The sequence below is a fragment of the Labrys neptuniae genome, from assembly GCF_040797145.1.
Classification (GTDB): domain Bacteria; phylum Pseudomonadota; class Alphaproteobacteria; order Rhizobiales; family Labraceae; genus Labrys; species Labrys neptuniae.
Genome location: NZ_JBFNQD010000002.1, coordinates 55324 through 111486, shown reverse-complemented (window position 1 = coordinate 111486; position 56163 = coordinate 55324). Strand labels below are relative to the sequence as shown.

The 56163-nt window shown below is 66.1% G+C and carries 50 protein-coding genes (1 of these 50 only partly in view); 28 read left to right on the top strand and 22 right to left on the bottom strand.

Annotation, left to right across the window (positions count from 1 at the left end; translation table 11 throughout):
* The first annotated feature begins 28 nt into the window (after positions 1-28).
* Positions 29-706, top strand: a complete 678-nt coding sequence (locus ABXS05_RS07885; RefSeq protein ID WP_367623499.1) for a FecR family protein — start codon at positions 29-31, stop codon at positions 704-706.
* Here ABXS05_RS07885 and ABXS05_RS07880 read toward each other — a convergent pair.
* From ABXS05_RS07880 to ABXS05_RS07870, 3 genes are all read right to left on the bottom strand, one after another.
* Positions 642-1277: a GNAT family N-acetyltransferase gene (locus tag ABXS05_RS07880; RefSeq protein ID WP_311934031.1), complete on the bottom strand. Its 636-nt coding sequence runs from the start codon at positions 1275-1277 to the stop codon at positions 642-644. The two genes, ABXS05_RS07885 and ABXS05_RS07880, sit on opposite strands and share 65 nt — an antisense overlap.
* 131 nt (positions 1278-1408) lie before the next feature.
* Positions 1409-1678, bottom strand: coding sequence for a 50S ribosomal protein L27 (rpmA, locus tag ABXS05_RS07875; protein WP_068283371.1), 270 nt, complete (start codon positions 1676-1678; stop codon positions 1409-1411).
* Positions 1679-1798: 120 nt separating this feature from the next.
* Entirely contained in the window at positions 1799-2473 is a 675-nt protein-coding gene (locus ABXS05_RS07870) for a 50S ribosomal protein L21 (protein ID WP_367623498.1), read from the bottom strand.
* Between the two features lie 366 nt (positions 2474-2839).
* On the opposite strand from ABXS05_RS07870, the gene ABXS05_RS07865 reads away from it, so the two are divergent.
* Positions 2840-3478 (top strand): tetratricopeptide repeat protein, encoded by a 639-nt coding sequence (locus tag ABXS05_RS07865; protein WP_367623497.1) that lies wholly within the window; start codon positions 2840-2842, stop codon positions 3476-3478.
* 288 nt (positions 3479-3766) lie between these two features.
* On the top strand, positions 3767-5458 hold the full coding sequence (locus ABXS05_RS07860; protein ID WP_367623496.1) for a GMC family oxidoreductase: 1692 nt from the start codon (positions 3767-3769) through the stop codon (positions 5456-5458).
* Positions 5459-5489: 31 nt separating this feature from the next.
* Here ABXS05_RS07860 and ABXS05_RS07855 read toward each other — a convergent pair whose 3' ends face one another.
* The 7 genes from ABXS05_RS07855 to ABXS05_RS07825 all read right to left on the bottom strand — a co-directional run bounded on the left by ABXS05_RS07855 (position 5490) and on the right by ABXS05_RS07825 (position 16507).
* Positions 5490-8186 (bottom strand): nitrate reductase, encoded by a 2697-nt coding sequence (locus ABXS05_RS07855; protein WP_367623495.1) that lies wholly within the window; start codon positions 8184-8186, stop codon positions 5490-5492.
* Positions 8187-8435: 249 nt separating this feature from the next.
* Complete coding sequence (locus tag ABXS05_RS07850) at positions 8436-10076, bottom strand: sulfite reductase subunit alpha (RefSeq protein WP_367623494.1); 1641 nt, start codon at positions 10074-10076, stop codon at positions 8436-8438.
* The gene (locus ABXS05_RS07845; RefSeq protein ID WP_367623893.1) at positions 10073-11821 is read right to left on the bottom strand and encodes a NirA family protein; all 1749 of its coding nucleotides are present in this window, start codon (positions 11819-11821) and stop codon (positions 10073-10075) included. The genes ABXS05_RS07850 and ABXS05_RS07845 overlap by 4 nt, the downstream gene beginning before the upstream one ends.
* Complete coding sequence (locus ABXS05_RS07840; RefSeq protein WP_367623493.1) at positions 11821-13056, bottom strand: NAD(P)/FAD-dependent oxidoreductase; 1236 nt, start codon at positions 13054-13056, stop codon at positions 11821-11823. Before ABXS05_RS07840 ends, ABXS05_RS07845 begins: the two co-directional genes overlap by 1 nt.
* A gap of 26 nt (positions 13057-13082) precedes the next feature.
* Complete coding sequence (locus tag ABXS05_RS07835) at positions 13083-14300, bottom strand: nitrate/nitrite transporter (RefSeq protein WP_311934024.1); 1218 nt, start codon at positions 14298-14300, stop codon at positions 13083-13085.
* Between the two features lie 308 nt (positions 14301-14608).
* On the bottom strand, positions 14609-15862 hold the full coding sequence (locus ABXS05_RS07830; RefSeq protein ID WP_367623492.1) for a CmpA/NrtA family ABC transporter substrate-binding protein: 1254 nt from the start codon (positions 15860-15862) through the stop codon (positions 14609-14611).
* Between the two features lie 54 nt (positions 15863-15916).
* Positions 15917-16507 carry an ANTAR domain-containing response regulator gene (locus ABXS05_RS07825; protein ID WP_367623491.1) on the bottom strand — a complete coding sequence of 197 codons (591 nt, stop codon included), beginning with the start codon at positions 16505-16507 and terminating at the stop codon, positions 15917-15919.
* A 157-nt stretch (positions 16508-16664) separates the two neighbouring features.
* Between ABXS05_RS07825 and ABXS05_RS07820 the strand changes: the two genes are divergently transcribed.
* Positions 16665-17297 (top strand): HAD family hydrolase, encoded by a 633-nt coding sequence (locus ABXS05_RS07820; protein ID WP_367623490.1) that lies wholly within the window; start codon positions 16665-16667, stop codon positions 17295-17297.
* A gap of 311 nt (positions 17298-17608) precedes the next feature.
* Here the strand turns inward: ABXS05_RS07820 and ABXS05_RS07815 are convergent, their stop codons facing one another.
* From ABXS05_RS07815 to ABXS05_RS07805, 3 genes are read right to left on the bottom strand one after another with little or no spacing between them, the layout of a single operon-like run.
* Positions 17609-19027: an FGGY family carbohydrate kinase gene (locus ABXS05_RS07815; RefSeq protein ID WP_367623489.1), complete on the bottom strand. Its 1419-nt coding sequence runs from the start codon at positions 19025-19027 to the stop codon at positions 17609-17611.
* A gap of 12 nt (positions 19028-19039) precedes the next feature.
* Complete coding sequence (locus ABXS05_RS07810; RefSeq protein ID WP_367623488.1) at positions 19040-20299, bottom strand: NAD(P)/FAD-dependent oxidoreductase; 1260 nt, start codon at positions 20297-20299, stop codon at positions 19040-19042.
* A complete protein-coding gene (locus ABXS05_RS07805; RefSeq protein ID WP_367623487.1) occupies positions 20296-21672 on the bottom strand; it encodes an NAD(P)/FAD-dependent oxidoreductase in 1377 nt (458 codons plus the stop codon). Before ABXS05_RS07805 ends, ABXS05_RS07810 begins: the two co-directional genes overlap by 4 nt.
* 375 nt (positions 21673-22047) lie before the next feature.
* Here ABXS05_RS07805 and ABXS05_RS07800 point away from each other — a divergent pair, with 375 nt between their 5' ends.
* The 8 genes from ABXS05_RS07800 to ABXS05_RS07765 all read left to right on the top strand — a co-directional run bounded on the left by ABXS05_RS07800 (position 22048) and on the right by ABXS05_RS07765 (position 31392).
* The gene (locus tag ABXS05_RS07800) at positions 22048-23079 is read left to right on the top strand and encodes an MsnO8 family LLM class oxidoreductase (RefSeq protein WP_367623486.1); all 1032 of its coding nucleotides are present in this window, start codon (positions 22048-22050) and stop codon (positions 23077-23079) included.
* A 55-nt stretch (positions 23080-23134) separates the two neighbouring features.
* Positions 23135-24448: an LLM class flavin-dependent oxidoreductase gene (locus tag ABXS05_RS07795; protein ID WP_437178645.1), complete on the top strand. Its 1314-nt coding sequence runs from the start codon at positions 23135-23137 to the stop codon at positions 24446-24448.
* Complete coding sequence (locus ABXS05_RS07790) at positions 24448-25647, top strand: M20 aminoacylase family protein (RefSeq protein ID WP_367623484.1); 1200 nt, start codon at positions 24448-24450, stop codon at positions 25645-25647. The genes ABXS05_RS07795 and ABXS05_RS07790 overlap by 1 nt, the downstream gene beginning before the upstream one ends.
* Entirely contained in the window at positions 25644-26258 is a 615-nt protein-coding gene (locus ABXS05_RS07785; protein ID WP_367623483.1) for a GNAT family N-acetyltransferase, read from the top strand. The genes ABXS05_RS07790 and ABXS05_RS07785 overlap by 4 nt, the downstream gene beginning before the upstream one ends.
* A gap of 85 nt (positions 26259-26343) precedes the next feature.
* Complete coding sequence (locus tag ABXS05_RS07780) at positions 26344-28128, top strand: amino acid ABC transporter permease/ATP-binding protein (RefSeq protein ID WP_367623482.1); 1785 nt, start codon at positions 26344-26346, stop codon at positions 28126-28128.
* Between the two features lie 101 nt (positions 28129-28229).
* On the top strand, positions 28230-29165 hold the full coding sequence (locus tag ABXS05_RS07775; RefSeq protein ID WP_367623481.1) for an ABC transporter substrate-binding protein: 936 nt from the start codon (positions 28230-28232) through the stop codon (positions 29163-29165).
* A gap of 129 nt (positions 29166-29294) precedes the next feature.
* A complete protein-coding gene (locus ABXS05_RS07770) occupies positions 29295-30314 on the top strand; it encodes an LLM class flavin-dependent oxidoreductase (protein ID WP_367623480.1) in 1020 nt (339 codons plus the stop codon).
* 46 nt (positions 30315-30360) lie between these two features.
* On the top strand, positions 30361-31392 hold the full coding sequence (locus tag ABXS05_RS07765; protein ID WP_367623479.1) for a PLP-dependent cysteine synthase family protein: 1032 nt from the start codon (positions 30361-30363) through the stop codon (positions 31390-31392).
* 181 nt (positions 31393-31573) lie between these two features.
* Here the strand turns inward: ABXS05_RS07765 and epsC are convergent, their stop codons facing one another.
* Positions 31574-32536 carry a serine O-acetyltransferase EpsC gene (gene epsC / locus ABXS05_RS07760; protein WP_311934008.1) on the bottom strand — a complete coding sequence of 321 codons (963 nt, stop codon included), beginning with the start codon at positions 32534-32536 and terminating at the stop codon, positions 31574-31576.
* Positions 32537-32797: 261 nt separating this feature from the next.
* Between epsC and ABXS05_RS07755 the strand changes: the two genes are divergently transcribed.
* From ABXS05_RS07755 to ABXS05_RS07745, 3 genes are all read left to right on the top strand, one after another.
* A complete protein-coding gene (locus ABXS05_RS07755) occupies positions 32798-33253 on the top strand; it encodes a hypothetical protein (protein WP_311934007.1) in 456 nt (151 codons plus the stop codon).
* 162 nt (positions 33254-33415) lie between these two features.
* On the top strand, positions 33416-34363 hold the full coding sequence (locus tag ABXS05_RS07750) for a family 2A encapsulin nanocompartment shell protein (RefSeq protein ID WP_068283297.1): 948 nt from the start codon (positions 33416-33418) through the stop codon (positions 34361-34363).
* A 279-nt stretch (positions 34364-34642) separates the two neighbouring features.
* Positions 34643-36601 carry a family 2A encapsulin nanocompartment cargo protein cysteine desulfurase gene (locus ABXS05_RS07745; RefSeq protein WP_367623478.1) on the top strand — a complete coding sequence of 653 codons (1959 nt, stop codon included), beginning with the start codon at positions 34643-34645 and terminating at the stop codon, positions 36599-36601.
* A gap of 116 nt (positions 36602-36717) precedes the next feature.
* On the opposite strand, the gene ABXS05_RS07740 is transcribed toward ABXS05_RS07745, so the two are convergent.
* Positions 36718-37584 (bottom strand): sulfurtransferase, encoded by an 867-nt coding sequence (locus ABXS05_RS07740; RefSeq protein ID WP_367623477.1) that lies wholly within the window; start codon positions 37582-37584, stop codon positions 36718-36720.
* Positions 37585-37745: 161 nt separating this feature from the next.
* Between ABXS05_RS07740 and ABXS05_RS07735 the strand changes: the two genes are divergently transcribed.
* Genes ABXS05_RS07735 through ABXS05_RS07725 form a run of 3 tightly spaced genes read left to right on the top strand, consistent with a single transcriptional unit; the run spans position 37746 to position 39986 of the window.
* Positions 37746-39350, top strand: a complete 1605-nt coding sequence (locus ABXS05_RS07735; protein WP_367623476.1) for an ABC transporter substrate-binding protein — start codon at positions 37746-37748, stop codon at positions 39348-39350.
* Positions 39351-39363: 13 nt separating this feature from the next.
* Positions 39364-39714, top strand: coding sequence for a DUF3088 domain-containing protein (locus ABXS05_RS07730; RefSeq protein ID WP_367623475.1), 351 nt, complete (start codon positions 39364-39366; stop codon positions 39712-39714).
* Between the two features lie 32 nt (positions 39715-39746).
* The gene (locus ABXS05_RS07725; RefSeq protein ID WP_311934002.1) at positions 39747-39986 is read left to right on the top strand and encodes a hypothetical protein; all 240 of its coding nucleotides are present in this window, start codon (positions 39747-39749) and stop codon (positions 39984-39986) included.
* A 3-nt stretch (positions 39987-39989) separates the two neighbouring features.
* On the opposite strand, the gene ABXS05_RS07720 is transcribed toward ABXS05_RS07725, so the two are convergent.
* Positions 39990-40577: an NADPH-dependent FMN reductase gene (locus ABXS05_RS07720; RefSeq protein WP_367623474.1), complete on the bottom strand. Its 588-nt coding sequence runs from the start codon at positions 40575-40577 to the stop codon at positions 39990-39992.
* A 184-nt stretch (positions 40578-40761) separates the two neighbouring features.
* On the opposite strand from ABXS05_RS07720, the gene soxR reads away from it, so the two are divergent.
* Positions 40762-41208 carry a redox-sensitive transcriptional activator SoxR gene (soxR, locus tag ABXS05_RS07715; RefSeq protein ID WP_367623473.1) on the top strand — a complete coding sequence of 149 codons (447 nt, stop codon included), beginning with the start codon at positions 40762-40764 and terminating at the stop codon, positions 41206-41208.
* Between the two features lie 115 nt (positions 41209-41323).
* Here soxR and ABXS05_RS07710 read toward each other — a convergent pair whose 3' ends face one another.
* Complete coding sequence (locus ABXS05_RS07710) at positions 41324-41569, bottom strand: DUF2312 domain-containing protein (protein ID WP_068283279.1); 246 nt, start codon at positions 41567-41569, stop codon at positions 41324-41326.
* Between the two features lie 215 nt (positions 41570-41784).
* Complete coding sequence (locus ABXS05_RS07705) at positions 41785-42612, bottom strand: N-formylglutamate amidohydrolase (RefSeq protein ID WP_437178637.1); 828 nt, start codon at positions 42610-42612, stop codon at positions 41785-41787.
* 138 nt (positions 42613-42750) lie between these two features.
* Here ABXS05_RS07705 and ABXS05_RS07700 point away from each other — a divergent pair, with 138 nt between their 5' ends.
* The 3 genes from ABXS05_RS07700 to pyk all read left to right on the top strand — a co-directional run bounded on the left by ABXS05_RS07700 (position 42751) and on the right by pyk (position 46418).
* Positions 42751-43665, top strand: a complete 915-nt coding sequence (locus tag ABXS05_RS07700) for a DMT family transporter (RefSeq protein WP_367623472.1) — start codon at positions 42751-42753, stop codon at positions 43663-43665.
* A 115-nt stretch (positions 43666-43780) separates the two neighbouring features.
* The gene (locus ABXS05_RS34855) at positions 43781-44593 is read left to right on the top strand and encodes a DUF1036 domain-containing protein (protein ID WP_415081992.1); all 813 of its coding nucleotides are present in this window, start codon (positions 43781-43783) and stop codon (positions 44591-44593) included.
* 388 nt (positions 44594-44981) lie between these two features.
* The gene (pyk, locus tag ABXS05_RS07690; protein WP_311933998.1) at positions 44982-46418 is read left to right on the top strand and encodes a pyruvate kinase; all 1437 of its coding nucleotides are present in this window, start codon (positions 44982-44984) and stop codon (positions 46416-46418) included.
* Between the two features lie 196 nt (positions 46419-46614).
* Here pyk and ABXS05_RS07685 read toward each other — a convergent pair whose 3' ends face one another.
* The 3 genes from ABXS05_RS07685 to ykgO all read right to left on the bottom strand — a co-directional run bounded on the left by ABXS05_RS07685 (position 46615) and on the right by ykgO (position 48549).
* Positions 46615-47607 (bottom strand): alpha/beta fold hydrolase, encoded by a 993-nt coding sequence (locus ABXS05_RS07685; RefSeq protein WP_367623471.1) that lies wholly within the window; start codon positions 47605-47607, stop codon positions 46615-46617.
* A 155-nt stretch (positions 47608-47762) separates the two neighbouring features.
* Positions 47763-48320: a tetratricopeptide repeat protein gene (locus tag ABXS05_RS07680; protein WP_367623470.1), complete on the bottom strand. Its 558-nt coding sequence runs from the start codon at positions 48318-48320 to the stop codon at positions 47763-47765.
* 103 nt (positions 48321-48423) lie between these two features.
* The gene (ykgO, locus tag ABXS05_RS07675; RefSeq protein WP_068283257.1) at positions 48424-48549 is read right to left on the bottom strand and encodes a type B 50S ribosomal protein L36; all 126 of its coding nucleotides are present in this window, start codon (positions 48547-48549) and stop codon (positions 48424-48426) included.
* 199 nt (positions 48550-48748) lie between these two features.
* Between ykgO and ABXS05_RS07670 the strand changes: the two genes are divergently transcribed.
* From ABXS05_RS07670 to ABXS05_RS07655, 4 genes are all read left to right on the top strand, one after another.
* A complete protein-coding gene (locus ABXS05_RS07670) occupies positions 48749-49381 on the top strand; it encodes a glutathione S-transferase family protein (RefSeq protein ID WP_311933994.1) in 633 nt (210 codons plus the stop codon).
* Between the two features lie 160 nt (positions 49382-49541).
* Positions 49542-50720 carry a cell division protein ZapE gene (gene zapE / locus ABXS05_RS07665; protein ID WP_367623891.1) on the top strand — a complete coding sequence of 393 codons (1179 nt, stop codon included), beginning with the start codon at positions 49542-49544 and terminating at the stop codon, positions 50718-50720.
* Between the two features lie 19 nt (positions 50721-50739).
* On the top strand, positions 50740-51342 hold the full coding sequence (locus tag ABXS05_RS07660) for a TetR/AcrR family transcriptional regulator (protein WP_322432528.1): 603 nt from the start codon (positions 50740-50742) through the stop codon (positions 51340-51342).
* A gap of 93 nt (positions 51343-51435) precedes the next feature.
* Positions 51436-53151, top strand: a complete 1716-nt coding sequence (locus tag ABXS05_RS07655; protein WP_367623469.1) for a bifunctional diguanylate cyclase/phosphodiesterase — start codon at positions 51436-51438, stop codon at positions 53149-53151.
* 44 nt (positions 53152-53195) lie between these two features.
* On the opposite strand, the gene phaR is transcribed toward ABXS05_RS07655, so the two are convergent.
* Complete coding sequence (gene phaR / locus ABXS05_RS07650) at positions 53196-53804, bottom strand: polyhydroxyalkanoate synthesis repressor PhaR (RefSeq protein WP_311933991.1); 609 nt, start codon at positions 53802-53804, stop codon at positions 53196-53198.
* A gap of 445 nt (positions 53805-54249) precedes the next feature.
* Between phaR and ABXS05_RS07645 the strand changes: the two genes are divergently transcribed.
* Together ABXS05_RS07645 and phbB are read left to right on the top strand one after the other, a co-directional pair.
* Entirely contained in the window at positions 54250-55422 is a 1173-nt protein-coding gene (locus ABXS05_RS07645) for an acetyl-CoA C-acetyltransferase (protein ID WP_367623468.1), read from the top strand.
* Positions 55423-55771: 349 nt separating this feature from the next.
* Positions 55772-56163, top strand: partial view of an acetoacetyl-CoA reductase gene (phbB, locus tag ABXS05_RS07640; protein ID WP_311933990.1) — the 5' portion only. Its footprint extends 334 nt past the window's final position; the window shows 392 of its 726 coding nt (coding positions 1-392); it begins with the start codon at positions 55772-55774; its stop codon lies off the right edge, out of view.

Genomic DNA, 56163 nt, shown 5'->3' with positions numbered 1-56163 from the left:
GGACGGATAGGGACAAGGAAGCGTCATCATGTTGATTCACCGCCGTACCGTGCTTGCCGGCCTGGCCCTTGCCGGGCTGCGGCCGGGTGTCGCCTCGGCGATGCAGATCGTCGAGGCTGGCACCGTGCTGGCCGTCACCGGGCAGACCACCGGGCAGCTCAAGGGCGAGAAACGTGCCCTCCAGGTCGGCGAGCCGGTTTTCATCGACGACATGCTGGCAACCGGAGAAGGCGCCCGGCTGGCGGCGCGGCTCGGGGATGCCACGCGCCTGTCCCTGGGCGAACGCACGCGGGTGCGCATCGACAAGTTCCTGGTGGACCGAGGCGGCGACCTGGTGCTGGAGCGCGGTGCCATGCTGTTCGACCGGCCCGACAACCAGCCCTCCGGCCCGCTCAACGTCACCACACCGTTCGGCCTGATCGCCGCCCGCGGCACCAAGTTCTTCGCCGGCCCCAGTGAAGGCGTGTTCGGCGTCTTCGTCGAGCATGGCGTGGTCACCGTCGCCACCAAGGGTGGTCAGGTGACCCTCACCAACGGCCTCGGCACCAACCTCGTCAATGCCAGGCAGGCGCCGTCCGAGCCGACGAGCTGGAATACGCTGCGCATCGCCCAGGCGGAAGCATCCGTGATCGGCGGGGCTTCTATGGAGTCAGCTCCGCCAGCGGCGGCGGTGCCTCGCGGACCACGGCCGGCACCCAAGCCTTGAAGCTCGCCCAGTCGGGGCGGGCCAGGCTGAAGCGATCGATCGGCAGGGCGCCGCCACGGGCCGGCGCATGCTGCAGGCCGGAATTGACATAGCGCAGCCCGCACTTTTCCATCACCCGGCGCGAGGCCTCGTTGATCACCCGGCATTCGCCGGTGATCGAGGTGATCGGCAGGGTCGAAAAGCCGTGGTCGATCAGGGCCCGCGCCGCTTCCGTCGCCAGCCCCTGGCCCCAATGGGGCTTGCCCAGCCAATAGCCGATCTCCGCGCTCTCGCGCTTGGGAAAGCGCAAGCCGATGCAGCCGAGGAAGGCACCGCTGTCGCGGCATTCGATCGCGAAGGCGAGTTCCTTGCCGGCCTTGCGAGCCTCGTCCTGATAGCGCACGAAGGTTTCGGCGTCGGTCTCGCCATAGGGGAAGGGCAGGCGTCCCGTCATCAACGCCACCGCCGAATCATTGGCAAGGCGCGCCATCGAGGGCACGTCGCCGAGATGGGGTTTGCGCAACACCAGGCGCAGGGTCTCGATCTCGATCGAGGCAATGGTGATGGCCGGGAGAGACTTGTAAGGGGGCATGATGGGCTCCTGGCAAGAAGAAGGGGCGGACTGGATTTCTCCACCGCCCCTGCGTCAACCTGGAGTCCCAAATGGGGTCTTTTCAGGTCCGCCGGTCCAGTGGAGCCGGCGGAGCTTCTGACCCGCCGGGATTATTCTGCTGCTACTTTGGTCGTGGCGACGTTGACGTAAATTCGGCCGTTGGCTCGGGTGCGGAAGTCCACTCGGCCGTCGGTAAGTGCAAAAAGGGTATGATCCTTGCCCATGCCGACATTGACGCCCGGATGCCACTTCGTGCCGCGCTGGCGCACGATGATGTTGCCAGCAACGACGGCTTCCGAACCGAACTTCTTCACGCCCAAGCGACGACCGGCCGAATCACGACCGTTGCGCGACGAACCGCCTGCTTTTTTGTGAGCCATGGCGATAACTCCTCGAATCCTATCTACGCCGGTGCTGTGACACGGCGGTGAAATCCATCAATCGGGGGCGACAATGCCCGAAAGCCGGGCTGTTGTCGACCCCATCGCTCCGAAACCGGCTCAGAGATCCTTGCCGGAAGCCTGCTCGGCCTGGTCGACCTTGGCGCGGGGCGGCTTGCCGTCCAGCAGTTCCTTGGCCTGGATGACCCACTCTTCGCGGGCGGCGCGGCCGCGCAGCGAGAGCTCTTCATCCCACTTGGCGATGTCGGCATCGGTCCAGGCGGCGATGTCGTTCCAGCTGTTGATGCCGGCGGCACGCAGCTTCTTCTCGATGGTCGGGCCGATGCCCGAGATCAGCGAGAGGTTGGAGGCATCGAGACCACCGGCCGGAACGGCGGCGGCAGCGACGGGAGCTTCGTCCTTGGCAGCCAGATTCTTGGCAGCTTGGGCGGGCTTGGCCGCAGCCCTGGAAGGCTTGGCACCGCCGGTGAGGATCTCGGAGATCCGCACCACGGTCTGGTGCTGGCGATGGCCGCGCTTGCGCTTCGAATTCTGACGGCGGCGCTTCTTGAAAGCGATGACCTTGTCGTCACGGTCCTGCTCGACCACTTCGGCGGCAACCGAAGCACCAGCAACCGTGGGGGCCCCGAAGGTCAGGCCGGCGTCGCCGCCGACAGCCAGGATCTCGGGGAACACGACGATCTCACCCACCTTGGCATCGAGCTTCTCGATGCGGAGAACGTCATTCTGATTGACGCGGTATTGCTTACCGCCCGTCTTGATGACCGCGAACATGTTTTTCCTCGTTCGGACCCGGCTTTCGCCCGCCTTGCTCCCTGAAGGGAAACGAGACGGATCGGGTCCTTGCCTGAGCAAAGTCCCCGCAGCGGCCGGCTTTTCCAGTCGTTGATATCAACCACCCGCTTTTGCGAAATCGGGTAGCCACGAAAAAAGGCACGCGGCCCAAAGGCCGCGCGCTGGCGTGGCTTATACAGCCATGAGCCGCAGAGTCAAGGAAAGTGACGGCCGAATCGCCGATTGGTTCGGCGGGCGCAGGAGAAAGATGCGGTCCGCCCCGCGCTGCTCTCCCGAAAGTAACACTGAGGCGAATAATATCCCATTCCAGGTGTTTTCCCGGCATCCATGCAAGGGAGAGACATCATGTCCTTAGTCCAGCCTTCGACACGCCGCCTGGCGGTCACGGTTCTTTCGACGGCCTTTCTGCTGGCCGCGGGCGCGGCCCTCGCCGCGGGCGGTGGCGGCGGCGGTGGCAGTTCCGGTGGAGGTGGTTCCGGTGGCGGTGCCGGTGGTGGGGGAGGTGGCAACGGCTCCAGCGGTGGAGGCGGTGCCACCCAGGGCAAGCCGATCACCGACATGACCACCTGTCCGCGGGGCCAGGTCTGGAGCACCCGCAAGAAAGCCTGCCTCAAGCTGAAATCCGAAGCGCTGCCCGATGACGACATGGCCAACTATGCCTGGGTGCTCGCCAAGGCCGACCGCTACGACGAATCGCTGCAGGTCCTTGATTTGCTCAAGGATCCGAATACCGCCAAGGCCCTCAACTATCGCGGCTATGCCACGCGCAAACTCGGCCGGACCGATGAGGGCATCGGCTATTATCTGAAATCGGTGGCGGCCGATCCCCAATATGCGCAGGTCCGCGAATATCTGGGCGAGGCCTATGTGATCAAGGGGCGACTCGATCTGGCCAAGCAGCAGCTGGACACCATCAAGACACTCTGCGGTACCGGCTGCGAGGAATATCAGGACCTGAACGAGGCGATCGAGAAAGGCATCTGATCGCTGCTGTTCCGCCGGAAATAGCCTCCGGCATGATCGACAAGCAAAGTGTGCAGACCCCTTTCCCCTCGAAGGGGTTTGTGCGGGTGTGGCCCTGCCGGTTTTCGTCGCGGTAGCCGGCGGGGCTTCACTCCCTCCTGACTCGCGCTTCCACATCATGTTGCCAAGTCGCGGGGCAAAGTCGTGGCCTCCCGGGCCGGCGGCACCGGGGCAGCTCCTTTCATTTCCGTTTGGAGAGCAGCGGCAAGCCCGGCTATGACTGGTGGCGCTGATATCGAGGGTGGAAGCATGTCGCGCGGCAAGGCTGAGCAGTCCGGCTCTTTGGCGGGCCCGTTCGATTTCATCGTGGTGGGAGGTGGCTCGGCCGGGTGCCTGCTGGCCAATCGGCTCTCCAGCAATCCCAGCCGGCAGGTATTGCTGCTGGAAGCGGGGCGGCCGGACAACTACCCCTGGATCCATATCCCGGTCGGCTATCTCTATTGCATCGGCAATCCGCGCACCGACTGGCTCTACCAGACCGAGGCCGAGCCCGGCCTGAACGGGCGCTCGCTGCGCTATCCGCGCGGCAAGACCCTTGGCGGCTGTTCCTCCATCAATGGCATGATCTATATGCGCGGCCAGGCGCGCGACTATGATGGCTGGGCTGCCGCGACGAGCGACGAGGCCTGGAACTGGGCGAACAGCCTGCCCGACTTCAAGGCGCATGAGAATCACTATCGCCTCGATGGCGGGGCCGATCCCGCCACCGGCGACAACAGCCGCTTTTCCGACATGCATGGCCATGGCGGCGAATGGCGCATCGAAAAGCAGCGTCTGCGCTGGGATATCCTGGATGCCTTCGCCGAGGCGGCGGTGCAGGCCGGCGTGCCGCGCACCGAGGATTTCAACAGCGGCGACAATGAGGGCGTCGGCTATTTCGAGGTCAACCAGAAGGCCGGCTGGCGCTGGAACACCGCCAAGGCCTTCCTGCGCCCGGCGCGCGCCCGTCCCAATCTCACGGTGTGGACGCAGGCTGAGGTCGAGCGCCTGACGTTCGCGGCCGGTGACGATGGGCGGCAGCGCTGCACCGGCGTGATCCTGCGGCGTGGCGGTGAACGCGTCGAGGTCCAGGCCAGGCGCGAGGTCATCCTTTCGGCCGGCGCGGTCGGCTCGCCCCAGATCCTGCAGCTTTCCGGCATCGGCCCGGCCGGCCTGCTGCAGTCCCACGGCATCGAGGTCGTGCACGATTTGCCCGGCGTGGGCGAGAACCTGCAGGACCATCTGCAGATCCGGGCCGTGTTCAAGATCGAGGGGGCTCGCACGCTCAACACGCTGGCGAGCAGCCTGACCGGCAAGATGGGCATCGGCCTCGAATATATGCTCCGGCGCAGTGGGCCGATGAGCATGGCGCCTTCCCAGCTCGGCGCCTTCAGCCGCTCCGACCCCGGCAGGGCCCATGCCAATCTGGAATATCATGTGCAGCCGCTCAGCCTGAACGCCTTCGGCGAACCCCTGCACAATTTCCCGGCCTTCACGGCGAGCGTGTGCAATCTCAATCCGACCAGCCGGGGCAGCGTGCGCATCCGCTCCAACCGGGCCGGCGATGCGCCGGCCATCGCCCCCAGCTATCTCTCGACGGAGGAGGACCGCAAGGTCGCCGCCGACAGCCTGCGCCATGTCCGCAACATCGTGAGCCAGCCGGCGCTGGCCCCCTACAAGCCGGTGGAATGGAAGCCGGGTATCGAGTTCCAGACCGACGAGGAACTGGCACGCCTGGCCGGCGACATCGCCAGCACCATCTTCCATCCCGTCGGCACCACCAGGATGGGCCGGGCCGACGATCCCGAGGCGGTGGTCGACAGCCATCTGCGCGTCTGCGGCATCGACTGCCTGCGTGTGGTCGATGCCGGGGTGATGCCGGCGATCACCAGCGGCAACACCAATTCACCGACCCTGATGATCGCCGAAAAGGCATCGCGCTGGATCGCCCGGGGCGAGTGATCAAGGCAGAGCGGACGTCTCGTCCGCCGGCTCAGGCCGGCTGGCGGCAGCCTTCCAGGATCTTGCGGATTTCCGGCCGGCAGGACCCGCAATTGGTGCCGGCCTTCAAGGCCGCGCCGATCGCCTCGACACTGTCGGCGCCACTGCGTGCCGCCGCCTCGATACGGGCCTCGTCGATGCCGAAGCAGGCGCAGACCTGGCGGCTGGGGCGGATGCCGGGATCGGGCGCGCGCCCGGCCAGGATGAAACGGCGCGTGGCCGCGTCGATATGCTCGCGGGCCAGCAGGTCTGTGGCCCAGGCTGCGCCGTCGTCGTCCCGGCGCGGGCCGGTGGAAAGCAGGATCTCGAGGCGATGGTCCACGATCGAGGCGGAGCGGTAGAGATCGGCGGCGGGATTGCGCTGGTGCAGCGGGCTCGTCCACAGATTGAGCCAGTTCGAGAGGAGATCGTGCAGCGGGCCCGGTGCGCGCGGGCTGGCGAAATGGACGATTTCGCCGTCGGCGACCGTCATGCGGGCATGGCTGAGCCAGGCTGGCAGGGGCAGGCGATGGCGCGAGGCGATGAAGCCTTCCGATTGCATCGCCCAAGGGCGGATCGAGGCCGGCACCGTCTTCGAATCGGGCTGGCCGGAGACCGGATCGGTGCGGGCATGCACGAGCGAGCCGACACGGGCGCGGGCGGCGTTGGCATCGGTCCAGTGGATTGGCGCGAAGATCGAACCGGGCTGCTGGCTGTCGGTGACCACTACGCGCAGTTCGACCTGGCCGTCGCCGGTGCTCACGGCGGCGAAGGCGCCATCCTCCAGGCCGAAGCGTTCGGCATCGGCGGGATGCACTTCCACGAAGGGGGCGTTGCGGTGCTGGGCAAGGCGCGGGCTGAGCCCGGTGCGGGTCATGGTGTGCCAGTGGTCGCGCACCCGGCCGGTGTTGAGCAGGAGCGGATGCTCCGCGGTCGGCGAGGCCGACAATGCCGGCGGCGCCAGCGGGACGAGGCGGGCGCGGCCATCGGCATGCGCGAAGCCGCCTTCGGCGAACAGGCGCTGCGTACCGGCATCCCGGCCTGATGGCAGCGGCCATTGCACGGGCTCGAGGGCATCATAGGCTTCGTCGGTGAGATCGGCGAGGCCTCCGATGTCGAACAGGCGCGCGCCGTCGTTTTCGAAGGCGGACAGGGCGGCATGCTCGCGAAAGATCGCCGCGGGGGCGGTATACTCGAAGGCTTCGGCATGGCCGAGTCTCTTGGCGACTTCGCAGATCTGCCACCAATCGGGCCGGGCCTCGCCGGGAGGCGCCAGGAAGGGACGCTGGCGCGAGATCCGCCGCTCGGAATTGGTGACGGTGCCGTTTTTCTCGCCCCAGGCGGCTGATGGCAGCACCACGGTCGCGGCATCGGTGAGGCCGTCGACATGGGCACTGACCTCGGAGACGGCGAGGAAATCGAGCTGGCGCAGGGCTGTTCGCATGGCGTCGGCGCGCGGCAGGCTGGCCGCCGGATTGGTGCAGAGTACCCAGAGCGCGCGGATCTCGCCACGCTCGATCGCCTCGAACATCGAGACTGCCTTGCGGCCCTCCTTCCCGGCCATGTGCGGGGCCTGCCAGAAGCGGCCGACGCGATCGACCTCGTCCGGCGCAAAGCCCATATGGGCGGCAAGTTGGTTGGCGAGGCCGCCGACCTCGCGCCCGCCCATGGCATTGGGCTGGCCGGTGAGCGAGAACGGGCCGCAGCCGGGCCTGCCGATGCGGCCGGCGGCGAGATGGGCATTGAGGATGGCGTTGACCTTGTCGGTCCCCTGGGCCGACTGGTTGATACCCTGGCTGAAGCAGGTGACGACGCGCGGGGTCTCGATCCACAAGTCGAGGAAGGCAGCGAGATCCTGCTCGCTGAGGCCGCAGCGGGCGGCGGTCTCGGCGCGGCTGGGAGCGATCTCGCGGGCATTGGCGAGGGCGGTGTCATATCCATCGGTATGGCGGGCGACATAATTGGTGTCGATGGCGCCTCTTTCGGCGATTTCGACCAGCAGGCGGGCGAACAGCACGGCATCCATGCCCGGCGCGACGGGAAGATGCAGGTCGGCGCTGTCGGCCGTTACGGTCCGGCGGGGATCGATCACCACGATGCGGGTGCCACGCCTGCTGCGGGCCTGTTCGATGCGCTGCCAGAGCACAGGATGGCACCAGGCCGTGTTGGAGCCGGTCAACACCACGAGGTCTGCTTCGTCGAGATCCTCGTAGCAGCCCGGCACGATGTCGGCGCCGAAGGCGCGGCGATGGCCGGCAACCGTGGAGGCCATGCACAGGCGCGAATTGGTGTCGACATTGGCCGAGCCGACAAAACCCTTCATCAGCTTGTTGGCGACGTAATAATCCTCGGTCAGCAGCTGACCCGAGAGATAGAGCGCCACCGCATTCGGACCGTGACGTGCGATCGTGTCCCTGAACCCCTTGGCGACGGCGTCGAGGGCCCGGTTCCAGGTGGTGCGCACGCCGTGGATGGTGGGATGGAGGAGGCGATGCCCGGTGGCCAGCGTCTCCCCGAGCGCCGCTCCCTTGACGCAGAGCCGGCCCTGGTTGGCGGGATGGGCGGCATCCCCCGCGATGTCGGCACCGCCCTGGCCATCGGCGGTGGCGACGACACCGCAGCCGACCCCGCAATAGGCACAGGTGGTGCGCACGGGGGCCGGGACGGGTGCGATCGTCGCAGGATCGGGGGCGGGCATGGAGACGTTCATGGGCGGGGTCTCCGGGGCCTGGATTTTAAGACGCGGGTACCCTTCTCCCCTTGCGGGAGAAGGTGGCGCGAAGCGCCGGATGAGGGGTGGCGGCGGACATTTGCCAAGGTTGCGTTTCTCCCCTCATCCGCCCCCAATTTCTTAACCTGAACGCGTGGTCCTGAAAGGACCACGCTACGGCACCTTCTCCCGCAAGGGGAGAAGGGTATTCGCGCCTTTTTGGGTAAGGGTGTCATCGCGCCGCCCCCCTCAATACACGTCGGCCTGGTAGCGGCCGGCCTTCTTCAGGCCGTTGACGAAACTGGCCGCCTCCTCGGTGGAGCGTGCGCCCCATTGCGCCACGACGTCGACGAGGGCGCGTTCGACATCGCGCGCCATGCGCTTGGCGTCGCCGCAGACATAGAAGTGTGCGCCCTCGGCCAGCCAGCGCCAGAGATCGGCGCCGACCTCGCGCATGCGGTCCTGCACATAGAACTTGCCCTCGGCATCGCGTGACCAGGCGAGGGAGAGGCGGGTGAGCAGGCCGCTCTCGCGCATGGCGGCGAATTCCTCCTCGTAGAAGAAATCATGGTCGCGATGCTGATGGCCGAAGAACAGCCAGTTGCGCCCGCTGGCGCTCTCGGTCTTGCGCTCCTGCAGGAAGGCGCGGAACGGGGCAACCCCCGTGCCCGGCCCCACCATGATCACCGGCGTCTCGCCGTTTTCGGGCAGGCGGAAACCGTGGGCCTTCTGCACATAGACCTTGAGCTCCTCGCCCTCGGCGATGCGCTCGCCCAGGAAGGTCGAGGCAACGCCGAGCCGGTCGCGCGCACCGATGCGGTAGCGCACCGTATCCACGGTGAGCGAGATCCGGCCCGGATTGGCCTTGTGCGAGGAGGAGATCGAATAGAGCCGCGGCTGCAGGGGATCGAGGGCCTCGAGGAAAGCCTCGGCGCCGGGGCGGATACCCTGGAACTTGTAGAGCACGGCGAGCACGTCGAGCGTTGCCGCGTCCCCATCCGGATCCTCGCCATTGGCCAGTGCCCGGGCCTTGCGGCGCAGATCGCCGGTGCTGAGATAGGACAGGAGCTGGAACAGGCTGTCGGGCGGCGTGCCGAGCGAAAAATCCTCGATCAGCCTGTCGCGCAAGCTCTTGCCGTCGATCGGGGCTTCGGGGCGGGCGCCGAGCAAAGCGATGATCTGGTCGGCGAGACCTGCCTGGTTTCTGGGAACCACGCCGAAACTGTCGCCTGCGACATAATCGAGCCCGCTGCCGGACAGGTCGAACTCGACATGCCAGGTCGTCTTGGCGGATTTCGCGCCATTGAGCCGGCGGCGCGACAGGAATCGCGCGGCGACCGGATTGTCGCGGGAACGGCCGGGCGGACCGGCAGCAGCCGGCGGCTGGTTGACTTCGGTCGGAGCATCCTTGGCCTGCGCCGCAGGGCTCGCAGTCGAAGCGGTCACGTCCTGCCCGATCTCCTGCGCCAGGGCCTTGAGCATGCGGGCGGTTTCCTTGCCGCCCGGTGCGCACAGGGTGAGGCGTTCTTCCTTGCCCAGGAAAAGCGCGTTGGCATAGTCGGCGCAGTTGTAGCCGCATTGGCCGCAATCCTGCTGGGCCATCGCCGCCATCAGGCGCGGCGCCAACGGCCTGTCCTTGGCCAGAGCGAGGCGTTCGTCGAGCGCCATGCTCGGGTCGTGCCAGGGCGCCTCGTCATTGTCGGCCAAAGTGGGGCCGGCAGGCTGATCGGGCCCGGCCGTAACGGCACCCGGCATGTCGGCGACGGCGGTGCCGCTCTGGGCGGCGAGGACAGCACCGAAAAAGCCGTCGAGCCAGGCCCTCTGCTCCGGGCTGAAGGGCGCGCTTTCGGGAATGAGCGAACGCTGGGGCGGGATGGCGATCATGTTCATGCGCCGGCAAGCTCCCTGTCGTCGACCAGGCCGCGCAAGGTTTCCGGTTCGTGCCTGAGGGTGAAGGCCTGGAAGCTCTCCGTCGAATCCTGACGGCGTTCGAGATAGAGGCGCAGCAGGCCCTCGACCTTGCCGGGGCAGTCCTCGGCCCGGATCTCCTTCCAGAGTTCGCGGCCGATCCTGGCCTGGTCGCCATAGCCACCGCCGACCACGATCGAATAGCCCTCGGCCTGGTCGCCCTCCTCGTTGAGCGTCACTTTGGCGCCGATCAGGCCGATGTCGCCGATATAATGCTGGGCGCAGGAATGATGGCAGCCGGTGAGATGCACGTTCACGGGCACGTCGAGCGCCAGCCGGGCGTCGACATGATCGGCGATCTCCAGGGCGTGTTCCTTGGTGTGGGCGGCGGCGAACTTGCAGCCGGTGGCCCCGGTACAGGCCACCAGGCCGGCGCGCAGCGAGGTTGCCTTCCAGTCGAGGCCGAGCGCTTCGATCGCGGCCTTGGCGTCTTCGAGCTTCGCATCCGCCACGCCGGAGATCAGCAGGTTCTGCCAGACGGTGAGGCGGATGTCGCCGTCGCCGAAATCGCGGGCGATGGCGGCAAGGCCGCGCATCTGGCCGGCATCCATCCGGCCGACGCCCAGGGTGACGCCGATCCAGTTCAGGCCCGGCTGGCTCTGGGGGTGCACGCCGATATGGGCCAGGCGGTCGAAGGCGGGACGGGGCTCGACCCCGTCCTCGGACAGGCGGGTGAGCTTGCGGCCGAGCTTGGCTTCGACGGCTTCGAGATAGGCCGGAAAGCCGATGGCATCGAGGACATATTTCATGCGCGCCTTGGTGCGGTTGGTGCGGTCGCCCTTGTCGATGAACACCCGCACGATGGCGTCGGCGATGGAGCAGCATTCCTCGGCCTTGCAGAATACGCCGGTGGGCCGGGCGAGGTCGCGATGGCCGGTGATGCCGCCGATCACGAGGCGGAACCAGATCTCGCCGCCGATGCGCACGGCCTGGAAGCCGATGTCGTTGGTCTCCTCCAGCGTGGCTATCAGCCCGCCGCCGTCGAAGGCCACGTTGAACTTGCGGGGCAGGCCGTAGAGCGAGCGGTCGTTGAGGATGTGATAGTGCCATTCGCGGGCGAGCGGCCGGGTGTCGGCCAGTTCCTGCGGATCGATGCCGGCGGTGGCCGAGCCGGTGACGTTGCGGATATTGTCGGCCCCCGAGCCGCGCGAGCACAGGCCGAGATCCTGGATGGCCTCGACCACGCGGGGCGCATTATCCGGCATCACCTCGCGGATCTGCAGATTGGCTCGCGTGGTGACATGGGCATAGCGCCCGCCCATCTGCTCGGCGACGTCGGCCATGCCGGCGAATTGCCAATGGTTGAGGATGCCGTTGGGAATGCGCAGCCGTACCATGTAGCTCGACTGGGCGGGCGCCACATAGAACAGGCCGAAATAGCGCCAGCGGAAATTGTCCTCGGGCTTGGGAAAGGCGCCGTCCCTGGCCTGGGCCTTCAGGCGCGGATAGGCATCGAAGGGATGTTCGGCCCGCTTCCATTTCTCCTGGTCGACAAGCTTGCCGCCACCGGCAGTTACGGCATCCTGCGCCTGAAGGTGTGTGGCGTCCGGGCCCATGGGGATCGGTGCTGCCGCCACGGGAGCCGCCTTGGCGCCGCCCACGGCCTGCATGCCGGAGACGAAACCTTCGAGGTAGCGTTTCTGGTCGGAGGTGAAGTCGCCGCCCATCATGCAGCCTCCCTCAGAACCCGCGAAGGTGCGGTTTCGCAGAAGGCCCGGCCGAAGATCAGGCTTTCTCGGATGGCGGAGATGTCGCTGCCCCGGCGGATCAGGTCCTTGTACCAGACGGCGTCCTCGGCCTCGCCGACCATGGCGGCGCCGATGAGGCGGTTGTCCTTCAGGACCAGGCGCTTGCACAGCCCGGCGCCGCGATCCTCCAGCAGGATGTCGTCATTGCCCTCGCCGAGGAAGTCGCCGGCGGAGAACACCGGAATGCCGGAGACCTTGAGGTTGGTCGACAGGGCGGTACCCTCATAGGCGGCCTTGGTGTCGCCGCCCCAGCGGCGTGCCAGCACGCGCGCCTGCTCATAGGCGGGCTCGACCAGGCCGTAGACCTGGCCGCGATGTTCGGCGCATTCGCCGATGGCGTGGATGAAGGGCACCACGGTGGCAAGGCCGTCATCCACCAGGATGCCGCGGCTGACAGGCAGGTCGGCGCTCTTGGCGAGGCCGAGATTGGGACGCACGCCCACGGCGACCACCACCATGTCGACGGGCAGGTGCGAACCATCGGCGAAGAGGAGGGCCTGCGCCCTGCCTTCGCCTGCGACCTCCTGGGTCTGGGCATTGAGCATGACACGGATGCCCTTGCGCTCCACCGCCCGCTTGAGGAAGGCGGCGGTTCGCCGGTCGAGCTGGCGTTCCATCAGGCGGTCCATGACATGGACGAGGGTGACTTTGGCCCCGCCCTTGGCCAGGCCATAGGCAGCCTCGATGCCCAGCAGTCCGCCGCCGATTACGGCGATGCGCCGGTTGAGACGGGCTGCTTCCTGTAGGGCCGGCAGGTCGGCGAGGTCGCGGAAGGTCATCACCCCTGGCAATGTCATGCCGGGGATGGGCAGGCGAATGGCGGAGGATCCCGTCGCCAGCACGACCCGGTCGAAGGACAGGGCGGTGCCATTGGCGAGATGGGCGGTGCGGGCCGCTGGATCGAGGCCGGTGACGGTCTGCCCGGTGATCAGACGGATGCCCTGGGCGCCATACCAGGCTTCGTCCCGCAGATTGATGCCGTCCCTGCCGATGTCGCCGGCGAGCAGCGCTGACAGCAGAACCCGGTTGTAGCCCGGCCGCGGCTCGGCGCCGACGACGGTGGTTTCGAACCGGCCCGGCGCGTGAGCGGCGAGTTCCTCGCACAGCCTGACGCTGGCCATGCCGTTGCCGATGATCAGGAGCTTTTCCGTCATGTCTCGATCCTCAGATTCTGGCCATTTCAGATTCTGGCGGTGGCGGTGCCGTCCTCGAGGGTCCAGGTCGTGCGCCAGCGGCGCTTGACGCGGGTGAGGGCGGTCAAGGCCAGCACTGCCAGCAAGGCAAAGATCAGGAAGCCGGCCTGGTAAGTGCCGGTGAACTGCTTGGAGAGGCCGAGGCTGGAGGCGAGGTAGAAGCCGCCGACGCCGCCCGTCATGCCGACCAGCCCGGTCATCACGCCCATTTCGGCGCGGAAGCGCTGCGGCACGAGCTGGAACACCGCGCCATTGCCCATGCCCAGAGCGAGCATGGCGACGACGAGGATACCGAGGCCGAGCCAGAGCTGGGCGAAGCCGAAGCTCACCAGGATCAGCGCGACGGCGGCCACGGCATAAAGCACGCTGAGGACGCGAATCCCGCCGAAGCGATCGGCGACGGCGCCACCGATGGGACGGAACAGCGAGCCGGCGAACACGCAGGCTGCCGTGCAATAGCCCGCCGTGACGGCGTCGAGCCCGTACTGGGTGTTGAAGTAGAAGCCGAGCGAGGAGGCGAGGCCCGAGAAGCCGCCGAAAGTGACGGCGTAGTAGAACATGAACCACCAGGCGTCGGGCTGGCGCAGGATCCTGGCATATTCGCCGAACGACTTGGCCGGTGGCTGGTTCGGGCTGTCCTTGGCGCAGGCGAGATAGACCAGGAGGGCGACGACCAGCGGGATGGCGGCAAGACCGATGACGTTGGTCCAACCCACCATGGTGGCGAGCAGCGGCGCGAACAGGGCGGCGAACACCGTGCCTGAATTGCCGGCGCCCGCAATGCCCAGGGCGATACCCTGGTAGTGTGGGGGATACCAGCGCGAGGCGAGGGGGAGCGCTACCGCAAAGGACGCGCCGGCCATGCCCAGGATGAGGCCGAGAAACAGCAGCTGGCTGTAGGAGTCGATGCCGACGGCCCAGAAGCCGAGGAGGCCGGCGATCACCACGAGCTGCGCCAGGATGCCGGTGAGCTTGGGCCGGAGATAGTCGACCAGGAACCCGTTGACCACGCGCAGGAAGGCGCCGGCGAGCACGGGCAGGGCCACCATCAAGCCCTTCTGGGCGGCATCGAGGTGAAGGTCGCCGGCGATTTGCACGGCGAGGGGCCCGAGGATCACCCAGACCATGAAGCTCATGTCGAAATAGAAGAAGGCGGCGAAGAGGGTGGGCCAATGACCGGCCTTGAGAAAGTCCCGCGTCTGCATCGTCGTGTTCCGCGTGCTTGAATGCGCCAAAACAAAAAGCCGCCGAACCATTCCCGCCGATGAGAGGCAGCAGGAATCGTTCGGCGGCGTTGCCGTTTCGCGTCCGTCAGTGGACGCCGGGCTTTTCGGCCCAGAATCTTCGAGGAAAACCGCTTATCGAGCCATCATTGACCCTGCTGCGGAAAGAGACCTGTGTCTCTTAGTCTGTGCAGTTTAGAAGCAGGCTGCTTTTTTAGGCAAGATCAAATATTGTGCGCCGCAGCATGGATTTGCCGATATTTTCGGCGCGAGGCAGGAAATGGCCAGTGTCAGCCGGAGGCTGGCACGCCGAAGGAGCGCAGATAGGCTTCGATATCGTCGGGATCGAACAGCCTGCCATCGAAGAAGCCGTCCGGGCCGAGCACCATGGTGCCGTGGCGCGAGGCGACCGGCGTGGCCAGCCGCAGGGCGCCTTCGACCTTGGCGCTCGCCCGGGGCAGGTCGATGCCGGTGCCGGCGAGGGCGGCGCGATAGAGGTCCGGGCGATAGACCTGGCCGGCTCGGCGGACCAAGGCGGGGCTGTAGTCAACCTGGCCCCAGCGCACCATCTGCGAGTAGAACCAGAGGGCGTGGCTCGCCCAAGGAAAGTTGGCGGCATGGTCATGGAAGACCAGGAAGTCGGGGATATCGGCGGCGGCTTCGTGCTGGCGGCGCACCAGGGTGCCGCTGAGCGCCCGGCCGATGATCTCGGGTGGCCGGTCGAGATAGACAGGCGCGGCGAGGATATGGGCGAGCTCGTCGTGATGGCCGGCATCCCCAGCCCAGCGCGCCGCCGCATGCAGCGCGCGCAGCAGAGCGGCAAGCTGGCCCGGCGCGCGCTCGGCGAAGTCGGCGCGGAAACCGAGGACCTTCTCGGGGCCCTGGCGCCAGAGGGTGGATTTGGTCACCGCGATCACGCCGACCCCGGCCTCGACGGCGAGCGAGTTCCAGGGCTCGCCCACGCAGAAACCATCGATCTGGCCCTCGCGGATGGCATCGACCATGAAGGGGGGCGGCAGGACAACCAGCCGGATATCCCTGTCGGGATCGATGCCGGCCGCGGCCAGCCAATAGCGCAGTTCGTAATTATGCCCCGAGAAGGGATGGACGACGGCGAAGGTGAGGGGAGCCTGGCCCGTCGCTTGCCTTTTGGCGACCACCTTGGCCAGTGCGGCGCCGATGGCGGCCGGGCCGGCGGCAAGATCCGCACCCTCCTGCTCCATTCGGGCAAAGAGCGGCGGCGCGAGCGTGATGGCATTGCCGCCGAGGCCCAGCGAGAAGGGGGCGATCATCGGCACCTCGACATGCCCGAGGCCGAGCGTGGAGGCGATCGGCATCGGCCCGAGCATATGGGCGGCATCGAAATGGCCGAGCATGACGCGGTCGCGGATATTGGCCCAGGAGGTCTCCCGTACCAGTCTGAGTTCGAGGCCTTCGGCCGCAGCGAAGCCCTTTTCCCTGGCAACGATCAGGGGTGCGGCGTCGACGAGCGGGATGAAGCCGAGCGTCAGATCGGCGGTACTGTCCCTGTCCTTGCTGCTCATCGCCCGTACTCCTGGAATTTTGCGCCGTCCGCGTCGTGACCGCTCATATCAGGCCTATTTGTCCAGCAGCCTGGCAGCGGTGACGAGGCTGCGCGCCACCTCGGCCACGCGCCGGCTTTCATTCATCGCCGTCTTGCGCAGCAGGGCATAGGCCTCCTCCTCGCTGATGCCCCGTCGCTTCATCAGAATGCCCTTCGCCTTGTCGATGGTCTTGCGGTCCTCCAGGGCCTGGCGCGTGCGGTCAAGCTCCTCGCGCAGGCGATGGAAGGCGTTGAAGCGGCTGATGGCCATGTCGAGGATCGGCCGGACGCGTTCCTTGCGCAGGCCATCGACCACATAGGCCGAGACGCCGGCATCGATGGCGGCCTCGGTGGCGGCCTTGTCGGACTGGTCGACGAACATCACCACCGGGCGGTGCACGCTGCGGGAGACCTGGAACATCTGCTCCAGCACGTCGCGATTGGGGTTCTCCAGATCGATGAAGATGACGTCGGGATCGGCCTCGACGACCTGTCGCAGCAGATGGCGCATCTGGGTGATGATGGTGACGCGCTGGTGCCCCGCCTCGCGCAGGCCTTCCTCGATGACGGACGCCCTCATCGCATTGTCGTCGATCAGCAGGACATGCAGGGGCGTATCGTTCATTCCGGCAATTTCGGGCGCGCGCGCCGGGAAGGCAAGGCGCGATATTAGGCAGCATGCCATGAAGGCAGGCGATAAGGGACGTTGCATTCGCGCATGAAATTGCGTAAAAATGCATATTAACGCAAATAGACGCACAAACAGGCAAACGGAGAAAGTCGTGGCAGATCCGATCAAGGCGGTGGTGTTCGATCTCGGTGGTGTGCTGATCGATTGGAATCCTCTCTATCTCTACCGCCAGCTCCTGCCGGACGAGGAGAGCGCCCGCCGCTTCCTCGCCGAGGTCTGTACGCCGGCCTGGAACGGCCAGTTCGATGCCGGCAAGCCGTTCGCCGAAGGCGTGGCCGAGCTTTCCGCGGAATTTCCCCATCATGGCGAGCTGATCTCGGCCTTTCACACGCGCTGGTCCGAGATGCTGGGCGGCGCCATCGAGGGGACGGTCGCCATCCTGGAGGAACTGCGCCGGGAGGAAGTGGCCCTGCATGCGATCTCGAACTGGTCGTCCGAAACCTTTCCGATCGCAGCCGAGCGCTATGCCTTCCTCTCCCATTTCGAGGTGCTGATCGTCTCGGGCGAGAGAAAGCTGGCCAAGCCGGATCCGGCGATTTTCGAGCTTTTCCTGCAGGAAACCGGCTTGCCGGCCCATGCCTGCGTCTTCATCGACGACAATGCCGAGAATATCGCCACCGCCTCGCGCCTTGGCTTCAAGGCGATCCGCTTCCGCGATCCGGAAACCCTGCGCCGGGATCTGGGCGAACTGGGTTTGTTGAACAGCATGCAATCTGCCATTTGACGGGCCTTGCCGGATTGGGGTTGGAAAGTCGCCACCTTGCTCACCTCTGTTGCCAAGGTCGCGTAGCCCTCACCCTTACCCTCTCCCCGCAAAACGGGGCGAGGGGGACTTCTACCGAGTATTTCGTGTCGAAACGGTCCCATCTCGCCCAACCGCCAGGCGAGATGGAGTGTTGGGGGAATCAATCACGACGCCTGTGCCCCCTCTCCCCGCCCCTTGCGGGGAGAGGGTAAGGGTGAGGGGCGGCGTGACCCAACAAAATCAAGGAAGGCACATTTAGCCAACATCTCCGGACAATGTTCCAATCGCCCTCACCGCCAGCCCGTTGTCCGGCCGACGGCGCTGCGGAAGCGGGCACGCCATTGCTGGCGGGGGGCGTTCTTCGGCTCGTAGAGCTTGCGCTTGGCGGCAGCCACGGCCGGTATTTCCAGGCCGATGCCGAGGGCCGCGAGCTGGGCCGTGCCCAGGGCCGTGGTCTCGTCGAAATCCGACAAGGCGACGGCCTTGCCGGCGCTGTCGGCCAGGAACTGGCAGAAATAGGGGCTGCGCGACAAGCCGCCATCGATGGCGATCACGTCGCCGGTCTGCACCTCGGCCTCCATTGCCGCCAGGATGTCGCAGGTGAGCAGCGCAATGCCTTCGAGCAGGGCCTGGCGCAGGTCCGCGAAATCGGAAGCCGGCGTCAGGCCGATGATGACGGGGGCGGCGGTGCGGTCCCAATGCGGGCAGGCGAGGCCCGAAAAGGCCGGCACGAAGACGAGCCCGCGTTCGATCGCCGGCGGCTGCCGGAACTGATGGAAATCGTCGACACCGCTGGCGATGCCCGTCTTGATCGCCCATTCGATGCTCGAGCCGACATCGTAGACGCCGCCGTCGAGGGCATAGGTCGGGCGATCGCCGATATGCCAGGCCACCGTCGGCAAGAGTCCGCCGGTCAGCGAGGGCGCCTTGGGAATTGTCGAGGTGACGGCCAGGCAGAAGGCGCCGGTGCCGAAGGTGATCTTGAGGTCGCCGGCCCGACGGCAGCGATGGCCGTAGAGCGCGGCCTGCTGATCGACCAGGGACGCGGTGATCGGCCCGGTCTGCGTCCTGCCGAAGGCTGCCACGGTCTGCCGGATCGGCGGCAGGCTGTCGAGGGGCACGCCGAACAGGGCGCAGAGCTCCTCGTCCCAGGCCCCCGTCGCCAGGTTCATCAGCGAGGTGCGGGACGCCGTGGTCGCATCCGTGGCGAACTCGCCCGTCAGGCGCTGCAGGAAGAAGGCATCGGTGGTGCCCAGGCGCAGCCGTCCCGCAGCGCGGGCCTTGGCGACCTCGGGCAGGTTGTCGAGCATCCAGCGGAATTTGGTGGCTGAGAAATAGGGATCGAGCGGCAGGCCGGCCCGTTCCAGCACGGTCGCGGCCTTGCCGTCCGCCCGCAGCCCTTCGACCATGTCCGCCGTACGGCCGTCCTGCCAGACGATCACGGGGGAGAGAGGCTTGCCGGTAGTGGCATCCCAGGCCAGGCAGCTTTCCCCCTGGTTCGAAAGGCCGACCGCCGCCGCCGGACCGGCCGCTTCCAGGCAGATACGGATATTGGCCAGCAGTTCTTCCGGATCATGCTCGACCCAGCCCGGATTGGGATGATGCTGGCCATGCCGGATCGCCTTGACGATGGCGATGGCGCCGTCTTCGCCTACCACCAGAGAGCGGGTGGAGGTGGTGCCCTGGTCGATCGCAACGATATTTGCCATCGAGAATTGCTCCTATAGCGCTTTGCTCTGGACCACCTGCAATGTCAGCTCGGTCGCTGCAGGCGGGATGGCGAGATGCGCGGTGGGAATCAGGATACGCCTTTCCGGCGCCGAGGTGATCCTCCGAGACCACAGCACGGAATCGCCGGCCGAAAGCGTGAGGGTTCCTCTCAGCCGTTCGGAGAAGCGCAGCTGGAGTTCCGGCAAGGCGCGTGGCAGATCCACGCGATCGATTTCCTTGGAGTCGATTTCCTGGGGCACGACCAGCTTGATGCCCGCCCCGGTGCGAATGGGAATGCTGGCACGGCGCGGGGGCAGTCCGCCTTCGAGGTCGCGGGCGATGCTGCCGGCAATGCGCCGCGCCTCGGCCCAGCACCAGCCGGCGGTCTCCACGGGCCTCAGCAGGTTGCCGGCGGCGAAGATCGCGCCGTCGCGGGTTCGGCCGAAGGCATCGACGACAGGCCCGCCGCTGCCCTGGTCGATCGCCAGGCCGCCGAGGCGCGCCAAGGCCGATTCCGGCGTGAAGGCGCCGGTGAGCAGCACGCCGTCGCAATCGATGCCGAGCTCTCCCGCCTGCGAGCGCGCGACCACCTCCTGCACCCGGTCCTTGCCATTGATGGCGCCGATTTCGGTGCGGTAGTGCACGGGAATGCCGAGCAGGCGCGGCAGCAGCCAGAAGGGAAAGCGAGCCGTGGGGTCGGCGTTCGCTTCGATCACCGCGGCCGGGCGGATGCCACCCGACAGGCAGGTGAGGATGGCCGACATCGCCACCAGTTCGGTGCCGACGATCACCGGCCGGCGGAAGGGCGCGAGCTTTTCCAGATGGACATAGGCCTGCAGGGCGGCCGTGTTGAGAATGCCGAGCGGGCGCTCGCCCGACACCAACCGCGCGGCACGCGAAGCCTCGCGCGTGCCGGTGGCCAACAGGATGCGCCGCGGCCTGAACTCGCTGGGGCCATCAGGCGATACCGCCCTGACAACACCGTCCCCGACCGAGAGCACGCTATGCCGGGTGAGGATCTCGACGCCGCGGTCCCTCGCACGGGCCTCCAGCCGGGCCGCATAGCGCGTGCCAGAGAGGATGCGGCGGAATTCGCGCATGCCGAAGGGCGAATGGCCGCAATGGCGGGGAATACCGCCCACGACCGTATCGCGTTCGAGCAGCACGACCTTGTCGACGCCGAGTTCCCGGAGCGTCGTTGCCGCCGACAGGCCGGCGGGACCACCGCCGACGACGAGGACATCCGGCGTTATCGCCTTGGCGGCACTCATCGCGCCACTCCGCTGTCGAGGGGCACGGTAAAACGTCCCTGGGTCAGGCTCGCCAGCCTGGCGCTGCAGTTGAAGCCCTGGCAGCGCCCCATGGCGCAACGCGTGCGCCGCTTCAGGCCGCCGAAATCGCCGGCAGCCAGCGGGCGGGACAGGGCCGCCTCGATCTCACGTTTCGTCACCAGCTCGCAGTGGCAGATGATTTCCCCGTAACCCGGCCGGTCGTAATCGCGCGGCAGATGCTCGGCGAGATTGGGCATCGGGGAGGCGGGGGCGGCTGCGACGGGGGCTATGCTGCCGCCCGCCTCCTGATAGAGGCGCAGCACATGGCGGGCAATGCCGAGGGAGGCGGACAGCCCGGTCGAGCGGATGCCGCCGACGCTGATCCAGTTGCGCTCGGCATAGGCATCGATGCGATAGTCCTTCTTCTCCGTGGCCGGCCGCAGCCCGGCATAGCAGGCGGTCACCGGCATGCCGGCCAGGGCCGGCAGGATCTCGATGCCCCGGCGAATCAGGGCTTCGAGCGCGTCGTGGTCGACATCGGCCCGGTCGCGGTCCTGCTGTTCCTCGGCGGTGGGGCCGACGAGCAGGTTGCCGAAGACGGTGCGCGTGACCACCACCCCCTTGGTGCGTTCATTGGGCACCGGCAGGATGATGGCCGCAGCCAGCCTGTAGGCCGCCTTGTCGAACACCACGAACTGGCCCTTGCGCGGACGGATCTCGAAGGCGCACTGGCCGAGAAGCGCCTTGTCGATTTCGTCGCCATGGTTGCCGGCGCAATTGATCACGCTGCGAGCCTCGACGGGCCCGGCCGTGGTTTCCAGGCGCCATATCCGGCCGTCGAACTGGCCGCCGATGACACGGGTGCCGCGCAGGACGGTGGCGCCATGAGCCATGGCCTGCTCGACATAGGCGAGGAAGGGGCTCCAGGGGTCGATCAAGGCCTCGTCCGGCACGAAGAGGGCGGCGCGCGCCGCCTCCGATAGCCCCGGTTCCCTGGCGCGCAGTTCTGCCTGGCCGATCAGCGCGACATTGTCGATGCCGTTTTCCAGTGCCTTGGCGCGGATACCCGCCAGGCCGGTTTCCTCGGCCTCGTTCCAGGCGACGACGAGCGCGCTGCTGCGCAGGAGCGGCAGCCCCAAAGCCTGGTGGATCTCGAGATATTCGGCGTAGCCGGCGCGGATGCAGGCAAGTTCCAGGCTGCCGGGCGGAGCGTCGAAGCCCGTATGCAGGATGGCGCTGTTGGCCTTGCTGGCACCGGAGAGGATGTCGCCGCCGGCCTCGATCAGGGTGACGGCGAGCCCTTCCAGCGCAAAGCGTCGGGCGATCGCGCATCCCACGACCCCCGCGCCGATGATGGCGACATCGCTGACCATTGTGCCGTCTTTCCCCCAGGCCGCTCCGGGCGCGAGCCTGTTGCGCCATCTGAGCAAATTCGCGGCTGCTTCGCTACTGGCTGGTGCTGCTACCCCTCATCTCCCTGCCGGGACCTTCTCCCGCAAGGGGAGAAGGGATTTGATTGGGATGGGCGTTGGAGATCGCAACGGGACCAAAGCACTGGACCAACGGAGTAAAACTCCCTTCTCCCCTTGCGGGAGAAGGTGGCGGCAGCCGGATGAGGGCTGAGCCACCTCTCGAAGATTATTCGATCACCATCAAAGATTCATATTTAATATATAGAAATAGTAGTCTATTGTGCCTTCCTCTCCTTGGCGGTGCCGTCGGCGCCGCATCGAAATCAAGATGGCACGATGAGTTACAGGCTGAGTCTGCTCGACAAGAGCCCCCTTGCTCCCGGCGACAACGCGGCCGATGCCCTCAAGCGTACGATTGCCCTGGCCCAGGCGGCGGAGCGGCTCGGCTATCATCGCTTCTGGGTTGCCGAGCATCACAATGCCCCCGAACTCGCCAGTTCCGCGCCGGAAGTGCTGATCGCTTTCCTGCTCGCCAACACGGCCCGAATCCGTATCGGCTCGGGCGGGGTGATGCTTCAGCATTACAGCGCCTACAAGGTGGCCGAGGTCTTCAATCTGCTGGCCTCGCTGGCGCCGGGGCGGGTCGATCTCGGCATCGGCAAGGCGCCCGGCGGGCTGCCGCTGGCAACGCGCGCGCTGCAGGGGGCCTATGACCCCGCCCGCAAGCCGGGCTTTGCCGGGCAACTCGACGATCTTGGTCGCTTCCTGGATGGGCCGGTTGCGGCGGGCGAGACGCTGGCCGGGCTGAGTGCCACGCCGCGGCCGCCCGTGGCGCCCGAGCGCTTCCTGCTGGGGGCAAGCGTGGAAAGCGCCGAACTTGCCGCTACCAGAGGCTGGCACTTCGTGTTCGCCCGCCACCTCAACGGCGACGATGTGCTGCTTGCCGATGCCGTCGCCGCCTATCGCAGCAAGGCAGGGCGACCGCCCTTGGTGGCGGTAGCCGCCATCGTTGCCGACAGCGCCGCCGAGGCGGCGCGCCAGGCCGCGGGCCTGCAGCTCTTCAAGGTGCATGTCCCGGGTGCGCAGAGCGTCACCGTCGGCAGCGAGGCGCAGGCGGAGGATTATGCCCGCCAGGCGGGCGCCAGCGATTTTCGCATCGAGCGCAAAACACCCAGCGTTCTCGCCGGCACGGCTGGAGATGTAGTGGCGGCACTCGATCGCCTGCATGAGCGCCACGGCATCGAGGAATTCATCGTCGAGCCCGCCGTGAAGGGCGATGCGAGACTCACTCTGGCGGAGCACCTGGCCGAGGCCCGCAACTCCACGATCCCGCAGCACGCCGCCCTGCGCCAAGCCGTTCCCGCCTGACCGTCACGCATTTGAGGAGAGAGATTTGAGCAGGAAACGCATTCCCTTCGGTGTGATGCTGCAAGGCCCGGGCGGTCATATGAACGCCTGGAAGCATCCGAGCGTGCCGGCCGATGCCAGCGTCAATTTCGAGCACTATGTCCGTGCTGCGCGCCAGGCCGAAAAGGCCGGTATCGCCTTCGTCTTCATCGCCGACGGCCTCTATATCAACGAGGTCTCCATTCCGCATTTCCTCAACCGGTTCGAGCCGATCGCCCTGCTGTCGGCCCTGGCCGCCTCGACCGCCAGCATCGGCCTGGTCGGCACGCTCTCGACCTCCTATTCCGATCCCTTCACCGTGGCCCGGCAGTTCGGCTCGATCGACGTGATCAGCGGCGGCCGCGCTGGCTGGAATGCGGTGACCTCGCCGCTGGAAGGCTCGGCCCGCAACTACAACCGCGACAAGCATCCTGAACACGCCCTGCGCTACGAGATCGCCGGCGAGCATATCGAGGTGGTCAAGGGGCTGTGGGACAGCTGGGACGACGATGCCTTCCCGCGCGATCGCGAGACCGGCCGCTATGCCGACTTCACCAAGATGCACCGGCTCGATTTCAAGGGCCGCTTCCATGCCGCCGAAGGGCCGCTCAATCTCGGCCGCTCCCCACAGGGCCAGCCGGTGCTGTTCCAGGCGGGTGCCTCCGACGATGGCATCAAGCTCGCCGGCCGCCATGCCGATGCGGTGTTCGCTGGCTCCGAATCCTTCGAGCAGAACCGGGAGCTCTCGCGCAAGCTCAAGCAGAGTGCGCAGGCGCATGGCCGCCAGCCCGATCACCTCAAGATATTCCCCGGCGTTGCGCCCGTCGTGGGCTCGACCGAGGAGGAGGCGGAGCGCAAATACCAGGAGATCCGTGCCCTCGTGACCGATCACGAGGCGCTGCTCTATCTCGGGCGCTTCTTCGATCATCACGACTTCACCGCCTATCCGCTCGACGATCCCTTCCCGGACCTCGGCGATATCGGCGCCAATAATTTCAGGGCCCATACCGACCGCATCAAGCGCGTGGCGCGCGAGAAGAAGCTGACCCTGCGCGAGGTCGCCCTCAACGAAGCGACCCCGCGCTCGCGCTTCATCGGCACGCCCGAAGCCGTTGCCGACGAACTGGGTCGCTGGGTCGAGGGTGGGGCGGCCGACGGTTTCGTGCTCGGCTTCCACGTGCTCAATGCCGGCCTCGACGATTTCGAGGCGCAGGTCCTGCCGATCCTGGAGGCACGCGGCCAGCATCGCCCTGCCCAGTTCGGCACCACGCTCAGGGACCATCTCGGCCTGCCCTATCGCGACAGCCGCTATGCCGTGCCGAGCGCCGGAACCGGCGAGGAGGCGGCCTGATGACGGCGCAGTTTCCCCTGCCTTCGGCCGCTGGAGTCGAAATCGCACTGCAGGGCGACGAGTTCATCGCCCTGCGCCGCAAGCTGCATACCGAGCCCGAGCTCGCCTACAAGGAAGAAAAGACCAGTGCTCTCGTCGCTGGCTATCTGGAAGGCTGGGGCTATGAGGTGGCGCGCAATATCGGCGGCACCGGAGTGGTCGGCACGCTCAGAAGCGGCGAGGGCGGGCGAACCGTCGGCATCCGGGCCGACATGGATGCCTTGCCGATCACCGAGGCCACGGGCCTGCCTTATGCCAGCACGGTGCCGGGCGTGATGCATGCCTGTGGCCATGACGGGCATACCTCGATCCTGCTGGCGGCGGCCAAGCACCTGGCCGAGACGCGTGGCTTTTCCGGCACGCTGAGGGTGATCTTCCAGCCGGCCGAGGAGAATGGTGGCGGTGCCCGCTCGATGATCAAGGACGGGTTGTTCGAGCGCTTCCCCGTCGATGCCGTGTTCGGGCTGCACAATTGGCCGGGCGTGCCCGCCGGTGAGTTCGGTTTCCTCACCGGACCGGCCATGGCTTCGGTGGACCTCGCCATCATCCGCATCATCGGCAAGGGCGGCCATGGCGCCAAGCCCCAGCAGGCGATCGATCCGGTAGTGGCTTCGGCTTCGCTGGTGCTGGCGCTGCAGACGGTGGTCTCGCGCAATGTCGATCCGCTGGAGGCGGTGGTCGTCACCGTCGGCTCGATCCATGGTGGCATCGCACCCAACGTCATCCCCGACAGCGTCGAGCTACAACTGACCATCCGCACCTTCGACGATGCGGTCCGCGAGAATGTGCGCCAACGCATCATCGAGCTGGCGCAGAGCCACGCTGCCTCCTTTGGCGCGCGCGCCGAGGTCCATTATCCGCGTGGCTATCCCGTGCTGGTCAACCATGCGGACGAGACCGCGTTCGCCCGCCAGGTGGCCGCCCGCCATTTCGGGGAAGACCGCATCCGCCGGGGCTTCCGGCCGATCACCGCGAGCGAGGACTTTGCCTTCATGCTCAAGGAGCGACCGGGCAGCTACCTCTTCATCGGCAATGGCGACAGCGCCGACCTGCACAACCCCCAATATGACTTCAACGATGCCATTCTCGTGGATGCGGCGCGCTACTGGGTCGCGCTGGTCCAGGATTATCTTTCGGATAATAGTGAGCCGGCAAAATGACAGATGTCTTCTTCTATACGACTCCGCTCGACGAACAGGCGCGTCCCCTGATCGAGGCGCTCACCTTCGAATATCAGTCGCGCTACGGCAATTATTGGGGTGAACCGGGTTCGGCGGAAATGAGCCGCTATCCCGCCGAGCTCTTCGCACCGCCCCATGGCAATTTCGTGCTCCTGTTGCGCGACGGCGTGGCCATCGCAGGAGGCGCCTTCAAGCGCTATGACGAACGCACGGCGGAATTCAAGCGGGTATGGACCCATGTCGACCTGCGCCGCCAGGGCCTGGCCCGCAAGGTACTGGCCGAGCTCGAGGCGCAGGCCGCCCGTCAGGGCTATAGCCGCATCTATCTCACCACCGGCTTCCGCCAGCCGGAAGCCGCAGGTCTCTATCTCTCCACCGGCTATACCGCCCTGTTCGACGTCACCAAGGATCCCGAGACCTACGGCTCGCTGCCCTTCGAGAAGGACATCGCGCCTCTCGCCGTCGCGGTCGAACCGCTTGTGACAGGCGAAGGGCCGCCGGCGGGCGACAGACTGGTCGCACTCAGCGCTGTCCGCGCCGCCCGCCAGGCTGCCCCGGACCAAGGCCAGGCTGGGCGCAAGGCGGGCTGACAGGCCGGTTTTCACCGACCTTCTTTCGTCATTAATTCTATTATTTCTATGAACTAACTGAATATGAGCAGGAAGGAAGCGCAGCATGGCCTCCACCACGGATTTCGACGGCTTACTCGCGGGCCCGCAATCAGGCAGTGCCCCCGATTATTCCCGCTATCGCGTGGTGCCGGCCCGGCATCCCTGGCGCGCCGTCGGCACGGTGGCGGCCGTGCTCATCCTTGGCATCACCCTGCATTCGATCCTGACCAACCCGAAATGGGGCTGGGCCGTCTTCGCGCAGTACTTCGTCTCCGAGCCGGTTCTGGTCGGGCTCGCCCGCACCGTATTGCTCACCGTGCTCGCCTCCATCTTCGGCTTCCTGCTCGGCGGCACGCTCGCCTTCGCACGGGTCTCGAAATCGCCCCTGCTCGCCGGGATTTCCTGGGGCTATATCTGGCTGCTGCGCTCGGTGCCCCTGATCGTGCTGCTGCTGATCCTCAACAATCTCGGCTATCTCTACACCACGCTCGATCTCGGCATCCCCTATACCGGGATTTCCTTCGCCCAGTATAATCTCGTCGAAGTGCTCAGCCCCTTTGCGGTCGCGCTGATCGGCCTCAGCCTCAACCAGGCGGCCTTCTCGGCCGAGATCATCCGGGGCGGCATCCTCTCGGTCGACCAGGGCCAGCACGAGGCGGCCGCCGCCCTCGGCCTGTCGCGCCGCCGCCATGCCCTCGGCATCGTGCTGCCCCAGGCGATGCGGGCCATTCTGCCGAGCGGCTTCAACGAGATCATCGGCCTGGCCAAGTCGACCTCCATGGTCTACGTGCTGGCGCTGCCGGAACTGTTCTACACCGTGCAGGTGATCTACCGGCGCAATCTCGAAGTCATTCCCCTCCTGATGGTGGCGACGGTCTGGTACCTCATCATCATGAGCGTGCTCTCGCTCATCCAGCTGAGGATCGAGCGGCATTATGCCAGGGGCGCCCTACGGACCACGCCCGCCTCGCTACTAGAACGCATCACGGGGCGCAATAGTAGCCGGCAAAATAAAGCGACGACTGCGGCCCAATCACCAGCGCCGGCGGCGCGCAGGCCCCTGGTTTCGGCATTGCGACCGGCCAGGCAGGAGGGCCTGATCGAGATCCATGGCCTGTCCAAGCGCTATGGCAGCCATACCGTGCTGGACAATGTCAATCTCACCGTCCGGCCCGGCGAGGTTACGGCCATTCTCGGCCCCTCTGGTGCCGGCAAGTCGACGCTGCTGCGTGCGATCAATCATCTCGAACGTGCGAGCGAGGGGTTCATCGCCATCGATGGCGAGCTGATCGGCTATGAGCGCCGCGGCAACGTGCTCTATGAGCTGAAGGAAGGCGCGATCCGCCGCCGCCGTGCTTCGATCGGCATGGTGTTTCAGAACTTCAACCTGTTCCCGCATCTCACCGTGCTCGAGAACATCATCGAGGCACCGGTCTCGGTGCAGAAGGTGCCTCGTGCCGTGGCCCTCGAACAGGCCCGCGATCTCCTCAACCGCATCGGTCTTTCCGACAAGGCGGATGCCTATCCCCGCCAGCTGTCGGGCGGCCAGCAGCAGCGCGTCGCCATTGCCAGGGCCCTGGCGCTCAAGCCCAAGGTCATCCTGTTCGACGAGCCGACCTCCGCCCTCGATCCCGAACTTGTCGGCGAGGTGCTCGAAGTGATCAAGGAACTCGCCACCTCCGGCACCACCATGGTGATCGTCACCCATGAAGTCGGCTTCGCCCGCGAAGTGGCCGATACCGTGGTGTTCATGGAGAACGGCCGCGTCCTCGAGTCCGGCCCGCCTGCCCAGCTTTTCAATGCACCCGCCCATTCCCGCCTCGGCGAATTCCTCGCCAAGGTCCTGTGACGCCCAACGTTTCTTCGACGTCCAAGTTTCTTCGACCTCTATGCCGGCGCGTGGAGAGCCGCCGGCGTGCCCCTTCCTCCCAAGCCCGATCAGGAGACCCCATGACGATCCGTCCTGCCTCTATCGCCGCCGGTGCCCTCGCGGCCGCATTGGCCTTCGGCCTCAACTTTGCTGCCTTCGCCGCCGAGTTCGACCTCAGCCCCGACCAGCCCGGGCGCCTGCGCGCCGACAGGAACGAAGAGGCGATCAAGGCGATTGCCAAGGACGCCAAATTCGCCCGGGACGGCAAGTTCGTGGTGGCGGTCAATCCCGGCCTGCCGCCGATCGCGACCTATGCCACCGATTCCAAGACGCCGGTCGGCTTCGATCCCGATCTCTCCCAGCTGGTGGCCGACAGCCTCGGCAAGGAACTGGTGCTGGAAACGGTGGCCTGGGCGGACTGGCCGCTCGGCCTGTCCTCGGGCAAATACGATGCGGTGATCACCAACGTCACTGTGACCGAGGAGCGCAAGGAGAAATTCGATTTCTCCACTTATCGGCGCGACGTTCTCGGTCTCTATGTCAAGTCGGACAGCCCGATCACTTCGGTGAAGGAGCCCAAGGATATCGCCGGCCTGAAGGTGATCACCGACCCCGGCACCAACCAGGAGAAGATCCTGCTGGCATGGGACAAGCAGAACCAGGCTGCCGGCCTCAAGCCGGTCGAGGTGCAGTATTACGACGACGATGCGGTGAAGACGCTGGCGCTGCAGTCCGGCCGTGCCGACATCACCTTCAGCGTGAACGCCACCCAGGCCTTCCAATCGGCGCAGACGGGCAAGACCAAGCTGGTCGGCACGCTTTCGGGCGGCTGGCCGCTCACGGCCGACATTGCCGTCACCACCCGCAAGGGCGGCGGCCTTGCCGATGCCATCACGATCGCCGTCAACGGCCTGATCAAGGACGGCAAATACGCCAAGACGCTCGCCCGCTGGAACCTGAGCGCCGAGGCGATCGAGAAAGCCGAGACCAATCCCCAGGGCCTGCCGAAGAGCTGAAGCCGGGCGCGACGATACAACACGGATCCGTAAGGCTCTGTCATGGCCGGCTGAGCCCCTTCCCTTCGCCACGCTCAGCCGGGGACGACGGCTCCTTTTTCGAACGAATCCCAGCCAAGAAGATTGCCCATGCCTTCTCCCCTCGTCAGCCATGTCGGCTTCCTCTCGCCGGGCAGCTATCCGGACGATGATCCGGCGGGCGGGCTGGAGCGTACGCTGCGCTTGTTCGAGCTCGGCGAGAGCCTGGGCTTCGACAGCGCCTGGGTACGCCAGCGCCATCTCGAACCGGGCATATCCGCTGCTGCGGTGTTCCTGGCGGCGGCGAGCCAGCGCACCCGCCATATCCAGCTCGGCACCGCGGTGATCCCGATCGGTTATGAAAGTCCCTATCGCCTGGCCGAGGATCTGGCCACCGTCGACGTGCTCTCGCGCGGCCGGCTCAATGTCGGCCTCAGCGCCGGTACGCCGCCGCATGCCGAATTGCTGGCGCCGCTGGTCTTCGACGGCGACTGGCGCTCCAACGATTTCTCCCATGCCAGGGTACAGCGGCTGGCGGACAATCTGCGGGGGCACTATCTCGGCGCCTCCGACAGCCTGATCGACATTCCCGGCGGTCGCATCCGGCCCCGCCTGCAGCCCTATGCCAAGGGATTGGTCGAGCGGCTGTGGTATGGCGGCGGCTCGCTGCGCTCGGTCGAATGGGCCGGCCGCAACGGTTTCAACCTCCTGATGGGCAATGTCACCACGGGCGAGGGCACCGACGATTTCTTCGAGGCGCAGACGCGCCAGCTCGAGACCTATCGCGCGGCATCGGCCCGGCCTCGCATTGCCCTCGGCCGCGTCATCGTGCCCACAGACAGCGCCGATGGAACGACGCGGCGGCGCTATGCCGACTATGCCGCCAGCCGGCATGCCCGCACGCTTGCGCCCAACGGCCCCCGGCGCACGCTCTATGCTGCCGATCTCGTCGGCCCCTCCGACCAGATCCTGGAGCGCCTCGCCGCCGATCCGGTGCTCGCCGGCGTGGGGGAGTTCCGGCTGGAGCTGCCCTATGCCTTCGCCCAGCACGATTACGAGCAGATTCTCACTGATTTCATCCAGCGCATCGCGCCCGAACTTGGCTGGGCGCGAACAGCGATCGCGGCATGACGACGAGATCCACCAAGACAGCCCCTCAAGACAGCCGAGGCCTGACATGAATTCCGGTACTCTCCGCGCTGCCGTGGCCAAGCCCGGCCACATCCACGACAATCTCACCGACCTGATCGGCAATACGCCGCTGCTCGAGCTGCACAATTATGCCCGCAACCGCAATCTGTTCGGGCGGATCGTCGCCAAGATCGAGTTCTTCAATCCGGCCGGCAGCATCAAGGACCGCGCCGCCTGGGCCATCATCGTCGAGGCCGAGGCGGCCGGCCGCCTGAAGCGCGGCGACCTCATCGTCGACGTGACCAGCGGCAATACCGGCATCGGACTTGCCGCCGTGGCCGCCTCGCGCGGCTACCGGGCCAAGTTCTATGTCAGCGACAATATCAGCCAGGACAAGGTCAAGCTGCTGCGCCTCTACGGTGCCGAGGTCGTCACCGTGAACAATGCCTTCTTCCTCGACCCCGAGGCGATCGACAAGATCACGCAGCGCATCCGGGAAGAAAATCCCGCGGCCTTCTTCGCCGACCAGCTCGCCAATCCCGCCAATCCGCGAACCCATTTCGAGACGACGGGCCCCGAGATCTGGCGTGATACCGCCGGCAGCGTCGACATCCTGGTCGGCGGGGTCGGCACCGGCGGCACCACGGCCGGCGCCGGGCGCTTCCTCAAGTCGAAGAAACCGGGCCTGAAGGTGGTGATCGCCGAGCCGGGCGAAGGATCGATCCCGACGGAGGACAATCCCTATCCCGACGAGATCGACGGGGTGCACAAGGTGAGCGAGGTGCCACCGGAGCAATTGCCGAAGAATGTCGATACCGGGATCGCCGACGAGATCATCGCGCTGAGCACCGCGCAGGCCCGGCGAACGGCGCTCGAGCTGGTGGCGGAAGAAGGCATCTTCGCCGGCACCTCTTCGGGCGCCGTGCTGTGGGCCGCCACCCAATTGGCGGCGCGGGCCGAGAACGCCGGCAAGGTCATCGTCGCCATTCTGCCCGATACGGGCGAGCGCTATCTAGGCTCCACCTGGTGGCCGCTCGAGACGGCGCCGGGAGTCCGGGGGGCGGGCGCGGCCCGGTAGTGGCAATGTATGATTGCTCTGCGTGTATCGACATCAGCTCGACCCTCGTCATTGCCGGGCTTTGACCCGGCAATCCAGCCGATCTTTCGATATCGCGGATGGCGAAACTCTGGATGCCCGGGTCAAGCCCCGGGCATGACAAAGGTCTGCGCTGGTGCGAGCGCGTCAGCGATGGCCCGCCTCAATCGACCTGCCCGTTGCTGCGGGCATGGGCCTGGGTGATCTGGCTGCCCGGCGGTACGCTGCGGGTCAGCCAGACATTGCCGCCGATCGCCGAGCCCCGGCCGATGGTGATGCGGCCGAGCACGGTGGCGCCGGCATAGATGACGACGTCATCCTCGACGATCGGATGGCGGGGGCTGCCCTTGACGAGCACCCCGTTCTCATCGGTGGGAAAATGGCGGGCGCCCAGCGTCACGGCCTGGTAGAGGCGCACGCGCTCGCCGATGACGGTGGTCTCGCCGATGACCACGCCGGTGCCGTGGTCGATGAAGAAGCTGCCGCCGATCTCCGCGCCGGGATGGATGTCGATGCCGGTCTTCGAATGGGCGATGTCCGAGATCAGCCGGGCGAGGAAGGTCGCACCCAGGCCGTGCAGGGCATGGGCGAGGCGGTGATAGATGATCGCCGTCATGCCGGGATAGCCGAGCAGGATTTCGGGAAAGTTGGTGGCCGCGGGATCGCCGCGGAAGGCGGCGGTGAGGTCGCTGACCAAGACGCCGCGAATGGAAGGCAGCTGGCTGGCGAAATCGCCGGTGATGGCCAGGGCCTGTTCATGCAGGCTGGCTTCCGGCGGGACCTCCTCACGGGTGAAGGCGAGGCTGCGGCGCACCTGTTCCGTCAACAGGATCAGGGCATTGTCGAGCGTCGAGCCGACGAAATAGTCGATATTGCCGGCACCGATCTCCGACTGGCCGTAGTGGCTGGGAAAGAGGGCGGCCGTCAGCCCATCGAGAATGGTCGTGACCGTCTCGCGCGAGGGCGTGCGGCGGATGCGGCCCTGGTGGCGGATATTGTGGGTGATCTCGCGCGAGAGCCGGAGCTGCGCCACCAGGGCATCGAGGTTCCAGCCGGGCGCCACCGGGTTCGGCGTCCCTCCGGCGTCTTCCTGCAAGGCGATGGCATGCTGCAGGGTCTCGGTCATGGCATGGCCCTTCGTGACGTCGCGGTTGCGCCGGCCTCAGAGGCGACGCCGATGCGGTCCGAATGTTGTAAATTTTATTTTCTACTATTTCTATAGACAAATTATAAATTTCGATCGAAGCTGGATCTCAGACCACATCCACCTCACGGAACCGACCATGACATCTGGCCTTGCCTCACTGCTCTCCCCGGATCGTTCCCGTCTCGGCGCGGGGTGGACAAGCCCGATGGCGGCTAAGGCCTGAGCTGCGTGAGGCCGGGCGTGTCGGGTCCGCGCGAAGCAGGGAGTGCCGTCGAGGCGGGGCGCGCGAGCACCGTGACGAGGGCGCGCTTTTGCCCGCGCACCGCCCATCTGCGTCGGTTGATTGCGCAAGGCCGTATCGTCGCCGCCAAGCAGCAGGCGGGAGCCTGGTTGCGGGAAGCCTATGCCTCGCCGCAATTCCTGACCCTGATCGCCGAACTGCTCGACCCGACCAAGCCCGATCGCAACCGGCGCCGGCCGGCGCCGACGCAATGGCTCGATATCGGCGAGGCCTTCGAGGCTCTGCGCGAGGACGGCTTCACCCAGGACCAGACGATCCTGGTGCTCTCCGACCGCTTTCATCGGTCCGTCGGTCTCATCGAAAAGGCGCTCGCCTTCTATCGGGAGGCTCAACACACGCCCGGTCCGGCGCCGGTACCAAGGCAACCGCCCCTCAAAATCTCGGCACGGAAATAGCCGCATGCCCGCCGGCTCGGCTTATTTCACGCAAGGTATACGGGATTTGAGGAAGCCACGCGGCATGTCGGTTGTTAGGGCATTTGTCCGGGGCTTCGGCGCGCCGGATATACGTCGAATCAAGACTTCTTTCCGCAGCACGAACCAGACAAGGAGCACCGTATGGCCGACGAACCCGCCGTCCGCCGGACATTGAACGAGGCGGCGGCAAGGCAGCTTGCCAACGCCACCAAGACCAGGGCCCAGTGGTCTGGCATCACGCCGCGCTGGCTGGTTTCCTTCCTGCCCTGGACACCGGTGGAAGCCGGCATCTATCGCCTCAACCGGGTCAAGGAAGACCAGGGCGACATCAGCGCCGAGGTCGAGTGCTCCCCCCGCCGCGACCAGGATCCGGACCTGCCGGAGACCTTCGTCGACTATGAGGAGGCGCCGCGCGAATATTCGCTCAATGCCGTCACCACCGTGCTCGACGTGCAGACCCGCGTCTCCGACCTCTACTCCCATCCCTATGACCAGATCCAGGAACAGCTACGGCTCCTGATCGAGAAGGTGAAGGAGAAGCAGGAGAACGAACTGGTCAACAACAAGGAATACGGGCTCCTGCCCAATGCGCAGGCCGGCCAGCGCATCAAGACCCGCACCGGCGCGCCCACGCCCGACGACCTGGACGAACTGATCACCAAGGTCTGGAAGGAGCCCTCCTTCTTCCTGGCTCACCCGCGCGCCATCGCCGCCTTCGGCCGCGAATGCACCCGCCGTGGCGTGCCGCCGCCGACCGTCACCCTGTTCGGCACGCCCTTCCTGACCTGGCGCGGCCTGCCGCTGGTGCCGAGCGACAAGCTCGAGGTCGACGCCAAGGGCAAGAGCAACATCCTGCTGCTGCGCACCGGCGAGAAGAAGCAGGGCGTCATCGGTCTGTTCCAGCCCGGCGTGCCCGGCGAAGTACAGCCCAGCCTGTCGGTGCGCTTCATGGGCATCAACCGCAAGGCGATCGCCTCCTACCTGATCTCGCTCTACTGCTCCTCGGCCATCCTCACCCATGATGCCCTGGCCGTGCTGGAAGGCGTCGAGGTCGGCAAATATCACGACTATCCGGACAAATATGTCTGAGCGAGGCTGATGCCGACAGGGCACGCTGCCCCTCACCCTTACCCTCTCCCCGCAAGTGCGGGGCGAGGGGGCGCCGAGTGTGGCGTCAACTAGGCGAGGCGCTGAGCGTGCTGGAGAAGATGCGACGTCACCCTTACCCTCGCCCCGCACTTGCGGGGAGAGGGTAAGGGTGAGGGGCGACTCTGACCTTGTAGAAGAGCGCTGCTGATCCGATTCCCACCGTATGCCATGATGATCCCCGGTACCGTCCGGCGGACGTCTCCAAGGAGCTCCCGCTCGATGACGACAGGCATTTCCTCTCCCCCGTCCTGGCCGGATCCGGCGGTGCTGGCCGATCTTGCCAACGCCCTGTTCCAGGCGCCCCCTGGCCAGGGCACCGTGCCGCTGGCACCGACCGTGCCGGCCGTCCCCCCGAGCCCGACCCTGGCGCCGGCGCCCTCCATCACCACCAGCGTCGCCCCTCAGGCGCCGGCCCGGCCCCCCGTCGGCCCGCCCGATCTGCCGCCGGTGACCATACCTTCGATCGTGCCGACGCCGAGCATCCCGATCGCGCCCGCCACCGCGCCGCAGGCTTTGTCGGGCGCCTCGGCAATCCCCTCGGACGTGCCGCAGCCGGGCGGTTCGGCCGGCCCCTTCGTGCCTGCCGTGCCCACCCAGATCGACTTCTCGGTGCTGCCGGCCGGCATCGCCGAATTCCTGTCGCTGTTGCGACCCGATGTGGCGGCCGCCGCGCCTATCGAGGCGCCGTCCACGGCTTCCATCCCCGGCTCGATCGCCCAGCCCTCGCAGGACGGCTATTACTTCCTGCGCGACGGCCAGTCCCTGGCGCCCTCGCAGCCACCCGCTCCGCCCGTTGCCGCGCCGCCTTCCGTTCCTCCCGTGCCGCAGCGCCCGCCGTCCGTTCCCGCCCAGGCTGCCTTGCCCGCCGTGCCGGCCGCCTCGCGCCTGCCCGATTTCAGTGCGGTTACCTTGGAATTGCGTCCCGACGCGGTGCCGGACCTCGCTCAGTCAGGCGGTCCCTTCGATGCGAACGCGGTCAAGCGGGACTTCCCGATCCTGCAGACGCAGGTGCATGGCAAGCCTTTGATCTGGCTCGACAATGCGGCAACCACTCAGAAGCCGCAGGCGGTGATCGATCGCCTCAGCCATTTCTACGAGCATGAGAACTCCAACATCCATCGCGCGGCCCATGCGCTGGCGGCGCGGGCCACCGATGCCTATGAGGGCGCGCGCGAGAAGGTACGGCGCTTCCTCAATGCCGGCTCGACGCGCGACATCATCTTCGTGCGCGGCACCACCGAGGGCATCAACCTGATCGCGCAGGCCTTCGGCCGCCGCCATGTCGGGGAAGGCGACGAGATCCTGGTCACCTGGCTGGAGCATCATGCCAATATCGTGCCCTGGCAGATGCTGGCCGCCGAGAAGGGCGCCAAATTGCGTGTCGCGCCGGTCGACGACACCGGCCAAATCATTCTCGAGGAGTATGAGAAGCTCATCAACCCGCGCACGCGCATCGTCTCGATCACGCAGGTCTCCAACGCGCTCGGCACGGTAACGCCGGCCCGGGAGATGGTGGCCATCGCCAAGCGCCATGGCGCCACGGTGATCGTCGACGGTGCACAGTCGGTCTCGCATATGCGCACCGACGTGCAGGCGCTCGATGCCGACTTCTTCGTGTTCTCCGGTCACAAGGTATTCGGTCCGACCGGCATCGGCGTGGTGCATGGCAAGCCCGACGTGCTCGCCCACCTGCCGCCCTGGCAGGGCGGCGGCAACATGATCGCCGACGTCACCTTCGAGAAGACGATCTATCACGGCCCGCCCGAGCGCTTCGAGGCCGGCACCGGCAACATCGCCGACGCCGTCGGGCTCGGCGCCGCGCTCGACTATGTCGAGACAATCGGCATGGATGTGATCGGCCGCTACGAGCATGAATTGCTGGTTTACGCCACCGAGCACATGCTCACCGTGCCCGGCCTCAAGCTGATCGGCACCGCCAGGGACAAGGCGAGCGTGCTCTCCTTCGTGCTCGACGGCTGCCGGACCCAGGATGTCGGCGTGGCGCTCGACCGCGAGGGCATCGCGGTGCGCGCCGGCCATCATTGCGCTCAGCCGATCCTGCGCCGCTTCGGCCTGGAAAGCACGGTGCGGCCGTCACTGGCCTTCTACAATACGTATGAGGATGTCGATGCGCTGGTGGCGGCGCTGAGAAGGATCCAGAGCGGGCGGGGTTGGTGATCCCTAGATCAGCGATAGCTGATTCCGGGAGCGCGGACTTCCAGTCCGCTCTTCATCACCGCGGTTGCGGCGTTTGTGGAAAGGAAGAGCGGACTGGAAGTCCGCGCTCCGAAAGCCTACTTGCCCAGCCAGATCGTGCCCGACGGATTGTCGACGGGGACGCCGACGGCATTGCCATATTCGGTCCAGGAGCCGTCATAGTTGCGGGCGTCGTAGCCGAGCAGGCGCTTAAGGGCGAACCAGCTATGGCTAGAACGCTCGCCGATGCGGCAATAGGTGATGATCGGCCTGGTTCCGTCGATGCCCTTGGCGGCATAGATGCCGCGGATCTCCTCGACGGGCTTGTAGGTGCCATCCTCGTTGACGATGGTGGCCCAGGGCACGTTTTCGGCGCCCGGTACGTGGCCGGCCCGGATCGCCAGTTCCTTCACGCCCTCGGGGGCGAAGATCTTGCCAGCATATTCGTCGGGCGAGCGGATGTCGACCAGCTGGCCGTCGACCTGGCCCTGGGCAAAGCCGAGCACGTCGGGAAGCCGGGCGCGCAGGGCCTCGTTGCGATCGGGCAGCGTCAGCGCCGAGGCGGCAAAATCAGGCACGTCGGCGGTGAGGGCGAGGCCGCGGGCCTCCCAGAGCTTGCGGCCGCCATCCACCAGCTTGGCGCGCTCGCCGAAGCCGTAGACGTCGAGCACCCATACGCCCCAGGCGGCGAACCAATTGTTGTTGTCGCCATAGACGATCACGGTGGTGTCGTCCTCGACGCCCGCCTTGCGCAGGGTGTCCTGCAGCTTCTCGCGCGAGGCGATGTCGCGGTTGACGGTATCGACCAGGTCGCGGTGCCAGTCGAGATTGACGGCCCCCGGGATGTGGCCACGCTCATAGACGGTGGGATCGACGCTGACCTCGAAGATCCGCACCTTGGGATTGTCCAGGTTTTCGAGAAGCCAGTCCGCCGTAACCAGGGATGGGGAAGCCGGTGTCGTCATCGCTTGCCTCGTTGCAGGAGTATCCGGAAGGCGAGCTTAATTCATAAATACACTTAGTCCATAATTTTTATATAATAATCTTGACCAAGCTCCATTCCCTGTCATTATTCCGCCATACCGATTGAAACACGGCCCATTTCTCTGAATTCGGAGCAGGCGGCATGCGAAGCAGGATCGGACTTCTCGGCTTTACGGCCCTCGCCCTCACGCTGCAGACGCCCGCAGCCTTCGCGGAAACGCCGCCGGGGATCGCGGTGGTGGCGCAATCCATCGACGACGTCACCAGCTTCGATCCGGCCGAGGCTTTCGAATCGACGACGGGGCAGGTGGCCAACGCGCTCTATCAGCGCCTGGTGCAGGCCGATCGCGACGAGAGCGCCGCAATCAAGCCGGCGCTGGCCTCGAGCTGGGAAGCGGGTGCCGACGGCAAGAGCCTGACCTTCACGCTGGCCAAGGACGCCAAATTCGCCTCGGGCAATCCCGTGCGGCCGGAGGATGTGATCTTTTCCCTCACCCGTGCGGTCAAGCTCAACAAGGCGCCGGCCTTCATCCTGAACGAACTTGGCTGGACCGCCGACAATGTCGATGCCGCCATCAGCAAGGTCGATGACGGCAAGGTCAGGCTGAGCTGGCAGGCCGATGTCGGTCCGTCCTTCGTGCTGGCCATCCTCACGGCCAATGTCGCCTCCGTGCTCGATGAGGCCGTGCTGGCGCCGCAGGCGAGCGAGGGCGATTTCGGCAATGGCTGGCTCAAATCACATTCGGCCGGTAGCGGCGCCTTCAAGATCAACAGTTACACTGCGCATGAAGCGTTGGTGCTGGACGCCAACCCCACTTCGCCCGGCGGCGGCCCCAAGCTGCAGGGGCTCGTCTTCCGCAATGTCCCCGATCCGGCGGCCCGCCGCCTGCTGGTGGAGCAGGGCGATGTCGACATCGCCCGCGGGCTTGGCACCGACCAGGTCGAGACGCTCAGGGACAAGAGCCAGGTCAGCATCTATGCGACGCCGTCGGCGCGGCTCGAATATCTCCTGATCAATACCAAGGCCAATCCGACCCTCGGCAATCCGGCATTCTGGGAAGCGGCGCGCTATCTCGTCGACTATGAGGGCATCGCCAGGAACCTGCTGCGCGGGCAGTATCGCGTGCACCAGGCCTTCCTGCCCGCGGGATTCCCGGGCGCCTTGGGCGATACCCCCTACAAGCTCGATGTCGCCAAGGCCAGGAAGATCCTGGCTGACGCCGGCATCGGCCCGACCAGGATCAGTTTCCCCGTCTTCAACGAGCCGCTCTTCCTCACCATCGCCCAATCCCTCCAGCAGACCTTCGGCCAGGCTGGTCTTACGCTCGACATCCAGCCGGGTGTGAGCAGCGAGATCTTCGCCAAGGCGCGCTCCGGCCAGTATGAGGTGACCCTGCGCTATTGGGGCCCCGACTATTTCGACCCGCACTCCAATGCCAGCGCCTTCGCCGTCAACAGGGACAACAAGCGTAACACCATCGCCAAGCAGGCGGGCTGGGTGATCCCCGAGCTGAGCGACGAGACGGCCGCAGCCGTCAGGGAACGCGATCCGGCCAGGCGTGTCGCGCTCTACGAGGAACTGCAGCGCAAGATCCAGAAGAACTCACCCTATGTCGTGGTCCTGCAGGACAGCGACGAGGTCGTGCTCGCAAAGGGCGTCACCGGCTATTTCCAGAATCCCCAAGGCGACGTGTTCTACGATCGCGTCGAGAAGCGCGCGGCGCCGGTGCGCGCCGATACCAATTGACGGGAGGCAGGACATGGCCCGCAGCCGAGACAAGCTCTTTCTGCTCGAACCGGGATTTGAGGATCCCAACCGTCCGGGCCAGCGCTTCGTCTGCCCGCACAGCAACCAGATCGAGGGCGTTCTGGCGAGCTTTCCGGAACTCGCCGGCCAGCTCGACATCGAGCGCGTACCCTTCGCCCGGCCGCGCCGGGCGGTGATCGCCGAACTGGGCGAGGCCAACCAGTCCCTGCCGGCTTTGATCCTGGCAGAGGGACCGGTTCCCGACGATGCGGAGCGCTTCGGAGAGGTCGCCTTCGTCAAGCCGACCCAGCGCATTCTGGACCTTCTGGCCGAGCGGCACGGCTTTCCGCGCCTGCACGCCTGAAACCAGCCTTCAACCACCGACGGAGTAAAGCCATGCGCTTGAGACGGCGGGCTCTGGATCAGCTCCTGCAGGGGCGCCATGCCCATAAGGGCGGGCGCACGCTGGCGCAGCGTGCCCGCAACCTGACGGCGATCGCAACGGCCTATTCGTGGGATGAATTGCTGGCCGAACGCGGTATCGGGCAGGTCACGGCCCTCGAGGTCGAGCGCTGGCTCGCCCTGAACGGGCTGCAATTGCGGCAGGCGGGCACCGGACCATTCCGGCATGGCTGACGCCTATCGGGTTTGGGTCGAGGCCCTGGCGGCATCCACCTGCCGGATCTGCCTGAGCGTGCCTGCCCAGCGCTGCAACTGCCCGATCATGACCTCCATGGCCTGGCAAGTCTCCGGGCCGGGCATGAGGCGGCCCTCGGCGTCGATCGCCCGCCAGGCATTGGCGAGGCTCACGCTGTCGCGCAGGGCGATCGCATGCAGCTCGGCGAAGACCAGCCTCAATTGCTCGATGGCCCGCAACCCGCCCGAAATGCCGCCATAGGAGACGAAGGCGATCGGCTTTTCCGCCCATTCGCGGCCGGCCGCATCGATGATCAGCTTGGCGGCGGCCGTATAGCCGTGATTGTATTCCGGCGTCACCAGGACGAAGCAATCGGCGTCGGCCAGCCGGCGGCGCAGTGCCTGCCTCGCCGGGCAATCCTCCTGATGCAGCAAGGCTGCAAGATCGATCTGCTGGGGATCGACGATATCGATGTCGAACTGCCGGGTATGGGCAATCCGCGAATGGGCCCATTGGCCGATGGTGTCGCAGAAGCGGCCGCGGCGGCTGCTGCCATAGATCAGGCCCAGGCGGAGCGGCTGCCTGCTCATGCCGGCCTCCCGTGGTCTTTCGGCTCAAGGCGCCGAAGGCAGGAACGCTCCGTGATTTCCAATCGCTTGGTGTGTCGGTCGATCGCTCGAATCGTCATCGAACCCAGTCTCCATGCAAGGCAGGAGTCTTTCTACAAGTTCAAGTGAACTTGAGATCAAGCAATAAATATGCTTTGATACCGGCATGGATCCGACCCTGACCATCAATCAGATTTCGCGCCGATCGGGCGTCGCGGCGTCGGCTCTGCGCTATTACGAAGAGCGCGGCCTGATCCGGTCCGAACGCGCCGGTTCCGGACATCGGCGCTTTCCACGTTCGACGCTGCGGCGCATCGCCTTCATCGTCTTCGCCCAGCGTCTGGGCATGTCCCTGGAGGAGATCGGGCAGGAGCTCGCTCGCCTGCCCACCGATCACGTGCCGGGCGGCGAGGATTGGGCGCAATTGTCCCAGCCCTGGACCGAGCGGATCGACGCCAGGATTGCCGAATTGCAGCGGCTGAAGAGCGGTCTGACGCGCTGCATCAGCTGCGGCTGCCTGTCGCTGGAATTCTGCCAGCTCGCCAATCCGGACGACCGCGCCGGCCGCCTCGGCCCCGGGCCTCGATATTGGGTGGCGACGCGCAACAATTGAGGCCGCCGGCCGGCGGCCTTCGTCTTCGATAGCTGGACGCGAGCTCGATTGCCGGGTCAAGCCCGGCAATGGCAAAGGTCGGGCCAAGTCGATCCGCCTATTGACGGACGAAGCCTTACTCCATGCCGAGGGCCTGGAGATACAGCTCCAGGATGGCATCTTCCTCGGCGCGTTCGGCGGCCGGCTTTTTGCGCAGGGACACGATCTTGCGCAGGATGGTGACATCGAAGCCGTTGGCCTTGGCCTCGCCATAGACTTCCTTGATGTCGTCGGCGATCGCCTTCTTGTCCTCTTCGAGGCGCTCGATGCGCTCGATGATCGACTTGAGCTGGTCTGCGGCGACCGAGGTTGCGTCCGTCATTGCTTACTCCTGAGACAAATTTGGGGGCGGATGTGGCTGATAAAGCCGAGTCGGGTCAAGTCCCAGAGCGTTCTGCGATTTGGCGGAACCGCCGAGAATCGCAAAGGCGCCTCGAAAACCGCCTTGAAGGTTTCCGATAAAGGTTAGGGATTTCCTCACCTGCCTTGCGGAAGGCCGCGACAGGGATCGCCGGGTACGTCTTGCCACAGCCACCATCATCGATCCGAGGGCTGGATCTGAGGCCCGGTGCGCGATCCCCAATGCTCGATGCGCCGGATGGCGGGATCGATGATCAGGGGCGACAAGGCGCGGGCGATACGGTCGGCCCAATCCTGCGCGCCCTCCTGGGTGCCGATGAGGTCCTGGCGCAGTTCGATCAGGGCGTGGGGCAGGCCGCGCAGCGTGGCGTGCTGGTAGAGCGTATCGCCTTCCAGGGCACCATCATAGGGCTCGTTGTCGCCCACCACCAGGGCGGCATCGCGCTTGAAGGCCTCGATCAACGGCCTGGCGATGCGCGGATCCTTGTCCCAGAGCAGGGTAACGTGCCAGGGGCGCGGCACCCCGCGCCAGACCGGCGTGAAGGAATGCACCGAAAACAGCACCGGCACGATGCCGCGGGCGAGCTTCTCGTTCACCAACTCGCCGATCGCCCGGTGATAGGGCCGGTGGAAACGCTCGATCCGCCGGGCGATCTCGGCATGGTCGGCGCGGGCATTGCCGGGCACCAGGGCGCCGTCGGACAGGCGCATCACCAAAGTGGGGTCGTCGGCGCCGCGATTGGGATCGATCAGCAGGCGCGAGAAGCGGGTGAGCAAGGCGGGGGCCCGCAGCCGTGCCGACAAAGCGTGCGTAACCGCCCGCGCCCCGATGTCATAGCCGATATGGCGTTCGAGCTGTGCCGGCGGCAGGCCCAGCGTGCCATAGTCGGCGGGCAGGACGTTGGAGGCGTGGTCGCAGAGCAGGATGAGACCTGAGTCGGGCTGGCCATCCAGCCTTTCGATGGGCGAAAAATCGGACTGCAAGGGGGTACTGACCAAAGGCACGGATATTGTGGGATCGGATGAGGCAGCATAAAGACGAGCCTGAGCCGGCGCCACCGCCAATGCACCTTCCTCATCCGCGAATTCGAGCGGATGCGGATAAGCCGGTTCGCATGCGTGACCTGCCAGGAACCTCTTCCGATGAGCTCTGCAGTCCAATCCGCGGCCCCGGCGCGAAGCGCCTTCTGGCCTGCTTTCGCGGCGCTGATCGCCGGGGCCATGGCGATGGGCATTTCGCCGATCCTGGTGCGGCTGACGGATGTCGGGCCTTTCGCCAGCGCCTTCTACCGCGTGCTGCTGGCCCTACCGGTGCTCTATGCCTGGATGCGGATCGAGGAAAGCAAGGCCGATACGCCGGACACCGGCCCGGCCTTCTCCCTGCCTGTGATTGCCACCGGTGTGTTCTTCGCCGCCGACCTCTTCTTCTGGCACCTCGCCATCACCAATACCACGGTGGCCAATGCGACTTTCTTTGCCACCATGGCGCCCTTGTGGGTGGTGATCCTCGGCTGGCTGGTCTATCGGCGCAGGGCGAGCCGCGCCGCGATGATCGGCCTCGGCCTGTGTCTGCTGGGCGGACTGGCCCTCGTCGTCCAGTCTCTTGGTTTTGCCCCGGGCCATCTCATCGGCGACGGTTTTGCCGGGGTGACGGGACTCTTCTTCGGCGCCTATTTCCTGGCCGTGGAGAAGGCGAGGCTGCGCCACCGCGCTGCGCGGCTCACCTTCTATATGTCAGTGGTGACCGTGGTGATCCTGGCCGTGGCGGCGCTATGGGCGACCCAGAGCCTGGGTCAGCGCTTCCTGCCGGCAGGGGCCACCGGCTGGCTCGTGCTGATCGCGCTGGCCTGGGTCAGCCATGCCGGCGGGCAGGGGCTGCTGTCGGTAGCGCTCGGCTCGCTGCCGGTGGTGTTTTCCTCGCTGGTGATCTTCCTGGAGGCCGTGGCGGCGGCAGCGCTCGGCTGGCTGGTCCTGGACGAACCGGTCTCCCTGCTGCAGGCGCTCGGCGGCCTGGTCATCATCGCCGGCATCTGGGTTTCGCGCCCACGGCCGACCTGAGAACGGAGCCGAGGCAGAAATCAATGGTGGCAACCGCGGTCTACGCCTTCTTGCCGCCTTTCTTGCGTCCGAACGAAACGGTATCAAGAGGGCTCCCAAGGCCGAATCGCTCCGGATGATCTCTTCCTCTCTTCGCCTCCCGCTCGCCGCGGCCGTGACCTGCCTGGCATCCTTGTTCGCCGCCGGCCCGGCCATGGCTGATTTCCGCCTGTGCAACAACACCTCCAGCCGGGTGGGGGTTGCCGTCGGCTATCGCGACAAGCAGGGTTGGCTCACCGAGGGCTGGTGGAATGTCGCGGCGCGCAGTTGCGAGTCCATCCTGAAGGGCCCGCTGGCGGCACGGTTCTATTACGTCTATGCGGTCGATTACGACCAGGGCGGGGAATGGAGCGGCAACGCCTTCATGTGCTCGCGCGACAAGGAATTCACCATTCGCGGTTTCGAGAACTGCCTGGCGCGTGGCTATAACCGTACCGGCTTTTTCGAGATCGACACCAGCGAACAGAAGGCCTGGACGGTCCAGCTTTCCGAGCAGGCTCAGAACGGGGCGAAGCCCAAATCGAACGCTCCAGCCGACATGCCTCCCGCGCAAGGGCCTTCGGCTCCGGCCGCACCGGTACCGGCTGTCCCACCCGCCTCCGGCGCGGCGCCCGCCCCGGCCAATCCGCCGGTCGTGACCACGCCGCCGGTGGTCTCCCCCGCGGCGCCGTCGCCGATGACGCCGCAGGATGTGCCGGCTCCTGCCGCACCTGCGCAGCCCGCCGGGGAGTCGCCGAACCCGCCAGCAGTGAGCCCGCCCGCCCCGGCCAATCCGCCTCAGGACGGGGCGCCGCCGCAGCCCGGTGCCGACGGTCCTCCCCCTGCGGAAGGGACACCAACCACGCCCGCGCCCCCTCTGCCGCCCGAGCGACCACCCTCGGCACCCTAGAGCCAAGCCCGTTCAGGGTACTAATGCAGTCCATTGAAGGAGGAGCCGCTCCCAATTGTCATAGCCGGGCTTGACCCGGCTATTCAGAAGCCACACGCGCAAGGCGGAGATCCAGGCTGGATTGCCGGGTCAAGCCCGGCAATGACGAAGATCGAACAAAAACATAGACGCTTAGGTGAACCGCATTCGTTCAGGGGACGCGTCTTTGCGATTCGAGGTGATTCCGCTCGATCGCAAAACGCTAGGGGCGAATTAGCGGGCCAGCGTGGCATTTATGTCACTTAACTGGCGTGAAAATCGGACTAGAGTGCCATCTCATCCTTGCGGATGCGCTGTGTCAGCGCCACGAGATCCGCGCAAAAAACCAAGATAAGAAAGAAACAGTCGTATGCGACGCCAGCGAAAAGTAAAAATTCTCGCCACCTTGGGTCCTGCCTCGTCGTCGCGGGAGATGATCGCCCATTTGTTTCGCGCCGGTGCAGACCTGTTCCGCATCAATATGAGCCACACCTCGCATGACCGCATGCGCGAAATGGTGGGCCTGATTCGTGACGTCGAGAAGGAATGCGGCCGGCCGATCGGCATCCTGCTCGACCTTCAGGGCCCCAAGCTGCGGATCGGCGAATTCGCCGGTGGCGCCGTGCAACTGGCCAATGGGACCAGCTTTACCCTCGATTCGGACCCGACGCCTGGCGATGCCAGCCGTGTCTACCTGCCCCATCCGGAAATCCTGTCCGCCCTGCGGCCCGGCCATACCCTGCTGCTCGATGACGGCAAGGTGCGGCTGAAGACCACCGAGGCGACCGGCGACCGCGCCGTCACCGAGGTCATCGTCGGCGGCAAGATGTCGAACCGCAAGGGCGTTTCGCTGCCCGATACCGAGATCGCCGTCTCGGCGATGACGCCCAAGGATCATGCCGATCTGGAGGCCGGGCTCGGCGCCGGCGTCGACATCGTGGCCCTCTCCTTCGTGCAGCGTCCCGAGGACATCCTGGAGGCGCGCGAGATCATCCAGGGCCGCGCCCTGGTGATGTCGAAGATTGAAAAGCCCCAGGCGATCCTGCGTCTCGACGAAATCTTCGAAGCCTCCGACGCCCTGATGGTGGCGCGCGGCGACCTCGGTGTCGAACTGCCGCTCGAAAAGGTGCCCGGCCTGCAGAAGCGCATCGTGCGCGGTGCGCGCAAGCTCGGCAAGCCGGTCGTGGTGGCGACCCAGATGCTGGAATCGATGATCACCTCGCCCGTGCCGACGCGCGCCGAAGTGTCGGACGTGGCGACGGCCGTCTATGAGGGCGCCGATGCCGTGATGCTTTCGGCCGAGAGCGCTGCCGGCGAATTCCCGCGCGAGGCGGTCGCGACCATGAACCGCATCGCCGAGGAGGTCGAGCGCGACGTCCTGCACCGTACCATCATCAACGCCCAGCGCAGCGAACCCGAGCAGACCGGCGCCGACGCCATTGCAGCCGCCGCGCGCACCATCTCCGAAACGCTCGATCTCGCCGCCCTGATCGCCTGGACGGCCTCGGGTTCGACCGGCATCCGCATCGCTCGCGAACGTGCCGAGAAGCCCCTGCTGGCGCTGACGCCCAATGTCGGCACGGCGCGCCGCCTCGCTTTGGTCTGGGGTGTCCATGCCGTGCTGACCGACGATGCCCGCGACATCGGCGACATGGTCGATCGCGCCTGCCGCCATGCCTCGCAAGACGGTTTCGCGCAGACCGGCCAGCGCGTGCTGATCATGGCGGGTATTCCCTTCGGCACGCCGGGCGCGACCAATATGGTGCGTATCGCCGTGATCGGAGCGGATGGTGGCGAAGGGGCCTGATGGCTGCGTCGCGACAGTTTCATAGACAAGTTAGCCGGCAATAATATTGCCGGCTAATTTTTTGATTCAATGGCTCCAAATCTCAATGTCCTGCCGAAAGTCGCCAAAGACGGGTGATCGTTCGCCCGACCCGGCTGGGGCACGTCGGCATCTTTGTGAAGTCGCACTTCCGAGCTGTTTTTAAATAGTCAGCTAACTATTGTGCGGCTTGCCGCATCGAGTCGCGCTCGTCGGCTGCCTGGGCGATGCTGCCGATCGCCTCCAGCACCATTTGCTTGGCCGTGTAGTGGATCTGATGGCCGCCACCGGGAACCAGGACCAGACGGGACCCCTGCACCTGCCGATGCAGCGCCTCGGCATGGATGCTGGTCGACACCACATGATCGGCCGGATCGGCGACGATGGCGGTGGGGACGGTGATCTCGTGATAGCGGGAAGACTGGGCCGTCAGGCAGGCCTTGAGGACGGCGACATCCTGCCCGTTCCAGCGGAACTCGTTTGGCCGCAGTACCAGCGCGGCGCTGGCCTTGCGGACATAATCGGTCGGCGCTTCGCCCGGCCTGAAGGAGTCGTCGACCGACTTCTTCAGGCCCCAGCTGCCAACCGGGGTCATCACGGTGTGCACGAAAAGCCGCCCGAGCACCGGCAGGGCGGCGAGGCGGTAATACCAGTTGATGCCACCCGGCCAGGGATGGGTGGCTCCGGCCAGCACCACCAGGCCGGCAACCCGATCCTTGTATTCGACGGCCAGCAGCGTGGCGAGGGAGCCGGCCAGGGAATGGCCGACGACGATGAAGCGGTCCACGCCGTGCGTATCCAGGGCTGCCATCACCAGCTTGGCCTGTGCCGCGGTGGCGGCATCGCCGCGGCCGTTCGGCCGGTCGCTCCAGCCATGCCCCGGCCGGTCCACCGCGATCACGCGACGCTGGCGTGCCAGGTCCTCGCCGATGCCGAAGACGATGTCGCGGGCATTGGAGGTGGCGCCATGCAGCAGCAGCACCGGCAGCTTCTCGCCGCCATGACCGGCACCGAGATCGATCAGATGCAGCCGTCCGCCGGGCACGGGCGCGAACACGCCTTCGGGCGGATTTTCTGCAGCGATGCGGGCGGCGATGACAGCGGTGGCCTGGATGGCTCCGAGCACATGGGCAAGGAGGAGAATGCCGATGAAGAGCAGAAAGAGGGTCAATCGCGGCCTTTGGCGTGCTGATACCGGTAGGAAATATGCTTCTAGCCGTTTTGCAATCGGGTCGAAAGTCCCCCGGGATGGCAGGCTTCGGGCCACGGCCTTGCGGTGATGGCGCAGGAACAGGGAGGGGCGATCTCCAGCCCGCCGGCCCGGACTTAGATATCGCGCCCTTCGACCTCGGGCTTAAGCTCGTCCATCATCTTGCGGGCGCCGGCAATGTGAGGATTGATCGCCAGGGCATGTTTGAGCGCTTCATAGGCATTCTTCTTGTCGCCCAGGTCGACCAGCATCATGGCCAAGCCGTTCCAGGCGCCATATTCGCGCGGATTGCGCCGCAGCGTCTCGGCGACGTCGGCGATCGAGCGGACATAGTCCTTTTTCAGGAAATAGGCGGTGGCCCGCTTGTTCCAGGCCTCGGCGTAATCGGGCCTGAGATGGATCACGGCATTGAGGATCTTGATGGCCTTGTCGGTATTCGAGGCCTTGATCGCCGTCAGCGCCCGGTCCATCAGGAGGTCGGTGGTGTCGCTGCCCGAGCGCAGTTCCACGCGCTCGATGGCGAGCGCGATGTTGTCGGCTTCCTTTTCCGACTGGGCCTTGGCAAGGCGCTCATAGAGGCGGTCGAGCTCGGGATCGCCGGCCGGCCGGGTCTCGGCCAGGGCGATGGCAGGGGCGGCAAGCATGCCGATCAGGGCCAGAATCGCGATCCTCATGCCGGGATAGTGGCGCGAGATTGTGGCGGATTCAAAGACAAAAACCCGGCCGCATCGCTGCGACCAGGTTCAAACGCGGCAGACCCGATAAATCGGCGCAAAATCAGCCCTGGCGGGCCTTGTAGCGCTTCTGGGTCTTGTTGATGATGTAGACGCGGCCCTTGCGGCGGACCAGCTGATTGTCGCGATGGCGCGTGCGCAGCGACTTGAGCGAATTGCGGATCTTCATGGTACTCGTGCCTCAGGTTGGAGCACGCGAGAAGACGCAAGAGCTCCCAAATTCGAAAGATGCGGGGTTCTAGCGGCGAGGGGGCCGGATGTCAACACGGTCGGCGCCGCCATTATCGTGGCGGCGCGGCACATCTGCGGGCCGGGCCTATGCCATTGCAGCTCTATTGTCTATGACTGGCCGCGACGAGGAGATCCGCATGGCCGACTACAAGCTCTACGCCTTTGGTGAATCAGGCAATTGCTACAAGGTGGCGCTGATGCTGGCCCTGACCGGCACGCCGTGGCAGCGCCTGCCGGTCGATTTCTTCAATGGCGAGACCCGCACCGACGATTTCCGCGCGGTCAACGAGATGGGCGAAGCGCCGGTGCTGCTGCATGACGGCAAGGTGCTGAGCCAGTCGGGCGTGATTCTCGACTACCTCGCGGAGCAAACCGGCCGCTTCGGCGCAGACAATGCCGACGAACGGCGCGAGATCCTGCGCTGGATGCTGTTCGACAACCACAAATTCACCAGCTACTACGCCACCCTGCGCTTCATCGTCGGCCTACAGAAGAGCGGCGAGAGTCCGGTTACCGAATTCCTGCGCGGGCGCGCCAAGTCCGCCTTTGCCATCGTCGACAAGCATCTGGCTGGCCGGGATTTCCTGGTGGCGGATCGCCTGACCATCGCCGACCTGTCCCTGGCCGGCTATGTCTTCTTCGAGGAGGAGACGGGCCTGGCGCTTTCGGCCTATCCCAACATCCTGGCCTGGCGCGCCCGCATCGCGGCCATGCCGGGCTGGAAGCCGCCCTATGAGATGGTGCCGCATGCCCCGCCGGCGCGGGTTTGATCGAAGCTTCCTGTCCCTGTCATCGCCGGGCTTGACAATGAAACCAGGTCAACTGGATGCCCGGATCGAGTCGGGGCCTGACAAAGGCCGGTGTCTCTTTCGCCATAAGTCAGATAGTTAAGGCCACCGAGCGCCCAAATAGAAACCGACGATACGGGACATTTCCTTGCACGCACCCGCCCCGACTTCCCTGCTCGACCGCTACCTTGCCCTCGTCGCCGCCGGCGGACTTGAACGCGACGCAGCCCAGGAGGTTGTCCTCGCCCGCCTGCAGACCGTCCTGGATGGATTGGGTGAGATGTCGGCGACAGGCAAGTCCGGCGCCTTCGGCTGGCTGTTCGGGCGGGCCAAACCCAAGCCGGTGCCGAAAGGCCTTTATATCTGGGGCGAGGTCGGGCGTGGCAAGACCATGCTGATGGACCTGTTTCACGAAGCGGTGCCGGCCGGGATCAGCCATCGCCGCGTGCATTTCAACGCCTTCATGAACGACGTGCATGAGCGCATCTTCCACTATCGCAGCGAGATCCGCGCCGGGCGGGTCAAGGGCGACGATCCGATCGGCCCGGTGGCCGAGGTGCTGGCCAGGGAAGCCAGGCTTCTGTGCTTCGACGAATTTTCCGTCACCGACATTGCCGATGCCATGATCCTCGGGCGCCTCTTCACGCAGCTGTTCGCGCATGGCGTGGTGGTGGTCGCTACCTCCAATGTGGTGCCCGACCGGCTCTATGAGGACGGCCTGAACCGCGCCCTCTTCCTGGCCTTCATCGGCCTGCTGCAGCAGCATATGGAGGTGGTGAAGCTGGAGGCGCGCACGGATTATCGCCTCGAGAAGCTTTCGGGCGGGGAGACCTATCTGGTCGGCAGCGGGCCGCAGGTCCGCGCCGGGATGGATGCAGCCTTCGAGCGCCTTACGGGTAGGAAAGAGGGCCTGCCGCTGGTGCTGACCGTCAAGGGCCGTGCCCTGAAGGTGCCGCAGGCCGCCATGGGCGTCGCCCGTTTCTCCTTCGCCGAACTCTGCGGCCAGCCCCTGGGCTCGGCCGACTATCTCGCCCTTGCCGAGCATTTCCACACGTTGCTGATCGACGACATCCCGGTGCTCAAGCAGGAGCAGCGCAACGAAGCCAAGCGTTTCATCCTGGTCATCGACTGCCTCTATGATCGCGGTGCCAAGCTGGTCGCCTCCGCGGCGACGGAGCCAACCGGGATCTATCCCTATCAGGAGGGACGCGAGGGCTTCGAATTCCAGCGCACCATTTCGCGCCTGATCGAAATGCGTTCGGAGGCCTATCTCGCCCAGCCGCATCGGGCGCCGCCCAAGACGTCCCTGGTGGATGGCTGAGCCCGCGGGGAGGTAGGAGATGGGCGGCAAGAGCGAACCGACCGGCGCGCGGCTTTTGGATATTGCCACCGATCACGTGCGCAAGCACGGGCTGGAGCGCACGTCCGTGGTGTCGGTCGCCCGCGAGGCCCAGGTCAGCCATGCCGCGGTCTATCGCTATTTCGCCTCCAAGGACGCGCTGATCGACGCCGTCACCGCCGACTGGCACAAGGCGGTGGAGACCCAGCTCGCCGTGGTCGCCGACGCGCCCGACCCGGCCGACGACAAGCTCGAGCGCATGATGCTGCTGCTGGCGCGCCTCTATCGCGAGCGCCTCGACCAGGAGCCCAATCTCTATGCCGCCTGGCTGTCGGCGATCGGCGAGAACCGTGCCGTGGTGCGCAAGCATCGCCGCCGCATCCGCAGCCTGATTGAACGCGTCGTCGACGAAGGGCGATCCATCGAACTCTTCCGGGCGCGCTCGAACGAGAGGCTGATCGCCTTTCTTGGCGATGCCCTGCACCGCTTCATCGACCCGGCGGCCATCGCAGCCGATCGGGATGCCAACCGCCTCGAACTCGACCAGCGCCTTGCCCGTCTGCTGCGCGTGGTGATCCGCGCCATGGTGGCCGGCAGCGTGTAATTCTGGGGCCGTCTTTCCGAGCTATTAATCATTCCACGGCATTGTTCTTGCTTCCCCTTTCACGCCCAATGCAGCGGGCGCAGGACGCGAAGCATGTATGATAGTGCCGTGCCGGCCTCCGGCACCTGTGTCGACCAGCCGATCCTCGATCCCGGCACCCTTCTCGGTGCCCTCGGCCAGGCCAGCTACGAATGGTGCCTGGAGACCGACCGTCTCGCCTGGGGAGCCGGAGCGTCCACCGTGCTCGGCGTGCGGGCCGCAGCCGACATCGCTAACGGCAGGGCCTTTGCCCGCCTGATCGATCTCGACCGGCCCGGCGGCCGGCACGAGGCCATCCTCCAGAGCCCGCATGGGGGAACGACGGAGGGCGCACCCTATTGCCTGCGCTACAGCTACCGCCCGCATGCGGCTGGCCGGAAGCGCTGGATCGAGGATCGCGGACGCTGGTTCGCCGGGCCGGACGGGCGCCCCGTGGTTGCGCGCGGCATGGTGCGTGTCGTGGCCGAATGCCCGGAAGACGAGACGGCGACGTCGGCCCACACGGTGATCGGCATTCATGATCGTGTTTTCGCCGCCGCCCTGGCCGACGCCTGCGCGGCGGGACGGCAGGCCGGGCTGTTCCTGGCCACTATCGACCAGCTCGGCGCCCTTCATGGTGCCTTCGGCGCCGTGGTGGCGGACCGCGTCTGCGCCCAGGTAATGCGCGGATTGCGTGGCGTGCTGCGCATCGGCGACAGCCTCACCAGCATTGCGGACGGCAAGTTCGCCGTGATGCTGCCCGGCTGCCGGGCCGAGGACATCAGGGCGGCGGCGGAACGCTTCCAGCTCGCGATCGACCGCGTCATCGTGGAGGCAGAGGCCGGCATGATCCGGCCCACGATCTCGATCGGCGCCGTTCACATCGCGCCCTCTGCGGAGACTGCGGGGACGGCCCTGCACGCTGCGCAGCAGGCCCTCGACCGCTGCGAGCGCGAAACGCCGGGCGGCATCGCGATCTTCGCGGAAGGCGATCACCAGGCCGCATCGGCAAATGCGGCGCAGCGCCTGGCGCTGGCGCTCAACGAAGACCGCGTCTTCCTCGGTTTCGAGCCGGTGCTGGCGGCCCAGGCGGCGGGCCGCCAGGCTTTCCGGGCTCGCGCCTTCATCCGTATGCCCGGCAATGGCGCAACATCGGCTTCTGCCACGCTGCAGCCGGCGTCCCTGCAACCGGCGTCCCTGCAACCGGCTTGGCTGACCCCGGCCTGCGACCGCGCCCTCGTCCGCCGGCTCGCCCTGCGGCTGGTGGACCTGGCCGGCGCGGTGCTCGGCCGCCATCCCGGCGTCGAGCTGATCCTGCCCCTGCCGGTCGTCGTCGATCCGCGCCGGGGCCCGGGCGACAGTTTCGAGCGCTTGACCATCGAGCTCGACGAGGCGCTGGCCAAGGCCGATCTCGACAATAATGGGCGCTACTGCCGCGCAATCCGCGCCTCCGGCGCCCGGCTCGGCATTGGCGGCTTCGGCGGAGGCCATCTCGACTTCGCCGAACTCCAGGCTCTCGAAGTCCGCCAGGTGACGCTCAACGGCGTGCTGGTCGAAATGGCCGACCAGGTTGCGCAGGGCCGTTTCGCGCTGCGCAGCCTGATCGAGACCGGTGCACGACAAGGTCTCGACATGGCGGCCGAATGGGTGGATGACGAGATCATTGCCCGCCAGCTGGTGACCTGGGGCTGCAGCCGTGTGATGGGGACGGCGGCGGGCTCGCTTCGGCTGGAACTGCCGCGGCTGCGCGATGCCGGCCGCCAGGCCCCGATGGCGCTGACCGGAACTTGAGGGGCAACCTGCCTTCTCCCCTTGCGGGAGAAGGCGAGCGGCGCTCATTTTTTCTCGTCGCTGATACGATCGAGGCGCGACTTCATCTCCGCCAGCTCCTTCTTGAGCGTGTCGAGGTCGTCGCTGCTCTTGGAAGTTGCGGTTGCGGCCGGTTCCTTCACATCCTCGCTGTCGGGCTGGGTGAAAGGCGAGAACAGGCGGAAGGCGCGCTGGAAAGCGGCCATATTGTTGCGGGCCTGCTCCTCGAGCGCACCGAAACCGCCATTGACCCAGGGCGCCTGGCCCCAGCCGCTGGTAAGATGCTGAGTCATCTGCTCGCGCAGCTTCTGCTGATCCCGCGTGAGATTGTCGATGGAAAATTCGAGGAAGCTCGGCACCAGTGCCTGCATGCTGTCGCCGTAGAAGCGGATCAACTGGCGCAGGAAAGTGATCGGCAGCAGGTTCTGGCCCTTGTTCTCCTGCTCGAAGATGATCTGGGTGAGCACCTGGCGGGTGATGTCCTCGTTGGTCTTGGCATCGTGGACCACGAAATCTTCGCCGGCTTTGACCATGGCGCCGAGATCTTCGAGCGTGACATAGGTCGAGGTACCCGTGTTGTAGAGGCGCCGGTTGGCGTATTTCTTGATCGTGGTCGGCTCTTTAGCTTTCGCCATCCTACTGCCCCTTACGCTCGTCCCTGCCCTGCAGAATTTCCGAACGAGCCCGCCTGCACAAGCCTGGAAATTCCGAACCATCCCGGGTCGCCGCGGCGGCTTCCCGTCCGACGACGGTACCCCGTTCCGGAATCGCTCTTCCGGAAGGATGATCACCCCCACGGTCTGACAAATCTAGGCTCTTTTCGCGGTCGCGAAAACATCTTTGTGCAAGCGCGGTAAACTCACCTGGCGCATTGACGGCGGCGCGCCAAGCGTCCCATATGCCCAGGCAGATGGTGGTTGAGCGGGCGTGTGATCGGCTCGACCGCAATCTGAAGGACTTGGAGGATTCGCAGACTTTCCCTGCTTCATCCCTGCGAGGATGAAGCAGGGAAAGTCTGCTTCTGAAAGAGTTGGTCCGCCGGGCCGTCGCAGAACGGAACACTAGAGGAGTGAAATTGCCATGAGTGATGTCGTCATCGTCAGCGCCGCGCGCACGCCGGTCGGCTCCTTCAACGGCGCCTTCGCAGCAACGCCGGCCCACACGCTCGGTGCGGCAGCCGTCAAGGAAGCGCTGGCTCGCGCCAAGGTAGAGGCCGGCGAGGTCGACGAGGTCATCCTCGGCCAGGTCCTGAGCGCCGGCGGCGGCCAGAATCCGGCCCGCCAGGCAGCGATGGCGGCCGGTGTGCCCCAGGAAAAGACCGCCTTCGGCCTCAACCAGCTCTGCGGCTCGGGCCTGCGCGCCGTCGGCCTCGGCCTGCAGCAGATCGCCAATGGCGATGCCTCCTTCATCGTGGCCGGCGGCCAGGAATCGATGTCGCTCGCCCCGCATGTCGCGCATCTGCGCGCTGGCGCCAAGATGGGTGATGTGAAGTTCCTGGATTCCATGCTCAAGGACGGCCTGATCGATGCCTTCCAGGGCTATCACATGGGCACGACCGCAGAGAACATCGCGGCTCGCTGGCAGCTCACCCGCGAGGAGCAGGACGCCTTCGCCGTCGCCTCGCAGAACAAGGCAGAGGCCGCCCAGAAGGCAGGTCGCTTCAAGGACGAGATCGTCGCGATCACCGTGCCCGGCCGCAAGGGCGACGTCATCGTGGATGCCGACGAATATCCTCGCCATGGCGCTACGCTCGACGGCATGGCCAAGCTGCGCCCGGCGTTCAGCAAGGACGGCACGGTGACCGCCGGCAATGCCTCCGGCATCAATGACGGCGCGGCCGCCGTGGTGCTGATGAGCGCCAAGGATGCCGAGAAGCGCGGCCTCACCCCGCTTGCCCGCATCGCCTCCTGGGCCACCGCCGGCGTCGATCCCGCCATCATGGGCACAGGGCCGATCCCGGCTTCGCGCAAGGCGCTGGAAAAGGCGGGCTGGAGCGTCAAGGACCTCGACCTGGTCGAGGCCAACGAGGCCTTTGCGGCGCAGGCCCTCGCCGTCAACAAGGACATGGGCTGGGATCCGTCCATCGTCAACGTCAATGGCGGCGCCATCGCCATCGGCCATCCGATCGGTGCCTCCGGCGCCCGCGTGCTGGTGACGTTGCTGCATGAGCTCGCCCGCCGCGGCGGCAAGAAGGGCATTGCCACGCTGTGCATCGGCGGCGGCATGGGCATCGCCTTGACCGTCGAGCGCTGATCGGCTCACGGCGATGCGCAAGCGTCTCGCGGCCTGGTGAATGCCAGGCACCGCGGGAGGCTTGTGGAAGGGCGGTTCCTCCATCGGAGGAACAGGGGACGTCCTCTGTCTCGGCCCTTTCCGCACAGGGGAGGGAGGGCACGTATCGGACCGGTCCTCAGGGGCGAATACCGGTTCGTGACTTCCTGGAGCACAACGCGTTCACGACTGAACGCTCATTTGCTCCAGCTCTTTGTTTCCTGGCCGATCCAACGGATTGGCCAGGGCGTCTTTGCGCTTCCGGGTCACTCCCTCAAATCGCAAAACGCTGTAGTCCAATGAAGAACACCATCGTTACCAAGGAGGCACCATGACCAGAGTTGCAATCGTCACCGGCGGAACGCGCGGCATCGGCGCAGCCATCTCCAAGGCGCTCAAGGCGGCCGGCCACACGGTTGCCGCCAGCTATGCCGGTAATGACGAGGCAGCGGCCAAGTTCAAGGCCGAAACAGGCATTGCAACCTATAAATGGGACGTCGGCGATTTCGATGCCTGTGCCGCCGGGGTGGCGCAGGTGGAAAAGGATCTCGGCCCCGTCGACATCCTGGTCAACAATGCCGGCATCACCCGTGACGGCTTCTTTCACAAGATGAGCAAGGACCAATGGTCCGCCGTCATCCGTACCAATCTCGACAGCCTGTTCAACATGACCCGCCCGGTCATCGAGGGCATGCGCAACCGTGGTTTCGGCCGCGTGATCGT

Excerpts from the sequence above, each read along its gene's own strand:
- ABXS05_RS07800 (WP_367623486.1), top strand. The coding sequence starts at position 22,048 with ATGAGTTACAGGCTGAGTCTGCTCGACAAGAGCCCCCTTGCTCCCGGC.
- ABXS05_RS07855 (WP_367623495.1), bottom strand. The coding sequence starts at position 8,186 with ATGAACGTCTCCATGCCCGCCCCCGATCCTGCGACGATCGCACCCGTC.
- ABXS05_RS34855 (WP_415081992.1), top strand. The coding sequence starts at position 43,781 with ATGATCTCTTCCTCTCTTCGCCTCCCGCTCGCCGCGGCCGTGACCTGC.
- ABXS05_RS07795 (WP_437178645.1), top strand. The coding sequence starts at position 23,135 with ATGCTGCAAGGCCCGGGCGGTCATATGAACGCCTGGAAGCATCCGAGC.
- ABXS05_RS07885 (WP_367623499.1), top strand. The coding sequence starts at position 29 with ATGTTGATTCACCGCCGTACCGTGCTTGCCGGCCTGGCCCTTGCCGGG.
- ABXS05_RS07765 (WP_367623479.1), top strand. The coding sequence starts at position 30,361 with ATGAATTCCGGTACTCTCCGCGCTGCCGTGGCCAAGCCCGGCCACATC.
- ABXS05_RS07735 (WP_367623476.1), top strand. The coding sequence starts at position 37,746 with ATGCGAAGCAGGATCGGACTTCTCGGCTTTACGGCCCTCGCCCTCACG.
- ABXS05_RS07785 (WP_367623483.1), top strand. The coding sequence starts at position 25,644 with ATGACAGATGTCTTCTTCTATACGACTCCGCTCGACGAACAGGCGCGT.
- pyk (WP_311933998.1), top strand. The coding sequence starts at position 44,982 with ATGCGACGCCAGCGAAAAGTAAAAATTCTCGCCACCTTGGGTCCTGCC.
- soxR (WP_367623473.1), top strand. The coding sequence starts at position 40,762 with ATGGATCCGACCCTGACCATCAATCAGATTTCGCGCCGATCGGGCGTC.
- ABXS05_RS07745 (WP_367623478.1), top strand. The coding sequence starts at position 34,643 with ATGACGACAGGCATTTCCTCTCCCCCGTCCTGGCCGGATCCGGCGGTG.
- ABXS05_RS07770 (WP_367623480.1), top strand. The coding sequence starts at position 29,295 with ATGCCTTCTCCCCTCGTCAGCCATGTCGGCTTCCTCTCGCCGGGCAGC.
- ABXS05_RS07680 (WP_367623470.1), bottom strand. The coding sequence starts at position 48,320 with ATGAGGATCGCGATTCTGGCCCTGATCGGCATGCTTGCCGCCCCTGCC.
- ABXS05_RS07670 (WP_311933994.1), top strand. The coding sequence starts at position 48,749 with ATGGCCGACTACAAGCTCTACGCCTTTGGTGAATCAGGCAATTGCTAC.
- ABXS05_RS07790 (WP_367623484.1), top strand. The coding sequence starts at position 24,448 with ATGACGGCGCAGTTTCCCCTGCCTTCGGCCGCTGGAGTCGAAATCGCA.
- ABXS05_RS07740 (WP_367623477.1), bottom strand. The coding sequence starts at position 37,584 with ATGACGACACCGGCTTCCCCATCCCTGGTTACGGCGGACTGGCTTCTC.
- ABXS05_RS07845 (WP_367623893.1), bottom strand. The coding sequence starts at position 11,821 with ATGGGCGGCGACTTCACCTCCGACCAGAAACGCTACCTCGAAGGTTTC.
- ABXS05_RS07860 (WP_367623496.1), top strand. The coding sequence starts at position 3,767 with ATGTCGCGCGGCAAGGCTGAGCAGTCCGGCTCTTTGGCGGGCCCGTTC.
- ABXS05_RS07775 (WP_367623481.1), top strand. The coding sequence starts at position 28,230 with ATGACGATCCGTCCTGCCTCTATCGCCGCCGGTGCCCTCGCGGCCGCA.
- ABXS05_RS07660 (WP_322432528.1), top strand. The coding sequence starts at position 50,740 with ATGGGCGGCAAGAGCGAACCGACCGGCGCGCGGCTTTTGGATATTGCC.
- ABXS05_RS07655 (WP_367623469.1), top strand. The coding sequence starts at position 51,436 with ATGTATGATAGTGCCGTGCCGGCCTCCGGCACCTGTGTCGACCAGCCG.
- ABXS05_RS07815 (WP_367623489.1), bottom strand. The coding sequence starts at position 19,027 with ATGGCAAATATCGTTGCGATCGACCAGGGCACCACCTCCACCCGCTCT.
- rpmA (WP_068283371.1), bottom strand. The coding sequence starts at position 1,678 with ATGGCTCACAAAAAAGCAGGCGGTTCGTCGCGCAACGGTCGTGATTCG.
- ABXS05_RS07645 (WP_367623468.1), top strand. The coding sequence starts at position 54,250 with ATGAGTGATGTCGTCATCGTCAGCGCCGCGCGCACGCCGGTCGGCTCC.
- ABXS05_RS07700 (WP_367623472.1), top strand. The coding sequence starts at position 42,751 with ATGAGCTCTGCAGTCCAATCCGCGGCCCCGGCGCGAAGCGCCTTCTGG.
- ABXS05_RS07825 (WP_367623491.1), bottom strand. The coding sequence starts at position 16,507 with ATGAACGATACGCCCCTGCATGTCCTGCTGATCGACGACAATGCGATG.
- phaR (WP_311933991.1), bottom strand. The coding sequence starts at position 53,804 with ATGGCGAAAGCTAAAGAGCCGACCACGATCAAGAAATACGCCAACCGG.
- ABXS05_RS07830 (WP_367623492.1), bottom strand. The coding sequence starts at position 15,862 with ATGAGCAGCAAGGACAGGGACAGTACCGCCGATCTGACGCTCGGCTTC.
- ABXS05_RS07835 (WP_311934024.1), bottom strand. The coding sequence starts at position 14,300 with ATGCAGACGCGGGACTTTCTCAAGGCCGGTCATTGGCCCACCCTCTTC.
- ABXS05_RS07810 (WP_367623488.1), bottom strand. The coding sequence starts at position 20,299 with ATGAGTGCCGCCAAGGCGATAACGCCGGATGTCCTCGTCGTCGGCGGT.
- epsC (WP_311934008.1), bottom strand. The coding sequence starts at position 32,536 with ATGACCGAGACCCTGCAGCATGCCATCGCCTTGCAGGAAGACGCCGGA.
- ABXS05_RS07730 (WP_367623475.1), top strand. The coding sequence starts at position 39,364 with ATGGCCCGCAGCCGAGACAAGCTCTTTCTGCTCGAACCGGGATTTGAG.
- ABXS05_RS07840 (WP_367623493.1), bottom strand. The coding sequence starts at position 13,056 with ATGACGGAAAAGCTCCTGATCATCGGCAACGGCATGGCCAGCGTCAGG.
- ABXS05_RS07720 (WP_367623474.1), bottom strand. The coding sequence starts at position 40,577 with ATGAGCAGGCAGCCGCTCCGCCTGGGCCTGATCTATGGCAGCAGCCGC.
- ABXS05_RS07805 (WP_367623487.1), bottom strand. The coding sequence starts at position 21,672 with ATGGTCAGCGATGTCGCCATCATCGGCGCGGGGGTCGTGGGATGCGCG.
- ABXS05_RS07710 (WP_068283279.1), bottom strand. The coding sequence starts at position 41,569 with ATGACGGACGCAACCTCGGTCGCCGCAGACCAGCTCAAGTCGATCATC.
- ABXS05_RS07725 (WP_311934002.1), top strand. The coding sequence starts at position 39,747 with ATGCGCTTGAGACGGCGGGCTCTGGATCAGCTCCTGCAGGGGCGCCAT.
- ABXS05_RS07750 (WP_068283297.1), top strand. The coding sequence starts at position 33,416 with ATGGCCGACGAACCCGCCGTCCGCCGGACATTGAACGAGGCGGCGGCA.
- ABXS05_RS07865 (WP_367623497.1), top strand. The coding sequence starts at position 2,840 with ATGTCCTTAGTCCAGCCTTCGACACGCCGCCTGGCGGTCACGGTTCTT.
- ABXS05_RS07870 (WP_367623498.1), bottom strand. The coding sequence starts at position 2,473 with ATGTTCGCGGTCATCAAGACGGGCGGTAAGCAATACCGCGTCAATCAG.
- ABXS05_RS07880 (WP_311934031.1), bottom strand. The coding sequence starts at position 1,277 with ATGCCCCCTTACAAGTCTCTCCCGGCCATCACCATTGCCTCGATCGAG.
- ABXS05_RS07850 (WP_367623494.1), bottom strand. The coding sequence starts at position 10,076 with ATGAACATGATCGCCATCCCGCCCCAGCGTTCGCTCATTCCCGAAAGC.
- ABXS05_RS07780 (WP_367623482.1), top strand. The coding sequence starts at position 26,344 with ATGGCCTCCACCACGGATTTCGACGGCTTACTCGCGGGCCCGCAATCA.
- ykgO (WP_068283257.1), bottom strand. The coding sequence starts at position 48,549 with ATGAAGATCCGCAATTCGCTCAAGTCGCTGCGCACGCGCCATCGCGAC.